General features: G+C 61.5%; 49 protein-coding genes and 1 other RNA gene (1 of these 50 cut by a window edge). 36 read left to right on the forward strand and 14 right to left on the reverse strand.

The features are described from left to right. The 5 genes from J2X43_RS13285 to J2X43_RS13305 form a co-directional block, all read left to right on the forward strand. On the forward strand, positions 1-1,460 hold the 3' portion of the coding sequence (locus J2X43_RS13285) for an amino acid permease (protein ID WP_310294566.1). The gene continues 88 nt to the left of window position 1, outside the view; the window shows 1,460 of its 1,548 coding nt (coding positions 89-1,548); its start codon lies beyond the left edge, outside the window; the stop codon is at positions 1,458-1,460. A 151-nt stretch (positions 1,461-1,611) separates the two neighbouring features. Further along, positions 1,612-2,982, forward strand: coding sequence for a glutamine synthetase family protein (locus tag J2X43_RS13290; RefSeq protein ID WP_310294568.1), 1,371 nt, complete (start codon positions 1,612-1,614; stop codon positions 2,980-2,982). Between the two features lie 106 nt (positions 2,983-3,088). Then, entirely contained in the window at positions 3,089-4,474 is a 1,386-nt protein-coding gene (locus J2X43_RS13295) for an aldehyde dehydrogenase family protein (RefSeq protein WP_310294569.1), read from the forward strand. Further along, positions 4,471-5,622, forward strand: coding sequence for an iron-containing alcohol dehydrogenase (locus J2X43_RS13300; protein WP_310294571.1), 1,152 nt, complete (start codon positions 4,471-4,473; stop codon positions 5,620-5,622). The genes J2X43_RS13295 and J2X43_RS13300 overlap by 4 nt, the downstream gene beginning before the upstream one ends. Positions 5,623-5,853: 231 nt before the next feature. Then, on the forward strand, positions 5,854-6,567 hold the full coding sequence (locus tag J2X43_RS13305) for a ParA family protein (protein ID WP_112386953.1): 714 nt from the start codon (positions 5,854-5,856) through the stop codon (positions 6,565-6,567). 66 nt (positions 6,568-6,633) lie between these two features. On the opposite strand, the gene J2X43_RS13310 is transcribed toward J2X43_RS13305, so the two are convergent. Then, complete coding sequence (locus J2X43_RS13310) at positions 6,634-7,998, reverse strand: L,D-transpeptidase (protein WP_112387446.1); 1,365 nt, start codon at positions 7,996-7,998, stop codon at positions 6,634-6,636. Between the two features lie 249 nt (positions 7,999-8,247). Here J2X43_RS13310 and J2X43_RS13315 point away from each other — a divergent pair, with 249 nt between their 5' ends. From J2X43_RS13315 to J2X43_RS13325, 3 genes are all read left to right on the forward strand, one after another. Next, complete coding sequence (locus tag J2X43_RS13315) at positions 8,248-9,087, forward strand: DUF4432 family protein (protein WP_310294574.1); 840 nt, start codon at positions 8,248-8,250, stop codon at positions 9,085-9,087. A 71-nt stretch (positions 9,088-9,158) separates the two neighbouring features. Then, positions 9,159-9,497, forward strand: coding sequence for a TIGR01244 family sulfur transferase (locus tag J2X43_RS13320; RefSeq protein WP_112386955.1), 339 nt, complete (start codon positions 9,159-9,161; stop codon positions 9,495-9,497). Positions 9,498-9,554: 57 nt separating this feature from the next. Continuing rightward, complete coding sequence (locus J2X43_RS13325; RefSeq protein ID WP_112386956.1) at positions 9,555-9,899, forward strand: RidA family protein; 345 nt, start codon at positions 9,555-9,557, stop codon at positions 9,897-9,899. A gap of 63 nt (positions 9,900-9,962) precedes the next feature. On the opposite strand, the gene J2X43_RS13330 is transcribed toward J2X43_RS13325, so the two are convergent. From J2X43_RS13330 to J2X43_RS13345, 4 genes are read right to left on the reverse strand one after another with little or no spacing between them, the layout of a single operon-like run. Beyond that, positions 9,963-11,615 (reverse strand): thiamine pyrophosphate-binding protein, encoded by a 1,653-nt coding sequence (locus J2X43_RS13330; RefSeq protein WP_310294576.1) that lies wholly within the window; start codon positions 11,613-11,615, stop codon positions 9,963-9,965. Beyond that, positions 11,612-12,826, reverse strand: a complete 1,215-nt coding sequence (locus J2X43_RS13335; RefSeq protein WP_310294578.1) for a CaiB/BaiF CoA-transferase family protein — start codon at positions 12,824-12,826, stop codon at positions 11,612-11,614. The genes J2X43_RS13330 and J2X43_RS13335 overlap by 4 nt, the downstream gene beginning before the upstream one ends. A gap of 18 nt (positions 12,827-12,844) precedes the next feature. Beyond that, a complete protein-coding gene (locus J2X43_RS13340; RefSeq protein WP_310294580.1) occupies positions 12,845-13,783 on the reverse strand; it encodes a DMT family transporter in 939 nt (312 codons plus the stop codon). A gap of 29 nt (positions 13,784-13,812) precedes the next feature. Beyond that, on the reverse strand, positions 13,813-14,742 hold the full coding sequence (locus J2X43_RS13345) for an alpha/beta hydrolase (protein WP_310294581.1): 930 nt from the start codon (positions 14,740-14,742) through the stop codon (positions 13,813-13,815). Between the two features lie 150 nt (positions 14,743-14,892). Here J2X43_RS13345 and J2X43_RS13350 point away from each other — a divergent pair, with 150 nt between their 5' ends. The 4 genes from J2X43_RS13350 (at position 14,893) to metF (ending at position 19,480) form a co-directional block, all read left to right on the forward strand. Then, a complete protein-coding gene (locus J2X43_RS13350; protein ID WP_310294583.1) occupies positions 14,893-15,630 on the forward strand; it encodes a ribonuclease T2 family protein in 738 nt (245 codons plus the stop codon). Positions 15,631-15,743: 113 nt separating this feature from the next. Then, entirely contained in the window at positions 15,744-17,393 is a 1,650-nt protein-coding gene (ettA, locus tag J2X43_RS13355) for an energy-dependent translational throttle protein EttA (protein ID WP_112537763.1), read from the forward strand. Positions 17,394-17,554: 161 nt separating this feature from the next. After that, positions 17,555-18,571: a metalloregulator ArsR/SmtB family transcription factor gene (locus tag J2X43_RS13360; protein WP_112386963.1), complete on the forward strand. Its 1,017-nt coding sequence runs from the start codon at positions 17,555-17,557 to the stop codon at positions 18,569-18,571. Between the two features lie 3 nt (positions 18,572-18,574). Continuing rightward, the gene (gene metF, locus J2X43_RS13365; RefSeq protein ID WP_310294586.1) at positions 18,575-19,480 is read left to right on the forward strand and encodes a methylenetetrahydrofolate reductase [NAD(P)H]; all 906 of its coding nucleotides are present in this window, start codon (positions 18,575-18,577) and stop codon (positions 19,478-19,480) included. 519 nt (positions 19,481-19,999) lie between these two features. On the opposite strand, the gene J2X43_RS13370 is transcribed toward metF, so the two are convergent. From J2X43_RS13370 to J2X43_RS13385, 4 genes are all read right to left on the reverse strand, one after another. After that, positions 20,000-21,244, reverse strand: coding sequence for a lytic murein transglycosylase (locus tag J2X43_RS13370; RefSeq protein ID WP_310294588.1), 1,245 nt, complete (start codon positions 21,242-21,244; stop codon positions 20,000-20,002). 80 nt (positions 21,245-21,324) lie between these two features. Beyond that, a complete protein-coding gene (locus J2X43_RS13375) occupies positions 21,325-22,119 on the reverse strand; it encodes a GH25 family lysozyme (protein WP_310294590.1) in 795 nt (264 codons plus the stop codon). Positions 22,120-22,243: 124 nt separating this feature from the next. Further along, positions 22,244-22,864, reverse strand: a complete 621-nt coding sequence (locus tag J2X43_RS13380) for a class I SAM-dependent methyltransferase (RefSeq protein ID WP_310294922.1) — start codon at positions 22,862-22,864, stop codon at positions 22,244-22,246. Positions 22,865-22,914: 50 nt separating this feature from the next. Continuing rightward, positions 22,915-24,159, reverse strand: coding sequence for a DUF3419 family protein (locus J2X43_RS13385; RefSeq protein WP_310294592.1), 1,245 nt, complete (start codon positions 24,157-24,159; stop codon positions 22,915-22,917). A 177-nt stretch (positions 24,160-24,336) separates the two neighbouring features. Between J2X43_RS13385 and J2X43_RS13390 the strand changes: the two genes are divergently transcribed. Continuing rightward, positions 24,337-25,716 (forward strand): serine hydrolase, encoded by a 1,380-nt coding sequence (locus tag J2X43_RS13390; RefSeq protein WP_310294594.1) that lies wholly within the window; start codon positions 24,337-24,339, stop codon positions 25,714-25,716. 25 nt (positions 25,717-25,741) lie between these two features. Here the strand turns inward: J2X43_RS13390 and J2X43_RS13395 are convergent, their stop codons facing one another. From J2X43_RS13395 to J2X43_RS13405, 3 genes are all read right to left on the reverse strand, one after another. Then, positions 25,742-26,695 (reverse strand): lytic transglycosylase domain-containing protein, encoded by a 954-nt coding sequence (locus tag J2X43_RS13395; RefSeq protein ID WP_310294596.1) that lies wholly within the window; start codon positions 26,693-26,695, stop codon positions 25,742-25,744. A 125-nt stretch (positions 26,696-26,820) separates the two neighbouring features. Continuing rightward, entirely contained in the window at positions 26,821-27,456 is a 636-nt protein-coding gene (locus J2X43_RS13400; RefSeq protein ID WP_112386971.1) for a LysE family translocator, read from the reverse strand. Positions 27,457-27,514: 58 nt separating this feature from the next. Beyond that, positions 27,515-28,726 (reverse strand): pyrophosphate--fructose-6-phosphate 1-phosphotransferase, encoded by a 1,212-nt coding sequence (locus tag J2X43_RS13405; RefSeq protein ID WP_310294597.1) that lies wholly within the window; start codon positions 28,724-28,726, stop codon positions 27,515-27,517. Positions 28,727-29,061: 335 nt separating this feature from the next. Here J2X43_RS13405 and J2X43_RS13410 point away from each other — a divergent pair, with 335 nt between their 5' ends. The 17 genes from J2X43_RS13410 to murB all read left to right on the forward strand — a co-directional run bounded on the left by J2X43_RS13410 (position 29,062) and on the right by murB (position 47,455). Next, positions 29,062-29,769, forward strand: a complete 708-nt coding sequence (locus tag J2X43_RS13410; RefSeq protein ID WP_112386973.1) for a DnaJ family molecular chaperone — start codon at positions 29,062-29,064, stop codon at positions 29,767-29,769. After that, on the forward strand, positions 29,766-30,527 hold the full coding sequence (locus J2X43_RS13415; protein ID WP_310294599.1) for an N-acetylmuramoyl-L-alanine amidase: 762 nt from the start codon (positions 29,766-29,768) through the stop codon (positions 30,525-30,527). The genes J2X43_RS13410 and J2X43_RS13415 overlap by 4 nt, the downstream gene beginning before the upstream one ends. Positions 30,528-30,793: 266 nt before the next feature. Further along, positions 30,794-31,321 carry a lytic transglycosylase domain-containing protein gene (locus J2X43_RS13420; RefSeq protein WP_112515871.1) on the forward strand — a complete coding sequence of 176 codons (528 nt, stop codon included), beginning with the start codon at positions 30,794-30,796 and terminating at the stop codon, positions 31,319-31,321. Positions 31,322-31,531: 210 nt separating this feature from the next. Then, entirely contained in the window at positions 31,532-32,707 is a 1,176-nt protein-coding gene (locus J2X43_RS13425) for an FAD-dependent oxidoreductase (RefSeq protein WP_310294601.1), read from the forward strand. 55 nt (positions 32,708-32,762) lie between these two features. Continuing rightward, positions 32,763-33,159, forward strand: an RNA gene (gene rnpB, locus J2X43_RS13430) — RNase P RNA component class A. Between the two features lie 418 nt (positions 33,160-33,577). After that, positions 33,578-34,015 (forward strand): division/cell wall cluster transcriptional repressor MraZ, encoded by a 438-nt coding sequence (mraZ, locus tag J2X43_RS13435; protein ID WP_112386977.1) that lies wholly within the window; start codon positions 33,578-33,580, stop codon positions 34,013-34,015. Between the two features lie 17 nt (positions 34,016-34,032). Continuing rightward, positions 34,033-35,058, forward strand: coding sequence for a 16S rRNA (cytosine(1402)-N(4))-methyltransferase RsmH (rsmH, locus tag J2X43_RS13440; protein WP_112537754.1), 1,026 nt, complete (start codon positions 34,033-34,035; stop codon positions 35,056-35,058). A gap of 1 nt (position 35,059) precedes the next feature. Continuing rightward, positions 35,060-35,533 carry a hypothetical protein gene (locus J2X43_RS13445; protein WP_310294603.1) on the forward strand — a complete coding sequence of 158 codons (474 nt, stop codon included), beginning with the start codon at positions 35,060-35,062 and terminating at the stop codon, positions 35,531-35,533. Between the two features lie 3 nt (positions 35,534-35,536). Continuing rightward, positions 35,537-37,288, forward strand: coding sequence for a penicillin-binding protein 2 (locus J2X43_RS13450; RefSeq protein ID WP_112386980.1), 1,752 nt, complete (start codon positions 35,537-35,539; stop codon positions 37,286-37,288). Positions 37,289-37,350: 62 nt separating this feature from the next. Further along, complete coding sequence (locus J2X43_RS13455) at positions 37,351-38,811, forward strand: UDP-N-acetylmuramoyl-L-alanyl-D-glutamate--2,6-diaminopimelate ligase (protein WP_310294605.1); 1,461 nt, start codon at positions 37,351-37,353, stop codon at positions 38,809-38,811. After that, positions 38,808-40,241 (forward strand): UDP-N-acetylmuramoylalanyl-D-glutamyl-2,6-diaminopimelate--D-alanyl-D-alanine ligase, encoded by a 1,434-nt coding sequence (locus tag J2X43_RS13460; RefSeq protein WP_310294607.1) that lies wholly within the window; start codon positions 38,808-38,810, stop codon positions 40,239-40,241. The genes J2X43_RS13455 and J2X43_RS13460 overlap by 4 nt, the downstream gene beginning before the upstream one ends. Before the next feature lie 22 nt (positions 40,242-40,263). Beyond that, positions 40,264-41,364: a phospho-N-acetylmuramoyl-pentapeptide-transferase gene (gene mraY, locus J2X43_RS13465; RefSeq protein WP_112386983.1), complete on the forward strand. Its 1,101-nt coding sequence runs from the start codon at positions 40,264-40,266 to the stop codon at positions 41,362-41,364. Positions 41,365-41,371: 7 nt separating this feature from the next. Then, positions 41,372-42,784: a UDP-N-acetylmuramoyl-L-alanine--D-glutamate ligase gene (murD, locus tag J2X43_RS13470; protein ID WP_310294608.1), complete on the forward strand. Its 1,413-nt coding sequence runs from the start codon at positions 41,372-41,374 to the stop codon at positions 42,782-42,784. A 1-nt stretch (position 42,785) separates the two neighbouring features. Then, a complete protein-coding gene (gene ftsW, locus J2X43_RS13475) occupies positions 42,786-43,940 on the forward strand; it encodes a putative lipid II flippase FtsW (protein ID WP_112386985.1) in 1,155 nt (384 codons plus the stop codon). Positions 43,941-43,947: 7 nt separating this feature from the next. Further along, positions 43,948-45,072, forward strand: a complete 1,125-nt coding sequence (gene murG, locus J2X43_RS13480; protein WP_310294610.1) for an undecaprenyldiphospho-muramoylpentapeptide beta-N-acetylglucosaminyltransferase — start codon at positions 43,948-43,950, stop codon at positions 45,070-45,072. Next, positions 45,069-46,484: a UDP-N-acetylmuramate--L-alanine ligase gene (gene murC, locus J2X43_RS13485; protein WP_112386987.1), complete on the forward strand. Its 1,416-nt coding sequence runs from the start codon at positions 45,069-45,071 to the stop codon at positions 46,482-46,484. The genes murG and murC overlap by 4 nt, the downstream gene beginning before the upstream one ends. After that, positions 46,481-47,455: a UDP-N-acetylmuramate dehydrogenase gene (gene murB / locus J2X43_RS13490; RefSeq protein WP_310294613.1), complete on the forward strand. Its 975-nt coding sequence runs from the start codon at positions 46,481-46,483 to the stop codon at positions 47,453-47,455. Before murC ends, murB begins: the two co-directional genes overlap by 4 nt. Before the next feature lie 7 nt (positions 47,456-47,462). Here murB and J2X43_RS13495 read toward each other — a convergent pair whose 3' ends face one another. Both J2X43_RS13495 and J2X43_RS13500 read right to left on the reverse strand, forming a co-directional pair. Next, positions 47,463-48,557, reverse strand: a complete 1,095-nt coding sequence (locus J2X43_RS13495) for a metallophosphoesterase (protein WP_310294615.1) — start codon at positions 48,555-48,557, stop codon at positions 47,463-47,465. A 114-nt stretch (positions 48,558-48,671) separates the two neighbouring features. Then, positions 48,672-49,982 carry an MFS transporter gene (locus J2X43_RS13500; protein WP_405049589.1) on the reverse strand — a complete coding sequence of 437 codons (1,311 nt, stop codon included), beginning with the start codon at positions 49,980-49,982 and terminating at the stop codon, positions 48,672-48,674. A 224-nt stretch (positions 49,983-50,206) separates the two neighbouring features. On the opposite strand from J2X43_RS13500, the gene aqpZ reads away from it, so the two are divergent. The 6 genes from aqpZ (at position 50,207) to lpxC (ending at position 57,386) form a co-directional block, all read left to right on the forward strand. After that, positions 50,207-50,893, forward strand: a complete 687-nt coding sequence (gene aqpZ, locus J2X43_RS13505) for an aquaporin Z (protein WP_310294617.1) — start codon at positions 50,207-50,209, stop codon at positions 50,891-50,893. Positions 50,894-51,182: 289 nt separating this feature from the next. Further along, positions 51,183-52,109, forward strand: a complete 927-nt coding sequence (locus tag J2X43_RS13510) for a D-alanine--D-alanine ligase (RefSeq protein ID WP_112386992.1) — start codon at positions 51,183-51,185, stop codon at positions 52,107-52,109. Continuing rightward, a complete protein-coding gene (locus tag J2X43_RS13515; RefSeq protein WP_112386993.1) occupies positions 52,097-53,029 on the forward strand; it encodes a cell division protein FtsQ/DivIB in 933 nt (310 codons plus the stop codon). Before J2X43_RS13510 ends, J2X43_RS13515 begins: the two co-directional genes overlap by 13 nt. Then, entirely contained in the window at positions 53,026-54,357 is a 1,332-nt protein-coding gene (gene ftsA / locus J2X43_RS13520) for a cell division protein FtsA (protein WP_112386994.1), read from the forward strand. The genes J2X43_RS13515 and ftsA overlap by 4 nt, the downstream gene beginning before the upstream one ends. Before the next feature lie 57 nt (positions 54,358-54,414). Continuing rightward, positions 54,415-56,139: a cell division protein FtsZ gene (gene ftsZ / locus J2X43_RS13525; RefSeq protein WP_310294621.1), complete on the forward strand. Its 1,725-nt coding sequence runs from the start codon at positions 54,415-54,417 to the stop codon at positions 56,137-56,139. A gap of 290 nt (positions 56,140-56,429) precedes the next feature. Next, complete coding sequence (gene lpxC, locus J2X43_RS13530; RefSeq protein ID WP_310294623.1) at positions 56,430-57,386, forward strand: UDP-3-O-acyl-N-acetylglucosamine deacetylase; 957 nt, start codon at positions 56,430-56,432, stop codon at positions 57,384-57,386. Positions 57,387-57,435: the final 49 nt, after the last annotated feature.

The raw sequence follows: 57,435 nt of genomic DNA on the forward strand, positions 1-57,435 counted from the left end.
GCTCGTTCTCGAACTTCGCAGTCTCCTTTTCGATCATTTGCATTCTCTCCGGCGGCATCAACTCGCTGGCTCAGGCGACGGCAGGTGCTGGCGGTGCAGCAATCGGCATCGGCTGGCCGATCGGTTGCTTCGTCTCGCTCGTCTTCGCCGTGGCGATGGCGCAGATCAGCTCTGCCTATCCGACGGCCGGCGGCCTCTATCACTGGGGTTCTATTCTCGGCAACCGCTTCACCGGCTGGCTGACCGCCTGGTTCAACCTGCTCGGTCTGGTCACCGTTCTCGGCGCCATCAATGTCGGTACCTATTACTTCTTCATGGGTTCCTTCGGCACCAGCTATTTCGGCCTGACGGATACGACTGTCGTGCGTATCGTCTTCCTGGTCGTCATCACCGGCGCACAGGCACTCGTGAACCACATGGGTATCGGCCTTACCGCCAAGCTCACGGACTTCTCGGGCTACCTGATCTTCGCGACGGCCATCGTGCTTTCGGCCGTGTGCCTCTTTGCAGCTCCGTCCTACGAAATCGGCCGCCTGTTCACCTTCGCCAACTATTCCGGCGAAGCTGGCGGCAATGTCTGGCCGGCGACATCGGGCACCTGGGTGTTCCTGCTCGGCCTGCTGCTGCCGATCTACACGATCACCGGCTATGACGCTTCGGCGCATACGTCCGAAGAAACCGTCAAGGCGGCACATTCCGTGCCGCGCGGCATGGTTTCCTCGGTGCTGTGGTCGGCGCTGTTCGGTTACATCATGCTGTGCTCGTTCGTCCTCATGCTGCCGAACATGGACGATGCCGCCAAGCAGGGCTGGAACGTGTTCTTCTGGGCGATGGACGCGCAGGTCAATCCTGTCGTCAAGGACATCCTGTACTTCGCAATTCTCGTCAGCCAGTGGCTGTGCGGCCTTGCGACCGTCACCTCGGTGTCGCGCATGATTTTCGCCTTCTCGCGTGACGGCGGTCTTCCGGCTTCCAAGGCGCTTGCCAAGGTCAGCCCGAAATACCGCACGCCGGTTGCTGCGATCTGGACGGGTTCGATCCTCTCCGTCCTCTTCGTCTGGGGCTCTTCGCTCGTCTCGATCGGCGATACGCCGGTCTATACGATCGTCGTCTCGTGCACGGTCATCTTCCTGTTCTTCTCCTTCGCGATCCCGATCACGCTCGGCCTCTTCGCCTGGGGTACGTCGAAGTGGGACAAGATGGGCCCGTGGAACATCGGTGAGGGCGCCTTCAAGCTGTTCGCCGTGCTGACGGTCCTGGCGATGATCCTGATCTTCGTTCTCGGTGTTCAGCCGCCGAACGGTCCGGCTCTCTACGTTACGGTCGGCTTCCTTGTCCTGGCCGGCATCGTCTGGTTCGGCTTCGAGCAGCGCCGCTTCAAGGGTCCGCCGATCGGCGACGAAGTGGCACGCCGTCAGGCGGAAATCGCTGCTGCCGAAAAGGCCGTGGGCGAACACTAAGGCCAGAGGCTTCCCTCTCGAATGGCGGGGCCGCGGCGCACGCGGCCCCATCCCCGGTTCAATGAAAAAGCATCAGGCGGGTTTCGTCCCGCCGCTGCATGCCCTTTCGTTGTTCCGAAATCGCAAAATCAAAAATTCAGGCGGGTAAATCATGACCACCAGCTACACTCTCGACGATCTCAAGAAGGACGTGGCCGAGGGCCGCATCGATACCGTTCTGGCATGCCAGATCGACATGCAGGGCCGCTTGATGGGCAAGCGCTTCCAGGCCGAATATTTCCTCGATAGCGCCTGGAAGGAAACGCATAGCTGCAACTATCTCGTCGCCACCGACATGGAGATGGAAACCGTCTCCGGCTACAAGGCGACGAGCTGGGAGAAGGGTTACGGCGACTACACGATGAAGCCGGACCTTTCGACGCTGCGGCGCATTCCGTGGCTCGAAGGCACGGCCCTGGTGCTCTGCGATCTGCTCGATCATCATACGCATGAGGAAGTTGCACATTCGCCGCGCGCCATCCTGAAGAAGCAGGTGAAGCGTCTGGAAGCGATGGGCATGAAGCCGTTCATGGCATCCGAGCTCGAATTCTTCCTTTTCGACCAGACCTACGAGTCGGCTCACGCCTCGGGCTATCGCAACCTGAAGCTCGCCAGCGCCTATAACGAGGACTACCACATCTTCCAGACCACCAAGGAAGAAGAGGTGATGCGGGCGATCCGCACCGGTCTGCAGGGCGCCGAAATCCCCGTCGAAAACTCGAAGGGCGAGGCTTCCGCCGGACAGGAAGAGATCAACGTTCGCTATGCCGAAGCTTTGACGATGGCCGACCGCCATACGATCATCAAAAACGGCTGCAAGGAAATCGCCTGGTCGAAGGGCAAGGCCATCACCTTCCTTGCCAAGTGGCATTACAACGCTGCGGGCAGCTCGTCGCATATCCACCAGTCGCTCTGGAGCCTCGATGGCAAGAAGGCGCTGTTCTTCGACGAGAAGGGCAGATACGGCATGTCGCCGCTGATGGAAAACTATGTCGCCGGTCTTCTCGCGCATGCGAGCGAGATCACCTATTTCCTGGCGCCCTACATCAATTCTTACAAGCGCTTCATGGCCGGCACCTTCGCGCCGACCAAGGCGATCTGGAGCAAGGACAACCGCACCGCCGGCTACCGCCTCTGCGGCGATGGCAGCAAGGCGATCCGCATCGAATGCCGTGTCGGCGGCTCCGACCTCAATCCCTATCTCGCGTTTGCGGCGCTGATTGCCGCAGGTATCGACGGCATCGAGAACAAGCTTGAACTCGAAGCGCCCTTCGTGGGAGATGCCTATGGCGCCCGCAAGGTTCGCGAGATTCCGCGGACGCTCCGGTCCGCGACGGTTGCCATGGCCAAGTCGAAGATGCTGCGTAGTGCCTTCGGCGATGATGTCATCGACCACTACACGCGCGCTGCCGAATGGGAGCAGGAAGAATACGATCGTCGCATCACCGATTGGGAAGTGGCGCGCGGTTTCGAGAGAGCATAAGAGGCGTATCGAAGGCGGATGCAATAAGCGCCTCATGATCTCCATATATCCGGAGATGGTGGTGGCTGCGTCCGACATAGGTCGCGAAAAACATAGGATGAAGATCATGGCAATGATCCAATGCATATCGCCGGTCGACGGATCGGTTTACGCGGAGCGTCCGGCGCTTTCGCTGGAAGCGGCCAAGGATGCCGTGGCCCGTGCGCGCAAGGCGCAGAAGAGCTGGGCAAAGCGGCCGCTCGAAGACCGCGTGCAACTGGTGTTGAAGGGTGTCGCACGTCTGAACGAGATGTCCGACGTCGTTGTGCCCGAGATCGCCTGGCAGATGGGCCGGCCGATCCGCTATGGCGGCGAGTACAAGGGCTTCAACGAGCGCTCCAATTACGTGGCCTCGATCGCTGCCGATGCGCTGGCGCCGCTCGTGGTCGAAGAGAGCGACAAGTTCGAGCGCCGTATCGAGCGCGAAGCTCATGGCGTCGTCTTCGTCGTGGCTCCCTGGAACTATCCCTATATGACGGCGATCAACACGATCGCTCCGGCGTTGATGGCGGGCAATACCGTCGTGCTGAAGCATGCATCGCAGACGCTGCTGGTCGGCGAGCGGCTGGTTCAGGCCTTCGTCGAGGCCGGTGTCCCTGAAGATGTCTTCCAGAATGTCTTCCTCGATCACCATACGACCTCGGCGCTGATCGCGGCCGGTAGCTTCAACTTCGTCAACTTCACCGGTTCGGTCGAAGGCGGCCGTTCGATGGAGCGGGCGGCGGCTGGTACCTTCACCGGTCTCGGCCTCGAGCTCGGCGGCAAGGATCCGGGCTATGTCATGGAAGATGCCGATCTCGACGCTGCCGTCGATACGCTGATGGATGGCGCGACCTACAATTCCGGCCAGTGCTGCTGCGGTATCGAGCGCATCTACGTGCACGAGTCGCTCTACGACAGCTTCGTCGAGAAGTCGGTCGCCTGGGTCTCGAACTACAAGCTCGGCAATCCGCTCGATCCTGAAACCTCGCTCGGCCCGATGGCGCACAAGCGCTTCGCCAAGGTGGTCCGCGATCAGATCGCCGATGCCGTTTCCAAGGGCGCCAAGGCACTGGTCGATCCGAAGCTCTTCCCGCAGGATGATGGCGGCGCCTATCTCGCGCCGCAGGTTCTCGTCAATGTCGACCACTCGATGGCCTTCATGCGCGAAGAGACCTTCGGTCCGGCTGTCGGCATCATGAAGGTCAAGAGCGACGAGGAAGCGCTGGCGCTGATGAATGACAGCCAGTACGGCCTGACGGCCTCGCTCTGGACCAAGGATGCCGAGCGGGCAGGGCGGCTTGGCCGCGAAATCGAAACCGGCACGGTGTTCATGAACCGCGCCGACTATCTCGATCCGGCACTGTGCTGGACCGGCGTCAAGGAGACCGGCCGCGGCGGCTCGCTGTCGATCATCGGCTTCCAGAACCTGACGCGTCCGAAATCCTATCACCTGAAGAAAGCAACAGCATGAGCAGCAATATCACAGCCAACTGGAGCTATCCGACCGCGGTCAAGCTCGGCCGCGGCCGTATCAAGGAGCTCGCCGACGCCTGCAAGAGCCTCGGCATGAAGAAGCCGCTCCTGATCACCGATCGTGGCCTGGCCTCGATGGCGATCACCAAGAACGCGCTCGACATTCTCGAAGATGCCGGTCTCGGCCGCGCCATCTTTGCCGATGTCGATCCGAACCCGAACGAGAAGAACCTCGAAGCCGGTGTGAAGGCCTTCAAGGATGGCGGTCATGACGGCGTCGTCGCTTTCGGCGGCGGCTCCGGTCTCGATCTCGGCAAGTGCGTCGCCTTCATGGCAGGCCAGAGCCGTCCGGTCTGGGACTTCGAGGATATCGGCGACTGGTGGACGCGCGCCAGCATCGAAGGCATCGCACCGATCGTTGCCGTGCCGACGACGGCGGGGACCGGCTCGGAAGTCGGCCGCGCCAGCGTCATCACCAATTCGGCGACGCATGTGAAGAAGATCATCTTCCATCCGAAGTTCCTGCCCGGCGTCGTCATTTCCGATCCGGAACTGACCGTCGGCATGCCGAAGATCATCACGGCCGGCACCGGCATGGATGCTTTCGCGCATTGCCTGGAAGCCTATTCCTCGCCCTTCTACCATCCGATGTCGGCTGGTATCGCGCTTGAAGGCATGCGTCTGGTCAAGGAATTCCTGCCGCGCGCCTATAAGGAGGGCACGGATCTGGAAGCCCGCGCCAACATGATGGCAGCCGCCGCCATGGGCGCCGTCGCGTTCCAGAAGGGCCTTGGCGCCATCCACGCGCTGTCGCACCCGATCGGCGCCGTCTACAACACCCATCACGGCATGACCAATGCCGTCGTGATGCCGGCCGTGCTGCGTTTCAATCGCGCTGTGATCGAAGAGAAGATCGCCCGTGCGGCGGCTTATCTCGGCATCGCCGGAGGTTTCGACGGCTTCTATGATTACGTGCTGAAGCTGCGCTCCGAACTCGGCGTACCCGAAAGCCTCTCGGCGATGGGAATCGCACCTGACAGGATCGACGAATTGTCGGCGATGGCGATCGAAGACCCGAGCGCCGGTGGCAATCCTGTCACGATGACGCTCGAAAACACCAAGGCTTTGTTCAAGGATTGCTTCTGAGTTAACCAAGGCGGACCAACCAGCTGGCCCGGAAAGCACAGGCTTTCCGGGCTTTTTTTGTCTGCAAACGTCCCAAATTCTTGGGATGTAAGAAATCCGGGCTGCAATTTCGGGTCGTCCGTTTAGATTTTGTTAACCACGATTGGAAAGGATGCATTAACCGCACGATGAATCGAAAAGTGCGTATGAGAGCGATAACCGGCTCGCCACTTTTCCCTTCGAGGACCTGATATGCCAGTCATTACTTTTGCAAATACCAAGGGCGGCGCCGGCAAGACCACGGCTGTGCTGCTGCTGGCGACCGAGCTTGCGCGCAAGGGCTACCGCGTCACCATTCTGGACGCCGATCCGCAGCACTGGATTTCCCGCTGGCATGAGATTTCCGGCAACGTGAAGAACGTCTCTGTCATCGATTTCGTCACCTCGGCATCGCTGCCGCTGCATATCAGCGAGAACAAGGCCAATACCGACTATTTCATCATCGATCTGCCGGGCGCGCGCAATCCGCTGCTTGCCACTGCCGTCGGTCTTTCCGACCACGTGCTGATCCCGATCCAGGGCTGTGCCATGGATGCCCGCGGCGGCGCGCAGGTTCTGGAACTGCTCCAGTATCTGGATGAGAAGGCAGGCATCAAGATCGGCCATTCCGTCGTGCTGACCCGCGTCAACTCGATGGTGACGACGCGCGCGCTGCAGCTGGTCAAGGCTCTGCTGAACGAGCGTCACGTTCCTGTTCTCGACACGGCGATCATCGAACGCTCAGCCTTCCGCGACATCTTCGATTGCGGCGGCACGCTCGCCACCATGGATGCGACCCGGGTCTCGAACCTCGAAAAGGCCCGCGAAAATGCTCTCTGTTTCGCCGAGGAAATGATGCGCAAGCTGCCGGTCAAGCTTCCGGTCGCAGCACGTCTCTCCGGCCTGCTGATGCGTGACGCGGCCTGATTTCACAAGCCGAAAACAAAAAAGCCGCCGGGAGACCGGCGGCTTTTTTGTTTCAATGCATGGCGATCAATCGACGAATTCGACCGTGACGCCGGGCTTGACCATCTTGGCCAGTTCAGTCGCGTCCCAGTTGGTCAGGCGGATACAGCCATGGCTCTGTGTGCGGCCGATCTTCGAGGGCTCGGGGGTACCGTGAATGCCGTAGGTCGGTTTGGAAAGCGCGATCCAGACTGTGCCGACAGGGCCGTTCGGGCCTGGCGGAATGTTGAGGACCTTGTCGTTGGCGCCCTGCTGGAAGTTGATCTTCGGATTGTAGGTGTAGCCGGGGTTCAGCGCGACGCGATCGACCTGCACCGTGCCTGACGGTGAGGGCGTGTCGTTGGAACCGATGGAGGCCGGGTAAGCGGCGATCAGGTTGCCCGCATCGTCATAGGCGAAGACCTGCTTCTTGGCCTTGTCCGCCAGGATCTTGGCGACCGTACCGGTCTTCGGGTCGCCCGGATTGACAACCTTGATGATGGTGCCGGGGACGGTGAAGTCGGCGCCGGGGTTCATTTCCTTCAGGAAGGCTTCGTCCATGTGGAAACGCTCGGCCAGCATCTCGGTCGTCGAAGTATAGGCTAGCGACGGCAGAAGCGCCTTGTGTGCGTAGTCTTCCGGAATCTCGGCGACATAGGGGCCAGCCGCGTCTGCAGGGGTGATGGTATAGCTGATAACAGGCAGGCCGCCCGACAGGCGCAGCTGTTCAAGGATCGCGTCGGTATTGTTCGGATCGAGATTTTCGCCGGTCATCTGGTTGTAGGCATAGATCGCCTTGGTGACGTTCGAGCCCATGTGTCCGTCGATGACACCTGGCGAGATGCCGGAGCGGTCGAGGAACACCTGCAGTGCGACGATCTCCGGCTTCGACTTGCCCTTCAGGGTGATCGCGGGCTCTTCGGGTGCCCTTGGCTGCTGTGCCTGAGGTGCCTGCTGATCGGGATCGATCGCGGCATAGTCGCCGTTATCAGGATAGGGCTGATCGAGCGGCTGACGCTCGATGCTTCCGTCACGCGGGATCGCGCCGGTGACCGCGCCGCGCTCCATGTAGCGGGTGCTGCCATAGCGGGTCTGATCGCCGCTCTCCGCATTATAGGGATCGTTGTTATAGGGATCGCGCGATGGAGCTGCGGGATAATAGCCCTTGGAGCGCATTTCGGTGGCGACGACATTGCCGTAGCTGTCGACGAGAACGCGATTGCCGTTGCGGTCGCGCGAATAATAAACGTCGGCGCCCGGCGGAATATAGTCAACGATCTGGCCATCCGGCGTGACCATGACGACGTCGCGCTGGCGGCGGCCATATTGCTGCGCGTCCGCGACCGGCGCGACGGATGTGACGGCCAGAACGACAGCGGCGAGCGAAAGGCCGTATTTCAGAATGCGATTCACGTCTTGCACCTCAAGCAGGGACTGGGCCGACACACACCCGCGAATTTTGACGCTAGTGTGGAATTTATGAATTCGTACTGAACAAATTATGAAAATATCCGTGATCACTTGCGTGAAGCTAAACGTTTGGTTTGCCACGGTGGTTCCTCAGCGGATCGCCGGTCGCGGGCAATCACGCGCGACGTGATTGACGAAACCTTGCGCTGCCCCTAACGCTACGGCAGTTTTGAGACAGGGGGAGGGATTGAAATGATCGAGTTTGCAGCCGCCAAGGGGCCGCGCCTGATGCTGGACGAAACGTCGGTGATGGATATCGGCGCCTGCGTCGTTGATGGCGTCGATATTTCGCCGAAGCGCGCCATTCCGGATGACGGCGACCCGCGTATAGACCATTCGCTCGAAGGCTTCCTGTTTACCTGCGGCCCCGACCATATCCGTCACCGCGAGCCGATCCCGGGCCGTACCGACGGCGCGATCTATCCGCTGCATGGCTCGGTTTCCGGCCACAAGGCGAAGGTGCTGTGGACCAAGTTCGAAAACGGCAATGCCGAATGCCGCGCCGATATCGACCTCGTCACTGTCGAGGGACTGCCGCAGCGCATCGAGCGCCTTTGGAAGATCAGTGGCCAAACAGGCGAGGTCTCGCTCGAGGACAAGGTCATCAATACCAGCGATCAGACCGTCCCGACCTTCCTGATGTACCACATGAATGTCGGCGGCAAATGGTTCGACGAGGGCACCCGGCTCGAAGGCAAGATGCTGGAAGACGGCGGTTTCCCCTGGACCTTCGGCGACGAACTCGGCGGGTTGTTCTGCGTCGAGGCACCGGCGACCGAAGGTGGCTTTGCCGAAGTACGCCTCGGGCCGATGAAGGCCGTGCATGGCAAGACCCTGAGGGTGCGCATGCGCTCCGATACGCTGCCGCACCTGCAGGTCTGGCGCAACCAGAATGCACCGGCGCATATTCTCGGCATCGAGCCGGTCTCGCATCGCTGGGTGCTGCGCAGCGAGCTGGAGGCGGCGGGCGAATTCAACATGCTGAAGCCCGGCGAAAGCCGCAGCTATGCGCTGACCTTCGCCTTTGTATGAGCTAACAATTGTTGACGCTCGCGGTCGCGCATCGTAGAGCTTCTGCCGTTCATTTTCAGGAGGTACGCGTGATGGACATCCGCCAGATCGACGACGACTATTCGGTATCCGGCCAGATTGCGGTCGAGGATCTCGACCAGATCAAGGCTCTGGGTTTCAAGTCGATCGTCTGCCATCGCCCGGACCAGGAAAGCCCCGACCAGACGCCGTTTTCCGTGATCGCGGCGCGCGCCAAGGAGCTTGGCCTGGAGATCGCGCATGTGCCTGTCGGCACCATGGGCGTCACCGAAGAGGCCGTGACCGGCATGGTCGACGCGCTTGACGAATTCCCGCGCCCGATGCTCGGCTACTGCCGCTCCGGCGCCCGTTCCACCGCGATCTATCAGAAGACCCATCATATTCGCGGCTGACCCTGCGGCGCGGTTTTGTCCGCGCCCTTCATTCCATAAGAAACTCAGGAGAAAACCATGAGCATCAAGCGCATCGGCCCCGGTCCCCGCATGAGCGGCGCCGTCGTCCACGGCAACACCGTTTACCTCGCCGGCCAGGTTGCCGAAGGCGAGAGCGTTACAGATCAGTGCAAGGCTGCTCTTGCCGAAGTCGACCGCCTGCTGGCGGCTGCCGGCTCCAGCAAGTCGAAGATCCTGCAGACGCTGATCTACCTCTCCGACATTGCGGACTTCGCCGAAATGAACGCTGCCTGGGAAGCCTGGGTCGATCCGGCCAACACACCGGCCCGCGCCACCAGCGAAGCCAAGCTTGCTGCACCGAAATACAAGGTCGAGTTCATCGTCACGGCTGCGATCGACTGATTTTCCGGAATTACCGAAACGGGAAGCCGGTGGGTTCGCTCACCGGCTTTTTGTTTGGAGCCCTCAGCTCTTCGTCCTGATCTGCGTCAGCGTGCGTGCCGGGGTAATGGCCTCAGGATCGAGCTTGATCTCGATGATCGCCGGCTTGCGGCTGGCACGGGCGCGCTCGAAGGCGGGCACGAATTCCGCCGTCGTTTCGACGGTTTCGCCGTGGCCGCCATAGGCGCGGGCAAGGGCGGCGAAGTCAGGGTTGGTGAGATCGGTGCCGCTGACGCGTCCCGGATATTCCCGCTCCTGATGCATGCGGATCGTGCCGTAGATGCCGTTGTTGATGACAAGCACGATTATCGGCAGGTTGTAGCGGACGGCGGTGGCGAATTCCTGGCCGTGCATCATGAAGCAGCCGTCTCCGGCAAAGCAGATCACTTCGCGCTCCGGAAAGAGCTGTTTGGCGGCAACGGCGGCGGGCAGGCCGTAGCCCATTGAGCCTGAGGTCGGGGCCGCCTGAGTGTTGAACTGCCGGAAGCGGTGGAAACGGTGCAGCCAGGTGGCGTAGTTTCCGGCGCCATTGGTGAAGATCGCATCGGCGCGGGTATTGCCTTCGATCCAGTCCATGATCGGCCCCATCTGCACCGGGCCGGGGCCGGTTTGCGGCGGCTTCGACCATGTGAGATAGGCCTGGTGCATGCGCTCGGTACGCTCTGCCCAGCGCGGTTCGCCCGGCGCTTCGAGATCGGCCAGTGCATCGACGAAATCCTGCGGCGACGCGCAGATGGCGAGATCCGGGCGATAGATGCGGCCGAGCTCGGATGCATCGGGATAGATATGGACGAGCTGCTGCTGGGGATAGGGGATATCGATCAGCGTATAGCCCGACGACGGCATTTCCGACATGCGGCTGCCGAGCAGGATCAGCAGATCGCTTTCCTTGATCTCTTGCGCCAGAGCAGGATTGATGCCGATGCCGACATCGCCGGCGTAGCTCGGATGCAGATGATCGAACAGCATCTGGCGGCGGAAGGAGCAGCCGACCGGCAGCTGGAAGCGCTCGGCGAAGGCGCGGACATCGGCGACCGCATCGGCATCCCAGCGGGTGCCGCCGAGGATTACCAGAGGACGCTCGGCCTTCAGCAGGCGCATGTAGAAATCATCGACCTGACGGCGGCCGGGATAGGCGGCCACGCGGACATAGGGCTTGGCGCGGGGTGCCTCGACCTCGTCACGCAACATGTCTTCCGGCAGTGACAGGACGACGGGGCCGGGGCGTCCGGATGTGGCGATGGAAAAGGCGCGGGTGACGAATTCCGGGATGCGTGCGGCATCGTCGATCTCGCCGACCCATTTGGCATATTCCGTCAGCGCCCTGCGGAACTCGACCTCCTGGAAGGCTTCGCGCTCGCGGGCATCGCGCTGGACCTGGCCAATGAACAGGATCATCGGGATCGAATCCTGGCGGGCGATGTGGAGGCCGGCCGAGGCATTGGTGGCGCCGGGGCCGCGGGTGACCATGCAGATGCCGGGCTCGCCGGTCAGGCGGCCCCAGCAATCGGCCATCATCGCAGCACCACCTTCCTGGCGGCAGACGACGACTTCGATATCGCTGTCGTGAAGGGCATCGAGGACCGCGAGGAAGCTTTCGCCGGGAACGCAGGAAAGGCGGGTGACGCCATTTGCCTTTAACGCTTCGACGATCAATTCTCCGCCGGTTTTTCTCATGATGCCTGTTCCCTCCCTTGTGCCTTAAGTTCCAGCGCTTCGAGTTCGGCGAGCACCTCCTCCTGGTGCTCGCCGAGGCGCGGGCTCGGTCTTTCGTAGCGTAGCGGTGTTTCCGAGAGAACCACAGGGGTTCGAACCGTCGGGATCATCGTTCCTGCGCCATCGGCAAGATCGAGCCGCAGGCCGCGGGCAATGACCTGCGGATCGGCGAACATCTCCTCGATCGTATTGATGGCGCCGGCCGGCACGGCATTGTCCTCGCAGGCCTTCAGGAGATCGGCCTTCTGCCAGTTCAATGTCTTGCCGGAAACCAGGCGGCGAACCTCGTCGCGGTTGGCGACGCGCGCCTTGTTGGTGGCGAAACGCTCGTCCTCGCCGATACCATCGAGGCCGAGGATGGTGCAGAGGCGGCGGAACTGTCCGTCATTGCCGACGGCGAGAATGAGATAGCCATCGGCGGCCGGAATGACTTCGTAGGGCGAGATGTTCGGATGCGCGTTGCCGAGCCGCACCGGCGCTTTGCCGGAGACCAGATAGTTCATGTTCTGGTTGGCAAGAATGGCGGACTGCACGTCGAGCAGCGCCATATCGACCAGCTGGCCTTCGCCTGACTTCAGCGCGTGGATCAGTGCCGCCTCGATGGCCGAGACTGCATAGATGCCGGTGAAGATATCGGCGATGGCAACGCCGGCCTTCATCGGCTGGCCATCAGGTTCACCGGTGACGGACATGAAGCCCGACATGCCCTGGACGATGTAATCGTAGCCGGCGAGATTGGCATAGGGGCCGGTCTGGCCGAAGCCGGTGATCGAGCAATAGACGAGTTTGGGATTGATCTGGCGCAGGCTCTCGTAATCGAGACCGTATTTGACGAGGCCGCCGAGCTTGAAGTTCTCGATCAGCACATCGGCTGTTGCAGCCAGGCGGCGGACCAGCGCCTGGCCTTCCTCTGTCTTGAGGTCGGCGGTGATCGAGCGCTTGTTGCGGTTGGTGGAATGGTAATAGGCGGCGGAAAGATTTTCGCCGTCGGCGCCCTCGACGAAGGGCGGCCCCCATTGCCTCGTATCGTCGCCGCCATCGGGGTTTTCGACCTTGATGACGTCGGCTCCGAGATCGGCCAGCATCTGCCCGGCCCAGGGACCGGCAAGCACGCGGGCCAGTTCGATGACCCTGATGCCCGCAAGCGGCGGCTTTTTGCTGCTGACCGTCATGTTCCTCCCGCGGGCGGATTACGGCGCCCGTGTTGCCTCAGATGTATCGGATACCGGCTTGGATGCAAAGCGCCGCTCGCGCCAGATGATGTAGAGGCCCGAAGCGATGATGATCAGGATGCCGAGCCATTTGATCGCATCCGGGAAGTCGCCGAAGACCAGCCAGGCGAAGATCGTCGCCGAGACGATTTCGAAATATTGCAGCGGCGCCAGCGTCGATGCCGGAGCGGCGCGATAGGCGTAGACGCCGAGAATGCCGGCGATCGCTGCCATGACGCCGACGCCTGCGAGGTAGCCGAAGGCGATAGTGGAGGGCATGACCGGATCGAAGACGTCGGAGCCGCTGCCTTCGCCGATATAGAGGATGATGGCGCAGAACAGCAGGCCCCAAAGCCCCATCTGGAACTGCATGACCCAAGGGTCTTCGCGCTGCGCCAGGGCCCGGTTCATCATCGCCGAAATGGCGATGCAGACGGCGCTGACGACGGGAAGCAGCGCCACGAAGCCGACTTCCTGGAAGCTCGGCTGGATGATCAGGATGGCGCCGAAGAAGCCGACGCCGCAGGCTGTGTAGCGCCGCCAGCCGATGGCTTCGCCGAGGAAAATGCTGCTGAGGATCGTCAGGATGATCGGCTCGACAAAGAAGATGGCGATGGCATCGGCTACCGACATGTATTTCAGCGTGGCGACGAAGGAGATCATCGAGATGGTCATGATGATCCCGCGGATCGCGTGATAGAAGGTCTGCTTCCACGACAGGTCGGCGAGGTTCTTGCGCCAGATGACGACAGGCAGCATGCAGAGCGCCTGGACGGCGAAACGCGCGGCGGTAATCTCGGCCGAGGGGACGGTGGCGATCGCCAGCTTGGCGAAGATGTCGATCAGCGGTGAAAACAGCACCGACAGAAGCATGAGCGCCAGGCCCATGGTAACTTCGGAGGAGGTGTTCGTCTTCATTGCCGCGCCTGCCATGTGGAATGTTCCCGTCAGGACCGCATGACCGCGCCTTCGCACCAATCGGCGAAGGCGGAGATCGCATCTGCTGCGCCGGTCTCGTTCAAGGTCTCGTGCCTGAAGTCCTGATATATTTCAGTGGTGATACGGGAGAAGCCCTGCCGTTTCAAATGGTTTGAGAGCCATAGAACGGCTTTTCCGCGCTCCGTTGCCGGATCCTGCCCGCCGCCGACAAGATGGATCGGACGATCTTTCGGAAGACGGTCGAGTTGCTCCTTTTCCGTTGCCCGGAAGGTAAGCTCGAAGACATCGAGCCACATCGATACCGAGGCATCGAAGCCGCAGAGCGGGTCGGCGATATATTTCGTGACCTCGGCCGGATCGCGCGACAGCCAGTCGAATTCCGTCGTGTGGTCGGGAATGGACTTGCCCCAGGCGGCGAAGGTCAATCGCGGCAGCATGCCGCTTGGTACATCCGAGCCCTTCAGCGCCTTTTCGGCGCGCAGGATCACTTGCGCGGCGCGGCCGGAGAGGCCAACGGCGAAATTCGAATTCCAGACGGCAACCGCATCGAATTTCTCCGGATAGGTCAGCGCGGCGTTGAACGCGATCAGCCCGCCCATCGAATGGCCGAAGAGGATAACGGGGAGCCCCGGGTGCAGGCTCGCTGCATGATCGCGCATGGCGGCGACGTCATCGATGACGCGGGATACACCGTCGCGCCTCGCGAACTGCCCGATCGGCGCATCCGGCGCCTTGGTCTCGCCGTGGCCGCGATGATCGTGCACAAAGACATGATAGCCACGCGCCGCCATAGCCTCCGCAAAGCGCTGATAGCGTTTCGAATGCTCGGCTAGGCCGTGGCAGACGACGAGGATACCGCGTGGCGCGCCTGCGGCCGTCTCGCTGTGAAAGGCGAGCGAGGCGCCTGCCACGTTAAGCCATTGTGTTTGCGAAAACATCCGATCCTCCCGGCGCGCAGAAGATCAGATCGGCCGTCAAATGCAAGCGGGCCTGCGGCGATCTGCAGGGGAAAATGCTGCGATTCAGGGTTGCGGAACGTTGCGCTTCGTGCTTACTTGTTCTTGTATTGTTCTATCTAGGGGATGGAGATGAGCAGGTTCTTTATGCATGCGGCAATCGTGGCTTTGTCAGGCCTGTTGGCGGCTTCGGCTTTCGCACAGGAAGGGCAGGGGCGCACGCGTTTCATTCTCGCTGCAAGCTGGCAACCGGCCTTTTGCCAGACGAACCAGAAGAAGCCGGAATGCGCCAGCCAGACGCGGGATCGCTTCGACGCGACCAATTTTACCCTCCATGGTCTCTGGCCGATGCGGCAGAATTATTGCGGCGTCTCGAAGGAGGAGCAGGCGGCGGACAAGGATGGCGACTGGCGGTCGTTGCCTGAGGTCAAGCTGACGCCGGAGAATGCCGCGGCGCTGGCAAAAGCGATGCCCGGCACGCAATCGGCGCTCGAGCGTCACGAGTGGACCAAGCACGGCACCTGCACGAAACTCTCGGCCGACGCCTATTTCGGCACGGCCGTGCGGCTGATCGGCGATCTCAATGCATCGGCGGTGCGCGAGCTGTTTGCCGCCAATGTCGGCAAGTCTGTCAGCGCCGATCAGATCAAGGCGGCCTTCGACAAGAGTTTTGGCGCTGGCGCTTCCGACCGGGTGAAGATGAGCTGCCGCCGGGCAGGCGGTGTGCGGGTTATCAGCGAGCTGACGATCGGCTTGTCTGAGGATGCGGTGGCGCCAGGCTCTGCCGATAATATCGGAACGCTGATCCAGGGGGCGGGACGAACCTCCTTCGGATGCGACCAAGGTGTGGTCGACGCGGCCGGTTTCTGACGCAAAGACTGCTGCAAAGCGCAAGAGAGGCCGGTTTCGGCGTTGCCCGGGAGCCGGGTTTCGCCTACATAGCGGCCACGGATTTACACGTTTGCGCGCGGAGCAGTTTAAAGATGGCACGTCAGTTCATTTATCACATGTCGGGACTCAACAAGTCTTACGGCGCCAAGAAAATTCTCGAGAACGTCAACCTGTCGTTCTACCCGGATGCCAAGATCGGTATTCTTGGCCCGAACGGCGCCGGTAAGTCGACGGTGCTGCGCATCATCGCCGGTCAGGACAAGGAATACACAGGCGAAGCCTGGCTCGCCGACGGCGCGACCGTTGGCTACCTTGAGCAGGAGCCGCATCTCGATCCGACAAAGACCGCCTTCGAGAACGTCATGATGGGCGTTGCCGACAAGACGGCGATCATCGACCGTTACAACGAGCTGATGATGAACTATTCCGACGAGACGGCGGATGAGGGCGCCAAGCTGCAGGATATCATCGACAGCCAGAACCTCTGGGATCTGGAACAGCAGGTCGAAATGGCGATGGAAGCGCTGCGCTGCCCGCCGAAGGACTCCGACGTCACCATTCTCTCGGGCGGTGAACGCCGCCGTATCGCACTCTGCCGCCTGCTCTTGTCGCAGCCGGACCTGCTGCTGCTCGACGAACCGACCAACCACCTCGACGCCGAAACCATCGCCTGGCTTGAAAAGCACCTGCGCGATTATCCGGGCGCCGTGATGATGATCACCCACGACCGCTACTTCCTCGACAACGTTACGGGCTGGATCCTCGAGCTCGACCGCGGCCGCGGCATTCCGTACGAAGGCAACTACTCTGCCTACCTGACGGCCAAGGCCAAGCGCATGCTGCAGGAAAACCGCGAAGAAGCCGGCCGCCAGAAGGCGCTGTCGCGCGAACAGGAGTGGATCGCTTCCAGCCCGAAGGCGCGCCAGGCGAAGTCGAAGGCCCGTATCAAGGCCTACGAACAGCTGGTCGATGCCGCCGAAGGCATCCGTCCCGGCGACGCGCAGATCATCATCCCGGTCTCCGAGCGTCTCGGCAATGTCGTCATCGAGATGGAAGGCATCACCAAGGGCTTCGAGGGCCGCACGCTGATCAACGACCTGTCGATCAAGCTGCCGCCGGGCGGCATCGTCGGTATCATCGGCCCGAACGGCGCCGGCAAGACAACGCTGTTCAAGATGATCACCGGCCAGGAAACACCAGATGCCGGTTCAGTGCGCATCGGCGACACCGTGCATCTCGGCTATGTCGACCAGAGCCGCGATGCGCTGGATGGCAACAAGACGGTCTGGGAAGAAATTTCGGGCGGTGCCGAAGTCATCAAGCTCGGCAAGTTCGACATGAACTCCAGAGCCTATTGCGGCGCCTTCAACTTCAAGGGCGGCGATCAGCAGCAGAAGGTCGGCAATCTCTCGGGTGGTCAGCGCAACCGCGTTCACCTCGCCAAGATGCTGAAGGCCGGCGGCAACGTGCTGCTGCTCGACGAACCGACCAACGACCTCGATACGGAAACGCTGGGCGCGCTGGAAACGGCGCTCGAAAACTTCGCCGGCTGCGCCATCATCATCAGCCACGATCGCATGTTCCTCGACCGTCTGGCGACGCATATCCTCGCCTTTGAAGGTGACGGCCATGTCGAGTGGTTCGAAGGCAACTTCGAAGACTACGAGCAGGACAAGGTCCGCCGCCTCGGCCCCGACGCCCTCAACCCGGGCAGCCAGGCCTACAAGCGCCTGACGCGCTGATATCTGTTTTTACGCCTTTTGAAAGCCCCGGTCATGGCCGGGGCTTTTGCATGTCTGCGGCGTCGTGATCTGGCCAATGAATTTCGCGATTATCGGAATTGAAGCTTGCTACCGCTACGCAAATCACATAAAGATATCTTTATATCTTGATTGGGCGGAATATGGCTGAACCGGTAAAGCTTGGATTGGATGCGATCGTGGACGTCCTGAAGGCGGCTGGCGAGCCGACCCGTCTGCGATTGCTGGCGCTCCTGGCGGCCGGAGACCTGACTGTCACCGATCTTACCGAAATTCTTGGCCAGTCCCAACCCCGCATTTCCCGTCACCTGAAGCTGCTTGGCGAAGCCGATCTCATCGATCGCTACCAGGAGGGCGCCTGGGCCTATTTCCGGCTGAAGCAGGAGGGCAAGGCAGCGGCGCTGGTGCGCGTGCTCCTGCAGCATTCCTCGGAGAACGACCCGGTCGTCCAGCGCGACGGCGAGCGCCTGTCGTCGGTCAAGCGCCAGCGCGCCGAGCGGGCGCAGGCCTATTTCAGCCGCAATGCAGCTGAGTGGGATGAGCTGCGCCGCCTGCATGCCGCCGACGAAGAGGTCGATGCGGCGGTCATCAAGCTTCTCGGCAGCCAGCCGGTCTATTCGCTTCTCGATCTCGGCACCGGGACCGGCCGTATCCTGCAGCTGTTATCAGGGCTGTACCGCCGGGCGATCGGCGTCGATGCCAGCCGCGACATGCTGAGCGTGGCGCGCTCCAATCTCGACAAGTCAGGGATCAACAAGGCGTCGGTGCGCCATGCCGATATCCTGAACCTGCCGTTCGACGGGCAGGATTTCGACCTAGTGACCATCCATCAGGTGCTGCATTTCTTCGATCAGCCCGAGATCGCTATCAATGAGGCGGCGCGCATGCTGGCGCCCGGCGGGCGGCTGCTGGTCATCGATCTGGCCCCGCACGGGCTCGAATATCTCAGGGACGAGCATGCCCATGTTCGTCTCGGTTTCTCGCACCAGTCGATGTCCGACTGGCTGCGCAAGGCGGGGCTCGATGTCGAGCAGGCCGTCGATCTTCATCCGGGTCAGGCCGGCGAGCAGGGCCTCACGGTCACCATCTGGCTCGCCCGCGACCCGCGGCGCCTGATGGCATCCGAAGGCGCCGGAACAATATTGGCAGCGGAGGTTTGATTTATGACTTTGAACACTAGTGGCCGCCGCGATATCGGCATTTCCTTCGAATTCTTCCCGCCCAAGTCGGAAGAGATGGAAGGTCAGCTCTGGAAAGCCGTCAGTGAACTACAGGACTGGAATCCGGATTTCGTTTCCGTCACCTATGGTGCGGGCGGCACGACCAAGGCACCGACGCTGACGGCCGTCACGCGGTTTCTGAACGAGACGCCGCTTGCGACCGCTTCGCATCTCACCTGCGTCGGAGCGACGAAGGAAGAAACGCATCAGGTGATCGACAATTTCCGCAAGGCGGGCGTGAAGCATTTCGTGGCGCTGCGCGGTGACGCGCCCGGCGGTGCCGGTGCGCCGTACCAGCCACATCCGGGCGGCTATGCCAATGCATCCGAGCTGGTGGCGGGGCTGCGCGAGATCGGCGATTTCGAGATTTCCGTGTCGGCCTATCCGGAGAAGCATCCGGAGAGCAAGGATGTGACCGCCGATATCGACATGCTGAAGCGCAAGGCCGATAATGGCGCCAACCGTGCGCTGACGCAGTTCTTCTTCGACAACGACAATTTCGAGCGCTACCTGGAGAAGGTGCGGGCGGCGGGCGTCACGATCCCGATCGTGCCCGGCATCATGCCGATCCTCAATCTGACGCAGCTGAAGCGCTTTGCCGGCGCCTGCGGTACCGTCATCCCCGCTTTCCTCGACGAGCGCTTCGCGGGTCTCGATGACAAGCCGGAAGAGCGCGCCAAGGTGGCGGCGGATGTCGCAGCCGAACAGATCGAGGATCTGGTGGCCCGCGGGCTCCACGAATTCCATCTCTATACGATGAACCGTTCGCCGCTGGTCTCGGCCGTGCTCACCAATCTCGGCCTGCGCCGCGGCGAGACGAAGGCTACGGCAGCGGGTGCTGCTGCCTGATCAGGCAGCTCTTCGAACGCAATAAAAAAGCGCATGTCAGGCGGGACATGCGCTTTTCTAATTGGCTGAACTGTTAGTTACTCAGGAGTCCGGTATTCCAGTCATAGGGTCCGTTTGCTGCTCAGATGAAGAGCATAGACAAGACGAACGCGAACGCTGCACTGACCAACAGGACATTCAAGGATCGTGTGATACCCATGTCTGCCTCCTTGCTTTAACGGGCCGATACTATGTCCGAAATGTGTCGGCTGAAAAGCGAAATCAATGTTGCAATGCAGCAACAGCCAGTGGATAACTGCTGTGCGCAGTGATCACGGCATTGAAATCATTTGAAAAAGCGAAGTGAAATTTTATTCACACATTTTAACGGCGCGTTAAAGTCGGCGACTGGGCGTTAAGGCCTGTGCTCATATGAAGGCTTCGCCGGAAGCTGCTTAAATCCTGAGCTTAAACGAAAATCGCGCCCAGCCTGATGGACGGACGCGATCGGATTGCTTGTGAACGGCCGGTTCTGGCGACTCAGAGCGCGCCGAGGAGGCTCGGGGTCGCCCAGCCGTCGGCCGGCATGCCGAGGCGCTGCTGTTCCTTCTGGATGGCAACGCGGGTGCCGGATCCCAGGATACCGTCGATCTCGCCGACATCGTGGCCGAGCGACTGCAGCTTGGTCTGCAGCTGCTTCATCTCGTCGTTGGCAAGGCCCTGTTCCGGCGTGCCCTTCTGGTAGGGCTGGGCGCCGGAGAGGCGGGTACCGAAATAGGCTGCCGACGTCGTGTAGATGAAGGACTTATTCCACTCGAGATAGATCTTGAAGTTCGGATACGCGATGAATGCCGGTCCGAGGCGGCCCTGCGGCAAAACGAGATCGCCTTCGAGCTCGCCGAAGTTCGTGTTGCCATCGCGCGGCTTGACGCCGAGCGCAAACCAGTCGCCCGCCTTCATCGTGCCGCCGAGACCCGACTTTTCCCACGGAAGGTTATCGGGAAGGGTGACTTCCTGCAGCCAGGGCTGGCCACGCTCGAAGCCGAGATGCTGGATGAATTTGGCGGCGGTCAGGATGGCGTCGGGGCCGCTCTGCTTCAGGCGGACGTGGCCGTCGCCATCGCCGTCCATGCCATAGGCGATGATGTCGCGTGGCAGCATCTGAACCTGGCCGATTTCGCCGGCCCATGCGCCGGTGTTGGTGGCCGGGTCGAGGTCGCCGTGCTGGACCATCTCGATCAGCGCGATCAGCTGCGGACGGAAGAGTTCGGGGCGGCGGCAATCATGGGCGAGCGTCACCAGCGCGTTGCGGGTGTTGAAATCGCCCTGTACGGCGCCGAAGTCGGTTTCCATCGCCCAGAAGGCGGTGATGACGCCGGCGGGAACGCCGTAATCCTGCTCGGCCTTGGCGAAGACGTCGGCATATTGCTTCATCTTCTGGCGGCCGATGTCGAGGCGCGCCTGGCTGACGGTGCGCTGCGAGAATTCGAGGAAGGTCTGCTTGAAGACGCCCTGCGCGCGGTCGCGGCTCAGAACCTTGGGGTCGATCTCGGCGCCTGCAAGCGCCTGGTCGGCGGCCTCGGCGGTGGCGCCGGCTGCAATCGCATCGGCCTTCACGCCTGCCAGGAACTGCGAGAGGTCACCGTCGCAGGCAACAGCCGGCGCCTGCGGAGTGGCGGGAGCCGCCGGGGCAGGGGCTGCCGCCTGCTGCGCAAATACCGTGGTTGCTGAGGTGACGGCAAACAGAAGAGCAAGTGCAGAGCGGCTTGCGAGCGAGCGGTGCATGGGTTCGTCCTTATATCCGAAATATGTCCGCCGCTTTCACAGATGAATGTGACGGAAGCAAGAAAGTTCGGTGGACGTTACTAAGAATTTCTATCCTTGGAAACCGCAGCGACCCAATTGTTCCAGTTCTTCTGATTGCCTGCGAACACATTGATGTCGGTCGGCCCCTGGATGCCCGGAATGACGCCCGTCGAGGTGTATTGCCAGAAGGCCCAGCGGCGGTCGGCATAGGTGACTTCGGGGTGTTTTGCGGTGGAACGGACCCAGAAATGGTAGTCCTGGAAATAGCCCTGCAGATTCTCGCGATGGAAATCGACGGAGGTGTAGATGATCGGCCGCTTGCCGTAATAGGCTTCCAGCCGGTCCATGAACCGCTTCATCTCGGAGCGCACTGTTGCCGGATCCGGGCGAAGGCGGCAGGTCTTGGATTCGCCGTTCCATTCGACATCGAGAACCGGCGGCAGGCGCATCGCCTCCTTCGGCACATTCTGGATGAACCAGTCGGCCTGTTCGTCTGCGGAGGAACAGAAATAGTAGAAGTGATAGGGCGCATGTGGAATGCCGACGGCGCGGGCGCGCTGCCAGTATTCGCTGAAGCGCGGATCGACGCGGCCCTTGCCCTCGGTCGCCTTGATGAAGGCGAAGGACACGCCGGAGGATTTCACCGTCTGCCAGTCGATATCGCCCTGCCACTTGGAGATGTCGATGCCGTGGATATCGTTCTGATGCGGGGTCTTTGCGCCGAAATCCTGCGGATCGGTGTCCTGGAAACGGCTCTTCTTTATCGAAGCTGTTTCGAGATAGTCATAGCCCGTGGAGCTGCAACCGGCGAGCATAAGAGCCAGCGGCAAAACGCAAAACAACAGTCTGCGCATGGTTATCCCGTCATGTAACGAATGATCTACTTGCCCCACAGCATGACCTTCGAAGACGAATGCAGCCGAGGAATAATCCTCTTTTCACCATATCAACGTAAAAAATCGGTTAGTTTCAAGCGAATTATGCGCGCCTGGCGGATATGACGGCCTGCCAGGCATAGCCGCCGCCGATCGTCTCGAAAGCCAATCCTGCACCGTTTTCATGGGCTTGGGCTTCCAGAACCTCACGCAGATTGACGCGCGGCGTGACGTGGAATTTTGTCAGCCATCCCTGGAGCAGGGCTCTGAACCAGCCGGGAAGACCCTCCTGCTGGCCGAAATCGACGATATGCAGCTGGCCGCCGGGATTGAGTGCGGCGATCGCTGCGTCGATGGCGCGTTCCCAATCGGGGATCATCGACAGGGCGTAGGAGATCAGGATGCGATCGAAACCGGCGACCCCGAATTCGCGCGGGGTGAAGGCGGTGGCGTCGGCAACGCGGAAATCGGGCAGGGTGGCCTTCGTCGCGAAAGTCTTGCGGGCGGAGATAAGCATCTCCTGCGAGATGTCGAGGCCGTAGAGCCGGGCATCCGGAAAGCGCTTGTGGGCGAGCGCCAGATTGCGGCCGGTGCCGCAGCCGACTTCCAGCAGCGTGCCACCCTTGGGCACGTCGAGGCCGCGGATCGTCTTGTCGCGGCCGAGCAGGTAATATTTGCGCGTCAGATCGTAGATATGACGCTGGTAGCGGTACATGCCGTCCATCAGGCCGGCATGCGCCTCGGAGCGATCGTCCGGAAGCGTGCGGATCTCTGTCACGCCTTCTTCCCGTAGATGTGGAAGCCGCCGTAGATCGCCGAGCGATCGAGTGCCGTCATGTCACGCGACCTGTCTTCGAAGTAGTTCCACTGATCGCTGATCGCCGGCGACAGACGTCCCTCGATGATGCTCTTCTCCGCAGCCGTGCGGAAGATGACGCGGGCGTCTGGGCGGGCGGTGCGGCTGATCTCGGCCCAGAGACCGTTCAGCTGCTCGTCGGTCATCCAATCCTGTGCATCGAGCAGGATATAGCGGTCGCGCGAGGCGGCAGGCTCGCCGGCCAGCAGCTCGGTGAAGTTCGCATGGTGAACCGTGACGCGGTCGACATTGGCGCGGATCACTTCATGGTGCTCCGGCTTCAGATAGGTCGGCAGCGGACCTTCGTCGCCGGCGGCGTAGCGGCGTGCGAAGGCCTGCCAGGCGAAGTAATTGTCGCGCATCGGGAAATGACAGGCGAGCTTCTCGAGGCGGTGACGCAGAACCGGGGCGATCGAGTGATCGGCAGCCAGGCTTGCCAGCTCGTCATATTGCTGCGGCGGGATGCCGAGACCGAAGAGCGAGCTCTTGCGGCCGGTGATCCAGCGCACGACGGGCTTTTCGAAGAGGGGAGCGACCCGTTGGTCGAAGAAGGCGCGCTGCTCTTCCAGCGACTGCGTCTTCGTCATCTGCTTCAGATCGACGCCGTGCAGGCGGGCCAGCAGATGGGCGGCGCCGATGAAGCGGCCGAGCAGGCCGGTTTCATAGATGTTGCGGTCGAAAACGGTGACCCGGCGGCGGCCAAACTTGCGGCCGTTCCAGTAGCTGCGCGTTGCATCATCGAGAACCGGAGAGAGGTAACGGTCGAAGGCGCTGCTGTTCGATGCTTCGTTCGGCATGGCGAGAAAGCGAACGAGATCGGCATGACCGGGCAGATGCTTAAAGGCCGCAAGCTTCAGACGGTTCAGGGCGATGTGATGCGGGTTCAGATCGACGACGTCGATCGAGGCCGGCGCCTTGGAAAGGTAGGCGAGCATATTGCAGCCGCCGGAGCCGATGGTGACGATACGGTGATGCGGCTGCAGCTCCATCGCCTGCATGTCGAGATCGGGATCTTCCCAGATCTGCGGATAGACAAGGCCGGAGAAAAGCAAGCCAAAAAGCCGCTCCGAGAAGCCTTCCTTGGAGAATGCCTTGTGGCGGAGAAGTGCGTCCTTGAGTTTCCGGTTCTTGCGGAAGCCGGCATCCGGTGCAAATTCGGTCATCTGATTCCATCACCGTTTTTAGCGTTCAGGGCGTTTAACGCGGCGCTGCTACAGTTTGATGACGCGGGCTGTGGGCGGCGTTTTGCGGGCAATAGCGTGGATGAAACGGCGCTCTCGCTTTTGTGCCCTTTTCTATGGTGGCGTTTGCTGCTTCTCTCCACCTGTGGAGGAAGAAACATGCGAGTAGTTCTGCGTATCCTGAAGGCGCTTCTCGTGCTGGTGATCGTCGCGGTCATCGGCGGGGCGCTGTGGCTCTATGTTCGTCCGCCGGAACTGCTGCGTGTCGGCGATGGCTATGCGGCAAAGATCGTCTGCTCGAATGTGTTCATGGCCGGGCGCGATCCGGATACCGTTCTTGCCGAGGACGTTCAGGCACCCGGTAATCCGCTGCTGCGGTTGATCCGCGTATCCGTCAACCGAGAGGAGGGAAGGGTATCGGCCCGCATCCTCGGCCTGTTTGCGCCGGGCCATGCGCTCTACCGCGGTGCGTTCGGCTGCACCAGCGTTCCCGATGGTGACTTCAACGCCGCGATGAATGCCGCGCCCGAGGAGGATCTCGCTGTGCCGCCGCCAAGCGACGACCTGTGGCCCGAGGGCGAGCGGGTCGCTGCCGCCAATAACGGCAAGCTTGCGCCGCTGCTTGCCGACGAGGCGCTGGCTGGGCCGGAGATGCGGGCGATCGTCGTCGTCCACAACGGCCGGATCGTCGCGGAGCGCTATGGCGACGGCTTTGATGCACGCACGCCGCTGCTTGGCTGGTCGATGACCAAGACCGTCAATGCGGCGCTGGTCGGCCGGGTGATGCTTTCGGGCAAGCTCAATTTCGACGACGCCAAGCTGTTTGCCGCCTGGCATGGCGATGGGCGGGCGGCGATCACGCTTGCCGATCTGCTCGGCATGGAAAGCGGGTTGGCGTTCAACGAGGATTACGGCGCCGTCGCCGATGTGACGCGCATGCTCTATCTCGACCCCGATATGGTGACCCTGCCGGTGAATGCGCCGCTGGTGGACAAGCCCGGTCAGCGCTTCCGCTATTCGAGCGGCACGGCGGTGCTTCTCTCCCGCATCTGGATGGACAGGCTCGGCGATCCGCAGAGTGCATTCGACTACCCGCGCGATGCTCTGTTCGGGCCGCTCGGCATGTCCAGCGCCGTGCTGGAGGTCGATGCGCGCGGCACCTTCGCCGGAAGCTCCTATCTCTACGCGACGGCGCGCGACTGGGCGCGCTTCGGGCAGTTCCTGATCCAGGATGGCGTCTGGAACGGCCAGCGGCTGTTGCCGGAAGGGTTCGTGGCGACAATGCGGACGCCGACGCAGTCGTCGGGCGGGAAATATACGCAGGCGCAGGCCTGGCTTGCGGCCCCCGGCGGCGATCTGAGTGCGGCTGCGGGGCTTCCCGGCGATACGTTCTGGCTGGAGGGGCATGACGGGCAGAGCGTGGCAATCGTGCCATCCGCCGGTCTCGTCGTCGTCCGCATGGGGCTGACGCCGAGCCGGCTCGGCTACAAGCCGCAGGTGCTGGTCAAACAGATCGTCGGGGCGCTGTCGGCGCCCTGACCATTCGGTTCACAGAGGGTGAGGTTCAGTAGTTGCCCTGGGCAACGTCGTCCATGCCCTTGCGCTTGGCATCGTAGTAATAGCCGCGCGCATAGAGACGGACCGCATCGTCTTCCTTGTTGTCGGAAACGAGCCAGGCGCCGCGCAGATATTTCGCGGCATATTTGATGTTGGTCTCGGCATCGAGCAGACCGGACGGCTGGCCGTCGTAGCCCATCGATTTCGCCGTGTTGTACTTGATCTGCATCAGGCCGAAATAGCCGCGCTTGTTGTAGGCGCGCGGGTTGTAGCGGCTTTCGCGGTGAACGACGCGATGCAGCAGCGATTCCGGCATCTCGTAGAGCTTGGCGTATTTGGCGATCAGCTTGCTGACGAAGCCCTTTTCTGCGGTCGGCGCATCGTCGGCATCGTTGTCGCTGAACATTGGCGGTGCCGTCGGCGGATCCATCGGGGCCGATTCGTCGAAGGAGAAGTCCGACATCGAGCGCGGCGCGCTGGCCTGAACGGCGAGCGCTGCAAGCGCGCCGTTCTGCGGCGTCGTTGCCGCGAAGGCAAGCTGCGTCGACGGCGAGGCCGGGGTTGCCGGACGCGGCGTCGGAATCACCGACTGCATCGCGGTCATCTCTGGCGTCAGCGGAATTTCGGTCGCAACGCTGGCGCCGACCACGGGCTGGAACGCTGCATCGGCAGGGGAAACGGCCATCGGCAGGACGGCTGCCTGCGCCGAAAGGGCAGGCGTTGCCTGTGGATTGGCGGAGGCGAATGCCATCGGGGTCTGCGGAGCGGAGCCGTCGGCAGCCGGAACGGCGGCCATCATCATCGCGTCTTCACCCGGCTTCGGCGTCGGAACGACGGTCTGCACCGCGCTCAACTCAGCCTGGGAGGTGTACTCGACGGTCGAGCATCCGGTCATGATCCCGCAGAGCATCGTCGAAACGACCAGACTGCGTTTCAGGCCGGAAAATCCGTTCGCTACCATTCTGTCACTTTCGGGAATCGCGCCGCCCAGGCAGCGTTTAAAAAGTTACTGAGAAGCTAAGCACTGATTTTTCCCATTAACCTATTCGACTGGGCGTCGCAACCCGCTGAAAATTGCGATTGCGTTCAGGCCGCGATGCGGCGGTAGCCAGCGGTCACAGCGCCGGCAGCAATCAGCAGCGTTCCGCCGGTACGGTTGACGGCGCGTTGGACACTTGCCTTGCGGATCAGGCCGCGGGCGGCGTGGGCAAGCAGGGCATAGCTGGAGGCGTTGATCGTGGCCAGCACCAGGAAGGTGAGTTCCATGATCAGCATCTGCTCGAAGAAGGGAGCGGCAGGGTTGAGGAACTGCGGGACGAAGGCGACGAAGAAGACGATGCTCTTCGGATTGAGAGCAGTCACCACATAGGCGTGAAGAAAGATCTTCAGCGACTTTTCTTCCGGCAGATTGTCGTTGTCGGCGACGGGGCCGGGGATGATCGGGGCGCGCCAGAGCTTGATGCCGAGCCAGATCAGATAGGCGCCGCCCACCCATTTCAAAACGGTAAAGAGAGTCGCGGACGCCGCGAGCAGGGCGCCGAGACCGAAGAGAGAGGCGGTCATGGCAGTGAAATCGCCGAGCGCCACGCCCGATACGGTCGCCAATGCCGTCTTGCGGCCATGGCCGAGCGCATAGGAGACGACGAGCAGGATCGTCGGCCCCGGAATGGCCAGCATAATGGCGGAAGCAGCGGCGAAAGCGAGCCAGGCTTCGAGCGACATGGAATCTCCTCCTATTCCCCAGGAAACAAGCAAAGACACCATATCAACCCTGCGTCAATCATGCGGCGCGGTATTTTTGGCCGATCTTATTCATCAGTTCGGCGAACCACTTGGTCGAGGTGTCGAAGGCCTTGCCGCCCTTGATGCGGGGGAATTCGATGGTGCGCAGCTTGCCGTTCTGGTCCTCGTCGTGACCGGTAACACCGGAGATCCTGTTCAGCGCGCTTTCGACCGCAAGATCGGTCATGCTTTGAATCAGGCGCAGGTCGTCGCCGTTGGCAGGGGCCGAGCGGGCGAAATAGCCGGACTTCTGAACGAGCGAGCGCTCGGCATTCAAAAGGCTCGCAAACTGCTTCTGGAACCAGCCGCCGACATTGATCGTATCGATCTTCACATGGCCGAAAGCGTCACGCTTGATGGTCTCGCCGGCGGCTTCGCGCTCGGCGACGATGGCATCGAGGCAGGCGCCTTCCGAGACGAAGACGGTGGCGTGGCCGGTGCGGTCCATGACCTCCTTGAGACGGGCGGCTTCGGCCTGCAGGTCGAAGGCCATCTCGGGCAGGTAGACGGCGTCGATGCTCTTCATGCCGGCATTCATCACCATGCCGTCGACATATTCATTGTGCTTCGTGCGGCGCAGATAGGCATCGGCGGTCGCGGCCGTCAGCCAGCCGCAGTGGCGGCCCATGACCTCGTGGATGACGAGGGTGCGCGGTGCCGCACTCTGCTCGTTGCTGACATTGTCGAAGAAATGCGCGCCGACTTCGGCAGCCGTCCATGCGCCAAGCGACTGGCGGATCGGCACGACGTCGTTATCGACGGTTTTCGGCAGGCCGACGACGGTCAGGTTATAGTTGTTGGCTGCGAGATAGGCAGCGAGATCGGCTGCCGTCGTATTGGTGTCGTCGCCGCCGATGGTGTGAAGGATGGTGATGCCGTCAGCAGCGAGCCGTTCGGCCGCGACGCGCAGCGGATTTTCGCCTTCCTTGACCAGGCCGCGCTTGACGCAGTCGGCAGCGTTGGTGAGCTTGACGCGGCTGTTGCCGATTGGCGAGCCGCCATAGCGGTGGAGCAGCGGCGCCTTCTCGCGCATGTCCTTGGTGATCTTGATGCTGTCGCCGAGGAGTACGCCCTGATAGCCGGATTTGTAGGCGATCAGCTCGATATCGGGAGCGACATCGCTATAGCGTTCGATGAGGCCGCCGACGGCTGATGACAGACAGGGGGCGAGGCCTCCGGCGGTCAGCATTGCGACTTTCTGTTTGGCCATAATCCCTCCTAGACGGCTTCGATGCGCGATTGCACGCGCTTAGCTAATGCATGCATGCGGCAGGGAAAGAGGCCTGTAAAGTAAAGAATTGACGAAAAATCAGCTCTCCAGGCGAAGGGTCTGCGGAAGCGGCGATATAATCGGTTCAGGCGGCGAAACGGTATCGCCGAGATCTGTGGAAACTGTCTCAGACGAGACGCAAATTGCGGCATCAGATCGGCGCACAATTACCGAATTGTGAAAAGTGTTTTCAACCCTACGACTAATCGCTGCCTTGCATTAGCAACGATTATTTGGTCATGGTGTTGTCAGATATTGCGATGCGAGAAACTTCGATGTCCTTCTGGGAAAAACTGCTGAACGCCATTGGCAATACCGCGGGCAACGTGCTCTCCGCGGTTGTCGAGGCCGTGCGGACGGTTTTCGAAGGCGATCCGGAGACGCGCCGGAAGGTGGCTTTCTCTGTGGCGGTGATCGCGCTTTCCGCCAAGATGGCGAAAGCCGACGGCATCGTCAGCGAGAAGGAAGTTCAGGCTTTCCGCGACATCTTTGAATTTCCGCAGGATCAGGCGAAGAATGTCGCCCGTCTCTATAATCTGGCGCGCCAGGACGTGGCCGGTTACGAGGCCTATGCCGAGAAGCTGTCTTCGCTCTGTGTCACCTGCGCGGCCAACTGCCCGGTGCTGGAAGATGTGCTCGATGGTCTCTTCCACATCGCCAAGGCCGACGGGCTGATCCACGAGAAGGAAATGAATTTCCTTCGCCATATCGCCGAAATCTTTCAGATGAGCGAGCAGCGCTTCGAGCAGATCGCCGCCCGTCACGTCTCGATCGGCCGTGACCCCTACAAGGTTCTCGGCGTTTCCTCGGCCGATGATTTCCCGACGATCCGCCGCCGTTATCTTGCGCTGGTCAGCGAAAATCATCCTGACCGGCTGGTCTCGCGCGGTGTGCCGGAAGAGTTTCATGCCATCGCCAACGAGCGGATGGCAGCCCTCAACGACGCCTATGCGGCGATCGAAAAGGAACGCCGGGCAGCATGACCTCCTTCGAGGCCGATTACCGCAAGGCCACCGTCAAGCCGTCGCCGAACCATGGCGAACGCGCGGGTGGACGCAAGCCGGATATCATTCTTCTCCATTATACGGGCATGTCGACGCCAGACTCGGCGCTCGACTGGCTCTGTCGCGAGGAAAGCCAGGTCTCGTCGCACTACTTCGTGCATGAGAATGGCGAGGTCGTGCAGATGGTACCGGAGACGCGCCGTGCCTGGCATGCGGGCAAGAGCAGCTGGCATGGACAGGACGACGTCAATTCGGCGTCGATCGGCATCGAGATCGCCAATGCCGGCCATCCCGGCGGGCTGCCCGAATTCCCGAACGAGCAGATTGCGGCAGTGATCGAACTGTGTCGGGATTGTGGCGAACGTTGGTCCATCGTGCCCGAAAGGGTGCTCGGGCATTCCGATGTGGCACCGGTTCGCAAGGTCGATCCGGGCGAGAGATTCCCCTGGGGAGAGCTGCATAAAGCAGGGGTCGGGCACTGGGTCGAACCGGCGCCGATCACCGGCGGGCGGTTCTTTCAGCGAGGCGACCGGGGGCAGCCGATCGAGGCGCTGCAGTCGATGCTGTCGCTTTATGGTTACGGCACGGAAATCACGGGTGAATTCTCCGACAAGATGGCTGGCGAACTGGAGGCTTTTCAGCGCCATTTCCGCCCTGAGCGGGTGGATGGGATAGCCGATTTTTCGACGATCGATACGCTGCATCGCCTGCTTGCCGCGCTGCCCCGCTATTCCTAAGCGGCGTGCCGGTGCCTTCACCGGCGAATTTGCCGATTCACACTTGAATTGTGCAGTGCCACATCATTTCCCTATTATCTCCTCATTGCGATGGTCTAACCCCTGCCGCTGAACAGCGTCCGCCGCCTTGGGTATAGTGTAGCGGAAGGGCGCCAACTGAAACGATAAGAATTGCTGCGGCATGCAGTCATTCCTTGGCTGCGTGTTACCGTGAGACGGCGAGGCGCGCAGTCCGGCAATTCTTTGGGTCGGAGTGTCAAGACTACATGAGAAATGCGATTATTGGTGCTGCGGCATGCGTGGGCGTGCTGCTGGCAGGGTATAACTGTGCCTTCGCAGGCGAAGCAGATAATAAAACTGATAAGACTGAGACCGTTAAATTCAAGACCGTCGATCGTGGCAGCGGCTACGCCATGCCAGACTTTGCGACCAACAAATATTCGGTGCTGATCGCAAAATACGCAAAGCAGTATGATGTTCCCGTTGCGCTGGCATCCGCCGTGGTGCGGGTCGAAAGCAACTTCAATCCGAATGCCCGCGGCAGCGCAGGCGAAGTCGGCCTGATGCAGATCAAGCCGGCAACCGCACGAATGATGGGCTATGCCGGTACGAAGAAGGGTCTGTTCGATCCCGAGACCAACATCAAATACGGCATGAAGTACCTCTCCATGGCGCATGAACTCGGCGGCGGCGAAACCTGCGGCACGATCCTTAAATACAATGCCGGTCATGCCGCCAAGCGCATGAACCCGGTCTCCAAGGCCTATTGCGGCAAGGTTCTGGCGCTTCTCTAAGGGCGCCCGTAACCTGTTGATGCGGAATCCCTTTCCGCCTGCACTTCAGAAAATGATTCAACTTGCCGGCCTTGGTGTCTGACGTCGCGAAGCGAGGTGAGGCATGGCCGGGTTGAAGACGGTTCGGCCGCCTTGCCGCTCACCTCGCAGGCGGCTATCCCTATCCCCGAATTTTCTGGAATCCTATTCCGGCAGGCAGGGAAGGCAGCCATGGCAGCAGATTTCAAATATATCGTCGTCGGCCGGGGCATGATGGGTGCGGCTGCGGCCAAGCATCTTGCGATGCAGGCGGATGGTGTGGCTGTCATCGGCCCCGACGAACCGGAGAATCGCAAGGCGCATCAAGGCGTCTTTGCCAGCCATTACGACGAGGGCCGCATCACCCGCACGGTCGATCCGGACCGCGACTGGGCGCTTCTCGCCAACCGCTCGATCGCCCGTTACGCGGAGATTTCGTCTGAAAGCGGTGTGGATTTCTATACCGAAGCAGGCTGTGTTGTGGTCGCGCCGGCCGGTGGTGACTATGTCAGCGATACCAGGGCGGCGGCGGATTCGCTCAAAGTCGATGTCCAGACGCTGGATGCTGCAGCACTCGCGCAGACCTTTCCGTATTTCTCGCTGCCGCAGGGCTGCGAGGGTGTCTTCCAGGCGAAGGACGCTGGCTATATCAGCCCGCGGCGGCTGGTGAAGGCGCAGTCGATCATCGCTGAAAAACGTGGTGCCACCGTGATCCGTGACTATGTCACGGCGATCCGGGAGCGGGGCGATACGGTCACCGTAATCACCGCATCAGGCGAGACCATCACGGCCGAAAAAGTCCTGCTCGCCGCAGGCGGTTTTTCTATCAACGAGAATCTCTTGGCCGAAACCGTTGACATGTCGGTTTACGGGCGGACGGTGACGCTGTTCGAAGTCAGCGAGGAGCAGGCAGCAGCTTTTGCCGGCATGCCGTCGCTCATTCTGGATGCGCCTGGTATCGACATCTACTTGCTGCCGCCGATCCGCTACCCTGATGGCAAGCTCTACCTGAAGATCGGTGGCGACCCTGATGATTATCAGCTGAAGACCGATGCAGAACTGCGGGCGTGGTTTCGCACCGACGGCAGGCCGCGGGCGCGCGATCACCTGATGTTGATTACCAGACGTCTGATTCCCGAACTGAAGCCACTTTCGGTCTCCACTGCCTCCTGCGTAGTGTCGAAGACATCCAGCAAGCATCCGATGATCGGCCTCACCTCGTCGCCCAATATTGCCGTCCTGACCGGTTGCGCCGGGACCTCGGCAAAGAGCTCGGACGAGATAGGGCGGCTCGGGGCGGAGCTGTTGCTGACCGGCCAGATTGCTCCTCAGGGCTACCAGGCGGATTTCAAACCGTCTTTCCGGTAACTGGCGGCGATATTTGCTGTGGCAATTCGCTGACGGCTCCGCTAAGGGAGCGCTGCCAGTTGGCCGGGCAGCCGCGCTTTACAATGCCGAAAGGTGGTAAGGTGAGGAAAGTCCGGGCTCCACGGAAATACGGTGCCGGATAACGTCCGGCGAGGGCGACCTCAGGGAAAGTGCCACAGAAAGCAAACCGCCTGCGCCTGCGCAGGTAAGGGTGAAAGGGTGGGGTAAGAGCCCACCGCGTCTCCGGCAACGGCGATGGCAAGGTAAACCCCACCGGGAGCAAGACCGAATAGGGATGACGTGGTTGGCGCAAGCCTTCCGGCCGGTTTCCAGGCCAGTCATCCGGGTGGGTTGCGAGAGGCGGCGTGCAAACGCCGTCCCAGAGGAATGGCTGCCACGTTCCGGGTCAAACCGGAGCCATACAGAACCCGGCTTACAGGCCAACTGGCGATTACACTTTCTGTCTCTCAGCACATTCGGCGTAAAAGCCGAAGGTGTTGTTATCGCGTGATTTTCGCGGCGCGAAATCGGGCCTTTGATCTATATTCCCATTTTCTCACGGATGCTTTTCCGGGTGCCGGAAAATGCCAATCCTAACCCTTTGTTAAACTTAACAGCTTATAAATTTTCGATACTGCGCTCATCGCGAGAGGGGCGTTTCCCATTGACGCCCATATGGTCCCATGGTATCCCATAAGAGCACTGCACAAGGGCAATCATCTGCCCATCAATCGCAAAGCCAAGGCGCCTTCCGTTCCGGAAGCGCCGGATGGAATTCCATTCATCCGGCTAGCGAAGCTGTGTCTGATTTTGGGAGTTTTGGGCGCGTTGTTTCTGTCCGGGCTCTTTCGGGAACGGATGTTTCGTGTCATGAGCCGCTTCCTCTCAAATGCGACCAACAGGATCGATTCCAAGGGCAGGGTTTCTGTGCCGGCGGTGTTTCGTTCCGTGCTGGCGCAGCGCAATATCCAGGAGCTGTATTGCTTCCAGGATTTTGTGTTTCCGGCGATCAGCGTCGGCGGTCCGGATCTTCTCGAAAGGTTCGAACGGCAGATTGCTGCGGAGGATCCGTTTTCGCCGGTTGCGAACGAGATGTCGCTTCTCATTCATGGGGGCGGGGTCTTCATGAAGCTCGACGCCGAGGGGCGTTTGATGGTCACGGATTTCATGCGGGATTTCACGGGGATCTCGGACGAAGTGACTTTCGTTGGTCGGGCAGATCATTTTCAGCTGTGGCAGCCGCAGGCATTTCAGGCGGCCCAGCTTCAGGCACGAGGGGAGCGCGCGCTGGCGGGCAAGCGCTCCTGAACAAGCGAGGGCGCGGAATGGTGACGAATCCTGGCGGAGATTCTTCTGATGCCAGTGGCGGACCGGTTCGTCACATTCCGGTTCTTCTGCGCGAAGTCCTTGATGCACTGGCGCCTGCGTCCGGCAAGAGCGTTCTCGACGGCACGTTCGGGGCTGGCGGTTATACGTCGGCGATCCTTGCGGCTGGCGCCGATGTGATCGCGCTCGATCGCGACCCGACGGCAATCGCTGCCGGTCAGGCGCTGGTCGCGGAACATGCCGGTCATCTGCGGCTCATTCATTCGCAATTTTCGCATCTTGCCGATCATGCGCCTGATGCGGGCCTCGACGGTGTCGTGCTCGATATCGGCGTCTCCTCGATGCAGATCGACGAGGCCGAGCGCGGCTTTTCGTTCTCGAAGAACGGCCCGCTCGACATGCGCATGTCGGCTGCCGGGGTTTCTGCTGCCGACGTCGTCAATCGCGCCAAGGTGGCCGAACTCATCCGCATCTTCCATTTCCTCGGCGAAGAAGATCAGGCGCCGCGCATCGCGCATGCCATCGAAAAGCGCCGCGCTGAGAAGCTGTTCGAGACGACCCGCGATCTCGCCGGTCTCATCGAGCTGGTGACGCCGCGCAAGATGAAGGACAAGATCCATCCGGCAACGCAGGTGTTTCAGGCGCTGCGCATCTTCGTCAACGACGAGCTTGGTGAACTGGCGCAGGCGCTGTTTGCTGCCGAGCGGGCGCTGAAGCCCGGCGGGCGGCTCGTCGTCGTCACCTTCCATTCGCTGGAAGACCGGATCGTCAAGAAATTCTTCTCCGACCGCGCAGGCAAGGCCTCGGGCTCGCGTCACCTGCCGGTGGCGCACGAGCGCGCCGCGACCTTTACTGCAGTCGGGAAGTCTATGGTTGCTGCCAGTCAGGCGGAAGCCGAAGTGAATCCACGGGCACGTTCCGCCAAGCTGCGCGCTGGGGAGCGCACATCGGCTCCGGCCGAAGCGGCGGACATGTCCATCTTCGGTCTGCCTAGTTTGGCCAGTCTCGGAAAACTTGGGGGTTGATGTGCTGAGAACGTTCGACTTCGTCTTGATTGGTGTGATGACGGCCGCGGCGGCCGTGACCTATACGATCAAGCATCGCGCCGAGCTGAAGCTCGAGGAGGTTCACCGCCTCGAAGCCGAGATCAAGCTCGAGAAGGATACGATCGAGCTGTTGAAGGCCGACTGGGCGCTGCAATCGCAGCCGAACCGGCTGGAGCGCCTCGTCAACACCTATAATGACGAACTCAAGCTGCAGCCGACCGATTCCACCGCTCTCGTTCATGCCCGCGAATTGCCGATGCTGAAGGCGGAGGTTCCGGTTCCGGATGTGACGGAGGCCAAGGCGGACCAGAAGCATGCGACGGGTGCTGTGGCGTCCGCCGCAAAGCCTGCCGCCGGTGCCAAGGTTGCCGCAAAGGTAACGCCGAAGCCGGTGCCGCGGGTCGAAGAGCCTGAGGACGATACGGATCAGATCGCAACCGGATCGGTGGAGTAGGCCATGTCGTTTCTCTCCCGCATCATGGTGTTGAAGAGCCAGGCGCATTTCTCCTCCGGCGTCTATAACCGCTTCGGCGGTCCGTCGGGCAGCATTCCGCTCGAGGGTTCGCGCAAGAAAAAGGCCGGGCAGGCGAAAAGCCGCGTCGGCTTGCTTATCCTTGGCTTTACAGCGCTTTACGGCGTCATCGGCGGCCGTCTGGTCGAATATGCGATGAAGGATCAGGAGATCGTCTCCTCGATCCTGCCGCCCGATCGTCTCATGGCATCGCGTCCTGATATTCTCGACCGCAACGGTGAGGTGCTGGCCACCGACATTCGCACCGTTTCGCTGTTTGCCGAGCCGAACAAGATTGTCGACGTTGATGAGGCGATCGAGAAGCTGGCGACCGTGCTGCCGGATCTCGACGCCAAGGGTACCTACAAGAAACTGTCGGTAAAGACCTCGCACTTCGCCTGGCTGCGCCGCCAGTTGACGCCGAAGCAGCAGAGCCAGATCCTGGCGCTCGGTATTCCCGGCATCGGCTTCCGTCCGGAGAAGCGCCGCTTCTATCCGGGTGGCCCGACTGCTTCGCACATTCTCGGTTACGTCAACATCGACAACCGCGGCGTCTCCGGCATGGAGAAATATATCGACGACCAGGGCCTCGCCGATCTCGCCTCCGTCGGCATGACCAGCGACCAGCCGCTCGAGCCGGTGAAGCTGTCGATCGATATCCGTGTCCAAAATATTGTTCGCGACGTCGTCACCAGCGCCGTCACCAATTATGAAGCTAAGGGTGCCGGTGCCGTCGTGCTCGACATCCATACCGGCGAAGTGCTCGGTATGGCCTCCGCGCCGGATTTCGATCCGAACAATCCGGAAGAGGGCGCCAAGGAAGGCTGGCTGAACCGCATGTCGAACGGCACGTTCGAAATGGGCTCGACCTTCAAGACCTTCTCGACGGCCATGGCACTCGATAGCGGCAAGGTCAGCATCAACGACAGCTTCGATGCCAGCCGCCCGATCCGCATCGGCGGGTTCACTATCAACGACTTCCACGGCCAGCGCCGCTGGCTGACCGTGCCTGAAATCTTCGAATATTCGTCGAACATCGGTACGGCGAAGATGATCGATATCGTCGGCATGGAGATGCAGAAAGACTATCTGACGCGGTTCGGCCTGCTGACGCGGATGAAGACCGAGCTTCCGGAAGTCAAGATGCCGAGCCAGCCGAAGGTCTGGAAGAAGATCAACTCGATCACGATCTCCTTCGGCCACGGCGTCTCGACGACGCCGATGCAGACGGCGGTTGCCGGTGCGGCTCTCGTCAACGGCGGCAAGCTGATCGAGCCGACCTTCCTGCCGCGTACCCGCGAACAGGCGGACGAAACGGCTGAAGTCGTTGTCAAGAAAAGCACCAGCGACGCGATCCGCTATCTCTTCAAGCTGAACGGTCTGAAGGGCTCGGGCCGTAACGCCGATGTGGCGGGCTTCAATGTCGGCGGCAAGACGGGGACGGCCGACAAGGTCGTCAATGGCCGCTATGCGCATAACCTCAATTTCAACGCCTTCCTGGCGGCCTTCCCGATCGACAACCCACGCTATGTGGTGCTGACCTTCTGCGACGAGCCGCATAACGGCGAGAAGGGCCAGAACATCGCGGCTTATACTGCCGCGCCGATGGTCAAGAACATTATCCGCCGCGCTGCCCCCATTCTCGGCGTCGAGCCGCAATTCGGCGAAGACGGATCGGCCTTGTTGGTGTCTTATTGAGTCTGAATGAATACGGCGCCGATTCGCGTGGGGTGAACGGCGCCAGAGAGAAAAGACGTTCGATGAAACTGCGGGACATTGCCGGAAGCGCATTTCCGGAAATCAAGGATCAACTCGACGGACCGGTGGGCGCGCTGGAGATATCGGGCCTCACGGCTGACAGCCGCAAGGCCGGACACGGCGCGGCCTTCGTCGCCGTCGCCGGTACCAAGGCCGACGGTGCGAGCTTCATCGCCGATGCGGCGAAGAACGGTGCAGCCGTCGCCATCACCTCGCAGCCGGTCGAATCCTCCATTCCCGTTCTTGCCGTCAAGGAACCGCGCCGCTTCCTGTCTCTTGCTGCTGCCAATTTCTATGGCAAGCAGCCTGCCACCATGGTTGCCGTGACAGGCACTGCGGGAAAGACCTCGGTCGCCTCCTTCACGCGCCAGATCTGGGCCCATGCCGGACACCCGGCAGCGATGATCGGCACGACGGGCGTCGTCTCGCCCACGCGCAACGACTACGGTTCGCTGACGACGCCGGATCCGGTTTCGCTGCACAAGCTGCTGGCGGAACTTGCCGATGAAGGCGTCACCCATGCCTCGATGGAAGCCTCGAGCCACGGTCTCGACCAGAGTCGTCTCGACGGCGTGAAGCTTGCCGCCGCCGCCTTTACCAATCTCGGCCGCGATCACATGGATTACCATCCGACGATCGAGGACTACATGGCCGCCAAGATGCGGCTGTTCGATACGCTGCTGCCGAAGGGCGCACCGGCGATCATCTTCGCCGACGATGCCTGGTCGGCGCAGGCGATCAAGGCGGCGACCGATGCCGATCACGACGTCCGCACTGTCGGCCGAAAGGGCGATTACCTTACCCTGAAGCGCGTCGAGCATTTCCGTCACAAGCAGGTGGCCGAAGTGCATTCCGGCGGTGAGATCTTCGAGGTCGATATTCCGCTGGCCGGCGATTTCCAGATTGCCAATGCGCTGGTTGCCGCGGGTCTTGCGATGTCGACGGGCGTGCCCGCCAAGGTGGCGATGGCGGCTCTCGAAAAGCTGCAGGGCGCCTCCGGGCGTTTGGAGCTTGTCGGCCATACCCACGATGGCGCGCTCGCCTATGTCGATTACGCTCACAAGCCGGATGCACTTGAAAACGTTCTGAATTCCGTCCGCCCGTTCACCACCGGCCGTGTCGTCGTGGTGTTCGGCTGCGGCGGCGACCGCGACAAGGGCAAGCGGCCGATCATGGGCGAGATCGCCTGCCGTCTGGCCGATGTGGTGATCGTCACCGACGACAATCCGCGCTCGGAAGACCCGGCGAAGATCCGCGCCGAGATCATGGCGGCTGCGACCTGCGCCACCGAGATCGCCGACCGCTCGCTGGCGATCAGCAAGGCGGTGGCGATGCTGAAGGCTGGCGACACGCTGATCGTTGCGGGCAAGGGGCATGAAGAGGGGCAGACCATCGGGAGTGTAACGCTGCCTTTCTCCGACCACGCCGAAGTGCGTGAAGCCTTGGAGGAGGCGAAACCTTGAACTGGCTTTGGACCACGGAAGACATGATTGCCGCCATGGCGGGGCGCCCCTTCGGCACGCTTCCGCAGGGCATAACAGGCATTTCCATCGACAGCCGCTCGATTGCTTCAGGCGAAGCCTTCTTCGCCATCAAGGGCGATCGGGTCGATGGTCACGACTACGCCTCCATGGCGATGGCGAACGGTGCGTCGCTGCTTGTCGTCAGTGAGGCACGCCTTGCGGGTCTTGGCCGTCTGACGGTGCCGATGATCGTCGTCGAGGATGTGCTGGCGGCGCTCGAGCGTCTTGCCGTTGCATCGCGCCAACGGTCGCGGGCGCAGATCATCGCCGTTACCGGTTCGGTCGGCAAGACGACAACCAAGGAAATGCTGCGCCATGTGCTGTCGCCATCCGGCAAGGTGCATGCGTCCGTAGCATCCTTCAACAATCACTGGGGCGTGCCGCTGACTTTGGCGCGCATGCCGCTCGATACGCATTTCGGCGTGTTCGAAGTCGGCATGAACCACCCGGGCGAAATCCGTCCGCTGGTGCAGATGATCCGCCCGCATGTCGCCGTCATCACCACGATCGCACCGGCGCATCTCGGCAACTTCAAGAGCATCAAGGAAATCGCCACCGCCAAGGCGGAGATCTTCGAAGGTCTGGTGCCCGGCGGTCATGTCGTTCTCAACCGCGACAACGACCAGTATAATTTCCTCGAGCGTACGGCGCAGGCGCTTGGGATCAGCAACATCCATTCCTTCGGCCAGCACGCCAAGGCCGAGTACCGTCTCGCCGAATTCAACGGCTCGGACGAGAGCTCGGCGCTGTGGCTGACGATCGACGGCGATACGCTGGAAGTGGCGATCGGCGCGCCTGGCCGCCACATTGCCGAAAACGCGCTTGCCGCCCTCGGCGTCGTGACGCTCGTCGGTGCCGATCTCGACAAGGCGATCGATGCGCTGGCGACCCTGCAGCCCGAAAAGGGCAGGGGGCAGCGCCACAAGCTGCGGCTCGGCGCAGGCAGCCTGACGCTGATCGACGAAAGCTACAATGCCAATCCGGCCTCGATGCGCGCGGCGATCGCGCTGCTCGCGGCTGCAGTGCCTTCGGGCTACGGACGCCGGATCGCCGTTCTCGGCGACATGTTGGAGATGGGCGAATTTGCCGAGCGCGTGCATGCCGATCTCGCCGGTCCGCTTCTTGCGGCTGGCATCGAGCATGTCTGGCTGGCGGGCAAGGATATGCAGGCGCTGAGGGAATCGCTTCCTGACAGCGTTGCCGTCGAGTATCGCGAGACGACGGCAGAACTCAAAGATTTTGTACTGAACTCGGTCGAGCCGGGCGATGTCTTGATGGTCAAATCGTCATTGGGGATAGGTTTCGGCAAGATCGTTGCCGCGCTCCTTGACAAGTTTGCGCCATTTGCGGACACGCAGCGCGAGATTTGACCGGGTAAACAAGGGGCCCTGAATGCTGATTTGGCTAGTCGAACTGTCGGAACATTTTAAATTTCTGAACCTGTTCAGATACATTACCTTCCGCACAGGGGCCTCCCTCTTTACCTCCGCGCTGATCGTCTTCCTGTTCGGGCCGGTGATCATCCGTTCGCTGCGCATCCGCCAGGGCAAGGGTCAGCCGATCCGTGCAGACGGGCCGCAGACGCATTTCAAGAAGGCCGGGACGCCGACGATGGGCGGGTTGATGATCCTGGCGGGCATCGTCGGGGCATCGCTGCTCTGGGCCGACCTTTCGAACGTCTATGTCGTGGCGACGCTGCTGGTGACGCTCGGTTTCGGCGCCATCGGCTTCTATGACGATTATCTCAAGGTGACGAAGCAGAGCGACAAGGGCTTTTCCGGCAAGGCCCGCCTCGGCATCGAGTTCATCATTGCCGGTATCGCCGTCTATTTCATGATGCGCACGTCGCTGGCGTCGGGTCCTGCAGGCTCGACCTTCGGTTCGTCGGTCGCATTCCCCTTCTTCAAGGATTTCCTGATCAATCTCGGCATCATGTTCGTGGTTTTCGGCGGTTTCGTCATCGTGGCCGCCGGCAATGCCGTGAACCTGACGGATGGTCTGGATGGTCTGGCGATCGTGCCGGTGATGATTGCAGCCGCCTCCTTCGGTATTATCTCCTATCTTGCCGGTAACGCGGTGTTCGCGGGCTATCTGCAGATCAATTTCGTACCCGGCACCGGCGAGCTTGCCGTCGTTCTCGGTGCGGTCATTGGTGCAGGTCTCGGCTTCCTCTGGTTCAATGCGCCGCCCGCCGCAATCTTCATGGGCGACACCGGTTCGCTGGCGCTCGGCGGCACGATCGGTACGGTTGCCGTTGCCACCAAGCACGAGATCGTTATGGCGATCATCGGCGGTCTGTTCGTCATGGAGACGCTGTCTGTCATCATCCAGGTCGGCTTCTTCAAGATGACCGGACGGCGCGTCTTCCTGATGGCGCCGATCCATCACCATTTCGAAAAGAAGGGCTGGACGGAAAGCCAGGTGGTCATCCGTTTCTGGATCGTCGCGGTCGGCCTTGCGATGCTCGGCCTCTCGACCCTCAAGCTGCGGTAAGCGGACGATGATCCCGGTCACCACACTTGCTGGCAAAAAGGTCGCGCTCTTCGGGCTCGGTGGTTCCGGCCTTGCGACGGCGCGGGCGCTGGTCGCGGGCGGGGCTGATGTCATTGTCTGGGACGACAATCCTGACAGTGTCGCGAAAGCCGGCGCCGAGGGGATCGCGACCGCTGACCTGCGCACCATCGACTGGGCGTCGCAATCGCTTTTCGTGCTCTCTCCCGGCGTGCCGCTCACCCATCCGAAGCCGCATTGGACTGTCGATCTGGCGCGTGGGGCCGGTGTCGATATCGTCGGTGACGTCGAGCTCTTCGTCCGCGAGCGCCGGGCGCATGCGCCCGATTGCCCGTTCATCGCCATCACCGGCACCAACGGCAAATCGACGACGACGGCGCTGATTGCTCATATCCTGAAGACCAGCGGCCGCGACACGCAGCTCGGCGGCAATATCGGCACGGCGGTGCTGACTCTGGATCCGCCAAAGGCGCAGCGCTTCTACGTCGTCGAGTGCTCGTCCTACCAGATCGATCTGGCACCAACGCTGAACCCCTCGGCCGGTATCCTGCTGAACCTGACGCCCGACCATCTCGATCGCCACGGCACGATGCAGCACTATGCCGACGTCAAGGAGCGGCTGGTGGCGGGCAGCGATACGGCGATCGTCGGTGTCGATGACAGCCATTGCGAAATGATTGCCGACCGCGTCGAGCGCGCCGGCACCAAGGTGGTGCGCATTTCGCGCCGCCATCCGCTGGCCGATGGCATCTATGCCGAGGGCACGAAACTCATTCACGCAACCAATGGCGCGGCGCTTCCGCTGGCCGATCTCGACGGCATCCAGACGCTGCGCGGCAGCCACAACGCGCAGAACGCGGCAGCCGCCGTCGCGGCCTGCCTTGCGGTCGGCGTCTCTGCCGATGAGATCCGTGCGGGGCTTGCCTCGTTCCCCGGCCTCAAGCATCGCATGCAGCCGGTCGGCATGCGCCGCAATGCCGTCTTCGTCAACGATTCGAAGGCGACCAATGCGGATGCGGCGGCACCGGCACTGTCGAGCTACGACCGGATCTACTGGATCGCCGGCGGCCTGCCGAAATCCGGTGGCATCACGACGCTTGCGCCGTTCTTTCCGCGCATCGCCAAGGCCTATCTGATCGGCGAGGCGGCAGCGGAGTTTGCGGCCACCCTCGGCGAGGCGGTGCCCTACGAGATCTCGGGCACGCTGGAGCGCGCCGTCGCACATGCGGCTGCCGATGCGGAAAAAGATGAAACTGGGCCTGTCGCGGTGATGTTATCCCCGGCTTGCGCAAGCTTCGACCAATATAAGAACTTTGAAGTCAGGGGCGATGCATTTGTCAGCCATGTGGCAGCGCTCGACGGAATCACCATGCTGATCGGTTCGGCAACAGGAGATAAGTGACATGGTAAGCCGTGCGGAACGTGGGCCTTTGGCCGATTGGTTTTGGACCATCGACCGCTTTTTCCTGGCGATGTTCGTCTTCCTGATGGGCATCGGCTTCATGCTGTCCTTCGCCGCATCGCCCGCGGTGGCGGAGCGCATCGGGCTTGAGCCCTTCCATTTCGTCAAGCGCCACGCGGCCTTCATGATCCCATCGCTGATGGTGATGATCGGGTTGTCGTTCCTGACGCCGCGCCAGGTGAGGCGCACGGCGATCCTGCTTTTGATCGTCGCGATAGCGATGATGCTGCTGGCGCTGTTCTTCGGCGTCGAGGTCAAGGGCTCCAGGCGCTGGGTGACGCTGGCGGGTATCTCGATCCAGCCGTCGGAATTCATGAAGCCGGCTTTCGTCGTCGTCTGCGCCTGGCTGTTTGCCGAGCATGCGCGCCAGCCTGAAATCCCGGGCAATCTTTTCGCCATCATTCTGTTCGGCATGGTCGCCTCGCTGCTCGTGGCACAGCCCGACCTTGGCCAGACGATCCTGACCACCGCCGTCTGGGGCGGCATGTTCTTCATGGCGGGCATGCCCTGGCTGTGGATCATCGTGCTCGGCGTCGGCGGGGCAGGCGGCCTCGTCTCGGCCTATTATGTCTTCCCGCACGTGGCGGGACGAATAGACAAGTTCATGACCGGCGAAGGCGACACGTTCCAGATCGATACTGCCCGCGAGGCGATCATCCGCGGCGACTGGTTCGGTCAGGGGCCGGGCGAGGGCATCGTCAAGCGGATCATTCCCGACGCCCATACCGACTTCATCTTCTCGGTCGCGGCCGAAGAGTTCGGCATCATCTTCTGCATCGCCCTTGTTGCGCTGTTCACGGCCCTTGTCTTGAGGGGGCTGTCGCACGCATATAAGGAGAAGAACGATTTCAACCGGTTTGCCGTCGCCGGCCTCGTGCTGCAGATGGGCATCCAGTCGATCATCAATATCGGCGTCAATCTCGAACTGCTGCCGGCAAAGGGCATGACGCTGCCGCTGATCTCCTACGGCGGTTCGTCGATGGTGGCGATCTGCGTCACCGCCGGTTTCATTCTCGCGCTGACGCGCCATCGCCCGGAAAAACGTGCACAGGATCGGAGCCTCTTCCGCGTGCCGCACGGAATGCCGGCGGAGTAAAAGAACCATGAGTAAAGGCATCGTCCTTCTTGCCGCCGGGGGAACCGGCGGCCACGTCTTTCCCGCGGAAGCCTTGGCCTATGAGCTGAAGGCCCGCGGTTATTCCGTTCATCTGGTCACCGACAGCCGGGCCGAGCGCTATGCCGGCAAGTTCCCGGCCGAGCAGATCCATGTCGTGCCGTCGGCAACGATCGGTTCGAAGAACCCGATCGCGGTCGCCCGTTCGCTGTGGACGCTGTGGAGCGGCATGCGGGCGGCGAAGAAGCTGATCCAGAAGCTGAAGCCTGCCGTCGTCGTTGGTTTCGGCGGTTATCCGACCGTGCCACCGCTGCTGGCCGCAACGCGCCTTGGCGTGCCCGCCATGATCCACGAGCAGAATGCCGTTATGGGCCGCGCCAACAAGGCGCTGGCGGCGCGTGTCCAGGCGATCGCCGGTGGCTTCCTGCCGGAGAATGGCGGCGTCTATCCCGAAAAGACTGTCACAACCGGCAATCCGGTGCGCCCGGCGATCATCGAGGCCGCCAAGGTTCCCTATGCGCCGTCGCATCCCGGCGAACCCTTCAATCTCGTGGTCTTCGGCGGCAGCCAGGGCGCGCAGTATTTTTCCAAGGTGATGCCAACGGCGATCAGCCTGCTTGACGACGATCTCCGGGCGCGGCTGCGGATCACCCAGCAGGTGCGGCCCGAGGATATGGAGATGGTCGGCGGCTGTGTCGCGCAGCTGAAGATGGGTGCCGATATCGCGCCGTTCTTCACCGACATGGCCGAACGTCTCGCAAAGGCGCATCTCGTCATCTGCCGTTCGGGCGCTTCGACGGTTTCGGAGATCGCGGTCATCGGCCGTCCCGCCGTTCTCGTGCCCTATCCGCATGCGCTGGATCATGACCAGGCGGCCAATGCCGCAGCCCTTGCCGCGACCGGTGGCGCCAAGGTCATCGTCCAGGCGGAGCTTTCCTCCGAGAAGATCGCCGCGATCCTGACGCATGCGATGAACGACCCGGAAAAGCTGGCGCGCATGGCGGCGGCGGCAAAGCAGACCGGGAAACCGGATGCTGCGAACTTGCTTGCCGGCATGGTAGAGGCTATTGCCGCCGGACGTACAATTGCAGAGTTCAAGGGGGCACAGTCATGAAACTGCCGAAGGCTATAGGCCTCGTCCATTTCATCGGCATCGGCGGCATCGGCATGAGCGGCATTGCCGAAGTGCTGCACAATCTCGGCCATAAGGTCCAGGGATCCGATCAGTCCGACAGTGCGAACGTTCAGCGTCTGCGCGAAAAGGGCATTGAGGTCTTCGTCGGTCACAAGGCCGAGAACCTCGGCGATGCCGAAGTCGTCGTCGTTTCGACGGCGATCAAGAAGAGCAATCCGGAACTGATCGCGGCGCGCGAGAAGCTGCTGCCCGTCGTTCGCCGCGCCGAAATGCTGGCCGAGCTGATGCGCTTCCGAAATGCGATCGCCATCGGCGGCACGCATGGCAAGACCACCACCACCTCGCTGGTGGCGACGCTGCTCGAAGCCGGTGGTCTCGATCCGACCGTCATCAACGGCGGCATCATCAATGCCTACGGCACCAACGCCCGCATGGGCGAGGGCGAGTGGATGGTGGTCGAGGCCGACGAATCCGATGGTACCTTCCTGAAGCTGCCGGCCGACGTTGCCGTCGTCACCAATATCGATCCTGAACATCTCGACCACTACGGCAATTTCGATGCCGTGCGCGCTGCGTTCCGGCAGTTCGTCGAGAACGTGCCGTTCTACGGCTTTGGCGTCATGTGCCTCGATCATCCCGAAGTGCAGGCGCTGGTCGGCCGTATCGAGGACCGCAAGGTCGTGACTTACGGCGAGAACCCGCAGGCCGACGTGCGCTTCACCAATGTGCGCATCGACGGGCCGCGTTCGATCTTCGACGTCGAGATCCGCCGCCGCCGCACAGGCAAGGTCTTCAAGCTCGACAATCTCGTCATGCCGATGCCTGGCCGTCACAATATTTCCAATGCGACTGCGGCGATTGCCGTTGCCAACCGCCTCGGCATTTCCAACGAAGACATCGCCAAGGGGCTGGCCTCCTTCGGCGGCGTCAAGCGGCGCTTCACGCTGACCGGCGAATGGAACGGCGTGCAGGTGTTCGACGACTACGGTCACCATCCAGTCGAGATCAAGGCCGTGCTCAGGGCTGCGCGCGAGGCCTGCAAGGGCCGCGTCATCGCCGTTCACCAGCCGCACCGCTATTCGCGCCTTTCGAGCCTCTTCGAGGAATTCGCCAACTGCTTCAACGATGCCGATAGCATCTTCCTGGCGCCTGTCTATGCCGCCGGTGAGGACCCGATCGAGGGTGCCGATTCCGAGACGCTGGTCTCGCGTATCAAGGCTGGCGGCCATCGCGACGCACGCTATCTTCCGTCGCAAGACGTACTACCGGAGATGGTTGGAGAGATTGCAAAGCCGGGCGACTTTGTGGTTCTCTTGGGGGCTGGAAGTATCACCTACTGGGCAGCGGCCCTGCCAAAACAACTGGAAGGCCTTTCGGGAAAGTCGGCATGAAACAGGTAAATGGGGAAAAGCTTCTCGAAACTCTCGGAGAAGGCGTCAAGGACATCCGTGGCCGTATCACGCCGGATGCCCCCATGGACCGCGTGACCTGGTTCCGTGCCGGCGGGCTCGCCGAGCTGATGTTCCAGCCGCATGACGAAGACGATCTCATCGCTTTCATGAAGCTTCTGCCTGAGGACGTGCCCGTCACGGTCGTCGGTGTCGGTTCAAACCTTCTGGTGCGCGACGGCGGTATTCCGGGTGTGGTTCTGCGCCTGTCGGCGAAGGGTTTCGGTGGGCTGGAGATTGCCGGTGAAAACCGCATCCGCGCCGGTGCGATCTGCCCGGACAAGCATGTTGCTGCCATGGCGATGGACAACGGCATCGGTGGCTTCCATTTCTACTACGGCATTCCCGGCAGCATCGGTGGCGCGGCACGCATGAATGCCGGTGCCAATGGCGGCGAGACCCGCGAGCGTCTCGTCGAACTGACGGCGATCGACCGCAAGGGCAACAAGGTCGTGCTTTCGAATGCCGAGATGGGTTATTCCTACCGTCATTCCTCTGCCGCATCGGACCTGATCTTCACCTCGGTGCTGTTCGAAGGCTATGCCGAAGACCGCGCCAAGATCCGCGCCGATATGGATGCCGTGCGCAACCATCGCGAGACGGTACAGCCGATCCGCGAGAAGACCGGCGGCTCGACCTTCAAGAATCCCGAGGGACATTCGGCCTGGAAGCTGATTGACGAAGCGGGCTGCCGCGGTCTGGTCATCGGCGGGGCGCAGATGTCGTCGCTGCATTGCAACTTCATGATCAACATGGGGCAGGCTACCGGCTACGATCTGGAATATCTTGGTGAACAGGTTCGCCGCGAAGTGTTCGAAAATTCCGGCGTCAAGCTGGAATGGGAAATCAGGCGTCTCGGCGTCTTCATGCCGGGCCGCGAAGTCCGCCCGTTCCAGGGCGTGACCAGCGACTGATTGCTTCCTAACGAAGAGCTTTGCTGAAGGCGGTGTCGAACATGACGCCGCCTTTGTCGTCTGCGGCTTCGCCGATTGCCACATCCATGCGGCCGTTGGCGACGCGCACCAGCGTGAAGCCGCCCATGAAGGCGGCCTTGGCCTTGAAGACGTCGATGCCGTTGACCTTGTAGGCCATCGCCGTGTCGTGCTCGTGGCCGTGGAAGATGCCGATTACATTGTAACCGCTGAGGGTTGCCAGCAGATCCTGACGTTCTGATTCATCCCACCAGTGCGGCGTTCCGGTGCCAGTGTCGTCGAAGGTGCTCTTGGCCGGATCCCAGCGCTCGGTGGAGAAATGATCCCAGCCGTAATGCTGGAAGATCACCACGGGGCGCCCGTCGGACGCATAGGTCTTCAGGTCCTGTTTCATCCAGTCGAGGCTGCTGGCGGTTCCCTTGCTGTTATCGCCGCCATAGCGCTGCGCCTGGATCAGATGCAACCCGCCCCAGTTCCAGGAATAATTGTCGGAGGCCTCGTCGTAATTGTCGACGGGGACGGCCGGTTTGAAGAAGACGCTCGGCTTGTGGTTCATCTGCACGTAGTCGCGCAGCTCGTCGCGGTACCAGTCCACCTGCGGCGGACGGCCGTCCTGATCGAGATCGTGATTGCCGAGGCCGACATAGACAGGGAAATGCACATGGGCAGGGCCGCGGCCCTCCTGGTAGCGGTGCGAGAACTGCAGAAGCTGTGATCCCTCGGCAAACTCCGCCATCTGTCCGCCGCCATCGTCGGTGACGTCGCCGCAGACGATGATGCCTTGAGGCCGGGCAATCGTCTGGCCGGCAACGCTGAGGCCAGTCGGCTTTCCAGCGATCTGCTCGGGCCATGTCTGGTGATGGATGTTGTTGAGCGCCAGGATATGGCGCAGCAGATTGGCGTCGGTCTTGCCTTCCTGCTGGCAATTGGGGCTGAGCCCATCGCCGATGCGGCAGGCATGGACGTCGTTGATGACGAGGAAGGTGACGTTGACGTCGGGGACGGCGGCGCGTGTCAACGACGGCAGCGAAAGGGCCATTCCGGCGCCGAGGCCCTGTCTCAGCAGCGATCGTCTTGTCAGCATCGTGGTCTCCCGTCTCTCTGAAATGAAAGAGTAGGAGCAAGCCGTTAACAGACAAGAATCAAAAAAGGCCGCGGCGTCTCCGCCGCGGCCTTGGATCAATTGAACCCGAAGTTCTCAGACTTCTTCGCGGCCTGACAGCAGGATGCAGACCAGCGAGATCACTGCTGCGCCGGAAAGATAATAGCCGACATAGGAGAGGTCGTAGGTCGTTGCCAGCCAGCTGGCGATGTTCGGCGCCAGCGAGGCACCGAAGATGCCGCCGAGGTTGAAGGTCATCGAGGCGCCGGTATAGCGCACCGTGGTCGGGAAGGGGGCGGCAAGTGCTGCACCGATCGGACCGTAGGTGAAGCCCATCAGCGCCAGGCCGATGATCGAGCACAGGAAGGCGCCCATCAGGCCTGCGGTCAGCAGCGAGGCGTAGAAGAAGCCGAAGATCGCGATGCCGATTGTCACCAGGATCAGGATCAGGCGGCGCGAATAGCGGTCCGAAAGCAGGCCGGAGATCGGGATCGTCAGGCCGAAGAACACGACGCCGACGAGCTGAATGACCAGGAACTGTTCACGCGAATAGCCGAGCTTCGAGGTGCCCCAGGACAGCGTGAACACCGTCATCAGGTAGAACAGAACGAAGGTGGCGACGGCGATGAAGGTGCCGAGAACCAGGCTGCGGAAATGCTTGCGGAAGACGACGGCAACCGGAACGGCGACGCGCTCGTGCTTCTCGACGGCCTTCTGGAACTCCGGCGTTTCGGCGATCTTCAGGCGGACATAGAGGCCGACAGCGACGAGTGCCAGGCTGGCGACGAAGGGAATGCGCCAGCCGAAGGCCAGGAAGTCCTCGTTAGTCATCGTCTCGGTCAGGATCAGGAAGAAGCCGGAAGAGAGGATGAAGCCGATCGGCGCGCCAAGCTGCGGGAACATCGCGTACCAGCTGCGCTTGCCGGGAGGGGCGTTTTCGGTGGCGAGCAGCACGGCGCCGCCCCATTCTCCGCCGAGGCCGAGGCCCTGGCCGAAACGGCACAGTGCGAGAAGCAGAGGCGCGACGATGCCGATCGAATCATAGCCCGGCAGCATCCCGATCGCCACGGTCGACAGGCCCATGGTCATCAGCGCTGCGACGAGTGTTGCCTTGCGGCCGATACGGTCACCGAAATGGCCGAACAGAATGCCGCCAAGCGGGCGGGCGAAGAAGGCGATCGAGAACGTGGCGAAGGACTGCAGCTGTGCAGACGCCGGATCGCTCGTCGGGAAGAAGAGGTGCGGGAAGACCAGCACGGCGGCCGTCGCGTAGACGTAGAAGTCGAAGAATTCGATGGTCGTGCCGACGAGGCTCGCGATCAGAACACGCGCCGGCGAATTGACTTGCGCATTGTTCGATGAGGAGGGCGTCGGCGATACCGGAGATATCGCGTCAGACATTGTCATTCCAATCAGGATTGCTGTTTGCCTTGGGAGGCAATCGGCTCATAGCGCAATTTTCGGTCTCAGCAAACGCTAAATGAGCAATAAACTGATGAAATCCCTGGCCGGTGTTGGGGGCGTTTCCGGACGGGCCAATCCGCGTTTCTAGCAAAATTACCAGATTGACGGGACTCGATTTGAGGCGGCTTGCTGTTCTCGCTCTGGTTGAGAGCCTCGGAGGGGAAATCATGCAAAGAAATCTTATTGCAGAATTTTTTGGTACGTTCTGGCTCGTTTTCGGCGGATGCGGCAGTGCTGTGCTGGCGGCAGCATTTCCGGCGCTCGGAATTGGCTTTGCCGGTGTCGCCCTGGCATTCGGACTGACGGTGCTGACGATGGCCTATGCGGTCGGCGGCATTTCCGGCGGGCATTTCAATCCGGCGGTGTCCGTGGGTCTCGCGGTTGCCGGGCGGTTTCCGGCGGGCCGCGTCATTCCCTATATCATCGTGCAGGTCATCGGTGCCGTCGCGGCAGCGGCACTTCTCTATCTGGTTGCCAGCGGAAAAGCCGGTTTCGAACTGGGCGGCTTTGCCTCGAACGGTTATGGCGAGCATTCGCCCGGTGGTTATTCGCTGACGTCCGCGCTGATCATCGAGGTCCTGCTGACGATGTTCTTCCTGATCGTCATCCTGGGCTCCACGCATGGGCGCGTACCTGCCGGGTTCGCGCCGCTGGCGATCGGCCTAGCACTGACACTCATACATCTGATCTCGATCCCGGTTACCAACACATCGGTCAATCCGGCGCGTTCGACAGGGCAGGCGCTCTTTGCCGGCGGCTGGGCTCTGCAGCAGCTTTGGCTCTTCTGGCTGGCGCCGATCGTGGGCGGCGCGCTCGGCGGGACGGTCTGGAAACTGCTTGAGAAAGACGACTAAGCGCCGTCGTAATCACGCTGCGCATGCCAACCCGCACAGCTCGTCTGTGCGGGTTTTTTCATCCTCCGAACGAACTTCCGGATGCCGGTGCAAGCCACTGATTTCGAGTCGAAACGGCACAGGTTTGCCGCGCTGTTCGGTGGCCTGGAGGCGGCAGGTTAACAAAAGTAAACGCTTCGTTAACCATATTGTTGTCAAACTGCCATCAAGCCTGAGTGGGCAAGATTCGGTGGGCGAAAGCCTCGCGCAAGCGTCGGAATTCATGCCGTAAGTTATTTTGGGGGTACGTATGAGTCGCAAGCATGTCGCTGTCCTGATGGGCGGATTTTCCTCGGAGAGGCCGGTAAGCCTGTCTTCGGGGAAGGCATGTGCCGACGCGCTGGAAGCCGAAGGCTTTCAGGTCACCCGTATTGATGTCGACCGTGATGTGTCGGCCAAGCTCGTTGCTGCCCGCCCGGATGTCGCGTTCAATGCTCTGCATGGCCCGTTCGGCGAGGATGGTACGATCCAGGGCATTCTCGAATATCTCGAAATTCCCTACACGCATTCCGGCGTTCTTGCCTCGGCTCTCGCGATGGACAAGAGCAAGGCCAAGGGCGTTGCCGCTGCTGCCGGTATTCCGGTGGCGCAATCCGAAGTCATCAACCGTTTCGCCTTTCCGGCCGAGCATCCGATGAAGCCGCCTTATGTGGTGAAGCCGGTTCGCGAGGGGTCGAGCTTCGGTGTGTTGATCGTGCAAGAGGATCAGTCGCATCCGCCGCAGGTGATCAGTTCTTCGGAGTGGCGCTATGGGGAAGAGGTTCTCGTCGAGCGCTATATCCATGGCCGCGAGCTGACATGCGGCGTGATGGGCGATACGGCGCTGGGTGTCACGGAAGTGGTGCCGCAGGGCCACAACTTTTATGACTATGACGCCAAGTATGCGGCTGGCGGTTCAAAACACGTCATTCCGGCGAAAATTTCACCGAAAATTTACCAAAAAATACAATCATTGGCACTAAGGGCGCATCAAGCAATTGGTTGCCGTGGCGTCAGCCGGTCTGACTTTCGCTACGACGATCGCTTCTCCGAAGATGGCGAAATCATCTGGCTCGAGGTCAATACTCAGCCGGGAATGACTCCAACCTCTCTGGTGCCCGAAATGGCCGGTTATGCCGGTTATTCCTTTGGTGAGTTTCTGCGCTGGATGGTGGAGGACGCTTCTTGTTCTCGTTGACGGTCAAAAGGATGGGGCGCCCGAGCCATCGCGACGATATTGCCTTCCCGGAAGGCGATAGCCGCATGGTGCTGCCGCGTCCGCTGCGCCGCGCCGTCCGCTTTCTCGTCAGCCTTGGCACTGGCCGCATCTATATCCCTGCGCATACCGGCACTGTTTCCGCTCTGGCGTTTCTGGCTGCGACCGGCCTCTACGGCATGTCGCTCGGCGGTCACACGGAAGCGGTCGCTCAGGCGACGACCACGGCTGCAGGCTTTGCCATCGAAGACGTGAAAGTATCTGGCAATCTGGCGACCTCGGAAATCGAGATCCTCGATCTCCTCGGTCTCGACGGCACGACCTCGCTGGTCGCTCTGGATGTCGATACGGCGCGCCAGAAGATCGCCAAGCTTCCCTGGGTCGAAAGCGCCGAAGTCCGCAAGATCTATCCGAAGACGATCGAAGTGAAGCTCAAGGAGCGCCAGGCCTATGCGATCTGGCAGCACGGCCAGGAGCTTTCGCTGATCGAGCGCAATGGCAGCGTCATCGCGCCGCTGCGCGACAACAAGTTTTCCAACCTGCCGCTCGTCGTCGGCCGCGACGCCGAGACGGCTGCTGTTGCGCTTGAAGGCGAATTCGCCAACTGGCCCGACATCAAGGCGCGGGTGAAGGCCTATGTCTGGGTTTCCAGCCGCCGCTGGGATCTGCATCTCGACAACGGTGTCGTCGTGAAGCTGCCGGCCGACGATGTCGATCAGGCGCTGGCGACGCTGTCGAAGCTCAACAAGGAACAGGATCTTCTGGCGCGCGACATCGCAGCCGTCGATCTCAGATTGGCAGACCGGACCGCAATCCAGCTCACCCCCGAGGCGATGGCCCGGCGGCAGGTGGTGCTCGACCAGCGGACAAAGGATTTGAAAAAGGCGGGGCAAAATATATGAGCTTGTTCGGTTCATCCCATTTCGGATTGCCGCGCCTGAAGCCGCTTTCGTCGAAGCGGTCACATATCGTTTCGGTGCTCGACATCGGATCGACCAAGGTCGTCTGCATGATCGGCCGGCTGACGCCGCGTGAGGAGAGTGAGATTCTCCCGGGCCGCACGCATGACATCGAGATCATCGGCATCGGCCATCAGCGTTCCCGCGGCATCAAGACCGGCGTCATCGCCGATCTCGATGCGCTCGAAAGCGTCATCCGTCTCGCGGTCGATGCCGCCGAGCGCATGGCTGGCCTCACCGTCGAAAGCCTGATCGTCAACCTGACGGCCGGCCGTCTCGGCAGCGACGTCTATACGGCGACGATCGATCTCGGCGGCCAGGAAGTCGAACTCAACGACCTGAAGAAGGTTCTTTCTGCAGCCTGCCAGCAGTCGCTGCGCCAGGACCGCGCAGTCCTGCATTCGCTGGCAACCGGATTCTCGCTGGATGGCGAACGCGGTATCCGCGATCCCTTGTCCATGTACGGTGACATGCTCGGCGTCGACATGCATGTCGTCACCGCCGAGCGCGCCGCGCTGAAGAACCTCGAACTCAGCGTCAACCGTGCGCATCTCTCCGTCGAAGGCATCGTCGCGACGCCTTACGCTTCCGGCCTTGCTGCTCTCGTCGATGACGAAGTCGAGCTTGGCTGTGCAGCGATCGACATGGGCGGCGGCACCACGACGATCTCGGTCTTTGCCGAAGGCAAGCTTGTCCATACAGACGCCGTCGGTCTTGGCGGTCATCACGTGACTACCGATCTGGCCCGCGGTCTTTCGACCCGCATCGAGGATGCCGAGCGTCTGAAGGTGGTTCACGCTTCGGCGATGGCGAACTCGTCCGACGAACGCGAACTGATTTCGATCCCGCCGATCGGCGAGGACGAGCGCGATCTGCCGACGCAGGTGCCGCGCGCTCTGGTGTCGCGCATCGTCGGCGCCCGTATCGAGGAAACGATGGAACTGATCCGCGACCGGATCCAGCGCTCGGGCTTCAGCCCGATCGTCGGCAAGCGCGTCGTGCTGACGGGCGGCGCAAGCCAGCTCACTGGCCTTGCAGACGTTGCCCGCAAGATCCTGGCCCGCAACGTTCGTATCGGCCGCCCGATGGGCGTTTCGGGTCTGCCGACGGCAGCCAAGGGCCCGGCCTTTTCGACGGCAGTCGGCCTGATGATCTATCCGCAGGTCGCGGACATGGAAACACATGCGTCACAGAGCGGGCTGCTCTTGTCGCTTGGGGGAAATAACAGCCGCATAGCCCGGATGGGCCAGTGGCTGAAGGAAAGCTTCTGAACATTGAGTGAATTGGCCGGCGTGGCGATGCGGCCATAAAGAGAAGGAACGGGTACCATGACTATCAAGCTGCAAAAGCCTGACATCACAGAGCTGAAGCCGCGTATCACCGTATTCGGTGTCGGCGGCGGCGGCGGCAATGCTGTCAACAACATGATCTCCGCTGGCCTCCAGGGCGTCGACTTCGTCGTTGCCAACACGGATGCGCAGGCTCTGACGATGACCAAGGCGGAGCGGATCATCCAGCTCGGCGCCAACGTCACCGAAGGCCTCGGTGCAGGTTCGCAGCCGGAAGTCGGCCGTGCGGCTGCCGAAGAGTGCATCGATGAGATCATCGATCACCTGAACGGCACGCATATGTGCTTCGTCACCGCCGGCATGGGCGGCGGTACCGGTACCGGTGCTGCTCCTGTCGTCGCGCAGGCCGCCCGCAACAAGGGCATCCTGACCGTCGGCGTCGTCACCAAGCCGTTCCAGTTCGAAGGCGGCCGCCGCATGCGTCTGGCCGAAGCCGGTATCGAAGAGCTGCAGAAGTCGGTCGATACGCTGATCGTCATTCCGAACCAGAACCTCTTCCGGATCGCCAACGACAAGACGACCTTTGCCGACGCTTTCGCGATGGCCGACCAGGTTCTCTACTCGGGCGTTGCTTGCATCACCGACCTGATGGTGAAGGAAGGTCTCATCAACCTCGACTTCGCCGACGTCCGTTCGGTCATGCGCGAAATGGGCCGTGCAATGATGGGTACCGGCGAAGCTTCGGGCCAGGGCCGTGCAATGCAGGCTGCTGAAGCCGCAATCGCCAACCCGCTGCTCGACGAAACCTCGATGCGCGGTGCGCAGGGCCTGCTGATCTCGATCACCGGTGGCCGTGACCTGACGCTCTTCGAAGTCGATGAAGCCGCAACCCGCATCCGCGAAGAAGTCGATCCGGACGCCAACATCATCCTCGGCGCCACGTTCGACGAATCGCTCGAAGGCATCATCCGCGTATCAGTCGTTGCGACCGGTATCGATCGCGCTGCCGCCGAAGCCTCCACCAAGACCTTCCAGCCGGCCGCAAAGCCGATCATCCGTCCTTCGGCGGCCGTTGCTCCGGCTCCGGCCGCAGTTCAGCCTGCTCCGGTCATGCAGGCACCGAAGCCGGTTGATACCGTTGCGCAGACGATCCGCATGGCAGAAGCCCAGATGGAACGTGAGCTCGCCCCGCGCGCTCCTGCTCCGGTCCAGCAGCCTGTCGCACAGGAAACCTTCCGTCCGCAGAGCCGCATCTTCGCAGCAGCACCGGAAGCTCCGGTTGCCCGTCCGGCACCGATGCAGATGCAGCCCGCTCCGGCTCCGGTCATGAGCCAGCCGGCTCCGCAGCCTGTCATGATGCAGCAGCCAGCACCGGTGGCGCCACAGCCGGTCCGCCAGGAACCTGCCATGCAGCAGCCGACGCGCATGCCGAAGGTCGAGGACTTCCCGCCGGTCGTTCAGGCCGAGATCGATCACCGCTCGCAGCCCGTCGCAGCACAGGCTCACGAAGAGCGCGGCCCGATGGGCCTGCTCAAGCGGATCACGAACTCGCTGAACCGCCGCGAAGAGGAAGTTGCTCCTGAGATGACGTCTGCTCCGGCAGCCGCTTCGCAGCAGCGCCGTCCGCTTTCGCCGGAAGCCAGCCTCTACGCTCCGCGCCGCGGCAACCTCGACGACCAGGGCCGCGCCGTTCCGCAGGCTCGCATGATGCAGGAAGACGACCAGCTCGAAATCCCTGCATTCCTGCGCCGCCAGTCGAACTGACGCGACACAGAATCGCCACGCTCAGCGCCCGGGATCACAGTCCCGGGCGCTTCTGTTTCAAAGCCTTGCGTGAAGGCTAAATTAACAAGTCATTTCAATTGCATGGTTTCGTAACAATCCGAAACGAACAGTGATTTGGAATGCAGGGCGGGCACACGTATGTATGAGGTCAAATGACCGCACTTTGACGCATTTTGGCGACAATTCAGCGGTGTGGACAAAAGAACTTCGTGGTTTGATTCCGGTGCCTTGAGCGCTACGAACCTTGAAGGGCAATGAAGGCAGATTTTATGGTTATTGGCATGCTTGGCTTCCAGACGACGGTTTCTCGCCCGGTAACGCTTTCGGGTACCGGCGTCCATTCTGGCGCGGAAGTCTCGATCACCTTCAATCCGGCCGAGACCGATACGGGCGTTGTTTTCCATCGCATGCATGACAACGGTTCTGTCACCGAGCTGCGCGCGGTTTCCTCGCAGGTTGGCAATACGGATCTCTGCACCGTTCTCGGTTTCTCTCCTGCACATTCGGTCGCGACGATCGAGCATGTGATGGCCGCTGTTTACGCGCTTGGCCTCGACAACGTGCTGATCGAAGTTCACGGCGCCGAAATGCCGATCATGGATGGCAGCTCTGCTCCGTTCATCGATGCGATCGAACAGGTCGGTCTGGTTTCTCTTGGCGTCAAGCGCCGCTACATCCGCATCACCAAGCCTGTTCGTATCGAGCATGGCGGTTCGTGGAGCGAATTCCGCCCCTATGACGGCACGCGCTTCGAAGTCGAGATCGATTTCGACTGCCCGCTGATCGGCCGCCAGAAGTGGGAAGGCGACCTGACAGCCCAGACCTTCAAGACCGAACTGTCGCGGGCCCGTACCTTCGGCTTCATGCGCGACGTCGAGCGTCTTTGGGCTTCGGGCCACGCCCTCGGTTCCTCGCTCGAGAACTCTGTCGTCATCTCCGACGACAACACCGTGATCAATGTCGAAGGCCTGCGCTACGCCAAGGACGAGTTCGTGCGTCACAAGACGCTCGATGCCGTCGGCGACCTGTCGCTGGCGGGCGCACCGTTCATCGGGTGCTACCGTTCGTATCGCGGCGGTCACAAGATGAATGCCAATGCGCTCAAGGCACTGCTCAGCGATGCCAGCGCCTATGAGGTCGTCGAGACCTCTGCCGCCCGTCCGCGCGTTGCTGCGCGTGATTTCATTGCCGTGAATGCTCCCGGATTCGCCCCCTGGTCGGCGTGACCTCCAGAACGATTTCCTAGACCAGGACCGCCTCTTTCGGGAGGCGGTT

Origin of the sequence: Rhizobium sp. BE258 (assembly GCF_031457345.1) — a bacterium.
Classification (GTDB): domain Bacteria; phylum Pseudomonadota; class Alphaproteobacteria; order Rhizobiales; family Rhizobiaceae; genus Rhizobium.

What these genes read in the sequence shown, in the direction of transcription:
- ftsZ (WP_310294621.1), top strand. Translation starts at nt 54,415, where the DNA reads ATGACTATCAAGCTGCAAAAGCCTGACATCACAGAGCTGAAGCCGCGT.
- J2X43_RS13410 (WP_112386973.1), top strand. Translation starts at nt 29,062, where the DNA reads ATGTCCTTCTGGGAAAAACTGCTGAACGCCATTGGCAATACCGCGGGC.
- J2X43_RS13320 (WP_112386955.1), top strand. Translation starts at nt 9,159, where the DNA reads ATGGACATCCGCCAGATCGACGACGACTATTCGGTATCCGGCCAGATT.
- murD (WP_310294608.1), top strand. Translation starts at nt 41,372, where the DNA reads ATGATCCCGGTCACCACACTTGCTGGCAAAAAGGTCGCGCTCTTCGGG.
- rsmH (WP_112537754.1), top strand. Translation starts at nt 34,033, where the DNA reads ATGGTGACGAATCCTGGCGGAGATTCTTCTGATGCCAGTGGCGGACCG.
- ftsA (WP_112386994.1), top strand. Translation starts at nt 53,026, where the DNA reads ATGAGCTTGTTCGGTTCATCCCATTTCGGATTGCCGCGCCTGAAGCCG.
- J2X43_RS13395 (WP_310294596.1), bottom strand. Translation starts at nt 26,695, where the DNA reads ATGGTAGCGAACGGATTTTCCGGCCTGAAACGCAGTCTGGTCGTTTCG.
- metF (WP_310294586.1), top strand. Translation starts at nt 18,575, where the DNA reads ATGACTTTGAACACTAGTGGCCGCCGCGATATCGGCATTTCCTTCGAA.
- J2X43_RS13345 (WP_310294581.1), bottom strand. Translation starts at nt 14,742, where the DNA reads ATGTTTTCGCAAACACAATGGCTTAACGTGGCAGGCGCCTCGCTCGCC.
- aqpZ (WP_310294617.1), top strand. Translation starts at nt 50,207, where the DNA reads ATGCAAAGAAATCTTATTGCAGAATTTTTTGGTACGTTCTGGCTCGTT.
- J2X43_RS13290 (WP_310294568.1), top strand. Translation starts at nt 1,612, where the DNA reads ATGACCACCAGCTACACTCTCGACGATCTCAAGAAGGACGTGGCCGAG.
- J2X43_RS13405 (WP_310294597.1), bottom strand. Translation starts at nt 28,726, where the DNA reads ATGGCCAAACAGAAAGTCGCAATGCTGACCGCCGGAGGCCTCGCCCCC.
- J2X43_RS13415 (WP_310294599.1), top strand. Translation starts at nt 29,766, where the DNA reads ATGACCTCCTTCGAGGCCGATTACCGCAAGGCCACCGTCAAGCCGTCG.
- J2X43_RS13335 (WP_310294578.1), bottom strand. Translation starts at nt 12,826, where the DNA reads ATGACGGTCAGCAGCAAAAAGCCGCCGCTTGCGGGCATCAGGGTCATC.
- ettA (WP_112537763.1), top strand. Translation starts at nt 15,744, where the DNA reads ATGGCACGTCAGTTCATTTATCACATGTCGGGACTCAACAAGTCTTAC.
- J2X43_RS13450 (WP_112386980.1), top strand. Translation starts at nt 35,537, where the DNA reads ATGTCGTTTCTCTCCCGCATCATGGTGTTGAAGAGCCAGGCGCATTTC.
- J2X43_RS13380 (WP_310294922.1), bottom strand. Translation starts at nt 22,864, where the DNA reads ATGGACGGCATGTACCGCTACCAGCGTCATATCTACGATCTGACGCGC.
- lpxC (WP_310294623.1), top strand. Translation starts at nt 56,430, where the DNA reads ATGGTTATTGGCATGCTTGGCTTCCAGACGACGGTTTCTCGCCCGGTA.
- J2X43_RS13295 (WP_310294569.1), top strand. Translation starts at nt 3,089, where the DNA reads ATGGCAATGATCCAATGCATATCGCCGGTCGACGGATCGGTTTACGCG.
- J2X43_RS13385 (WP_310294592.1), bottom strand. Translation starts at nt 24,159, where the DNA reads ATGACCGAATTTGCACCGGATGCCGGCTTCCGCAAGAACCGGAAACTC.
- J2X43_RS13400 (WP_112386971.1), bottom strand. Translation starts at nt 27,456, where the DNA reads ATGTCGCTCGAAGCCTGGCTCGCTTTCGCCGCTGCTTCCGCCATTATG.
- J2X43_RS13495 (WP_310294615.1), bottom strand. Translation starts at nt 48,557, where the DNA reads ATGCTGACAAGACGATCGCTGCTGAGACAGGGCCTCGGCGCCGGAATG.
- J2X43_RS13340 (WP_310294580.1), bottom strand. Translation starts at nt 13,783, where the DNA reads ATGAAGACGAACACCTCCTCCGAAGTTACCATGGGCCTGGCGCTCATG.
- J2X43_RS13375 (WP_310294590.1), bottom strand. Translation starts at nt 22,119, where the DNA reads ATGCGCAGACTGTTGTTTTGCGTTTTGCCGCTGGCTCTTATGCTCGCC.
- ftsW (WP_112386985.1), top strand. Translation starts at nt 42,786, where the DNA reads ATGGTAAGCCGTGCGGAACGTGGGCCTTTGGCCGATTGGTTTTGGACC.
- murG (WP_310294610.1), top strand. Translation starts at nt 43,948, where the DNA reads ATGAGTAAAGGCATCGTCCTTCTTGCCGCCGGGGGAACCGGCGGCCAC.
- J2X43_RS13455 (WP_310294605.1), top strand. Translation starts at nt 37,351, where the DNA reads ATGAAACTGCGGGACATTGCCGGAAGCGCATTTCCGGAAATCAAGGAT.
- J2X43_RS13370 (WP_310294588.1), bottom strand. Translation starts at nt 21,244, where the DNA reads ATGCACCGCTCGCTCGCAAGCCGCTCTGCACTTGCTCTTCTGTTTGCC.
- J2X43_RS13330 (WP_310294576.1), bottom strand. Translation starts at nt 11,615, where the DNA reads ATGAGAAAAACCGGCGGAGAATTGATCGTCGAAGCGTTAAAGGCAAAT.
- J2X43_RS13500 (WP_405049589.1), bottom strand. Translation starts at nt 49,982, where the DNA reads ATGACAATGTCTGACGCGATATCTCCGGTATCGCCGACGCCCTCCTCA.
- J2X43_RS13305 (WP_112386953.1), top strand. Translation starts at nt 5,854, where the DNA reads ATGCCAGTCATTACTTTTGCAAATACCAAGGGCGGCGCCGGCAAGACC.
- J2X43_RS13315 (WP_310294574.1), top strand. Translation starts at nt 8,248, where the DNA reads ATGATCGAGTTTGCAGCCGCCAAGGGGCCGCGCCTGATGCTGGACGAA.
- J2X43_RS13420 (WP_112515871.1), top strand. Translation starts at nt 30,794, where the DNA reads ATGAGAAATGCGATTATTGGTGCTGCGGCATGCGTGGGCGTGCTGCTG.
- J2X43_RS13350 (WP_310294583.1), top strand. Translation starts at nt 14,893, where the DNA reads ATGAGCAGGTTCTTTATGCATGCGGCAATCGTGGCTTTGTCAGGCCTG.
- murB (WP_310294613.1), top strand. Translation starts at nt 46,481, where the DNA reads ATGAAACAGGTAAATGGGGAAAAGCTTCTCGAAACTCTCGGAGAAGGC.
- J2X43_RS13300 (WP_310294571.1), top strand. Translation starts at nt 4,471, where the DNA reads ATGAGCAGCAATATCACAGCCAACTGGAGCTATCCGACCGCGGTCAAG.
- J2X43_RS13510 (WP_112386992.1), top strand. Translation starts at nt 51,183, where the DNA reads ATGAGTCGCAAGCATGTCGCTGTCCTGATGGGCGGATTTTCCTCGGAG.
- J2X43_RS13390 (WP_310294594.1), top strand. Translation starts at nt 24,337, where the DNA reads ATGCGAGTAGTTCTGCGTATCCTGAAGGCGCTTCTCGTGCTGGTGATC.
- mraZ (WP_112386977.1), top strand. Translation starts at nt 33,578, where the DNA reads ATGAGCCGCTTCCTCTCAAATGCGACCAACAGGATCGATTCCAAGGGC.
- mraY (WP_112386983.1), top strand. Translation starts at nt 40,264, where the DNA reads ATGCTGATTTGGCTAGTCGAACTGTCGGAACATTTTAAATTTCTGAAC.
- J2X43_RS13325 (WP_112386956.1), top strand. Translation starts at nt 9,555, where the DNA reads ATGAGCATCAAGCGCATCGGCCCCGGTCCCCGCATGAGCGGCGCCGTC.
- J2X43_RS13360 (WP_112386963.1), top strand. Translation starts at nt 17,555, where the DNA reads ATGGCTGAACCGGTAAAGCTTGGATTGGATGCGATCGTGGACGTCCTG.
- J2X43_RS13425 (WP_310294601.1), top strand. Translation starts at nt 31,532, where the DNA reads ATGGCAGCAGATTTCAAATATATCGTCGTCGGCCGGGGCATGATGGGT.
- murC (WP_112386987.1), top strand. Translation starts at nt 45,069, where the DNA reads ATGAAACTGCCGAAGGCTATAGGCCTCGTCCATTTCATCGGCATCGGC.